This window comes from Variovorax trehalosi (genome assembly GCF_051216415.1).
Taxonomy (GTDB): domain Bacteria; phylum Pseudomonadota; class Gammaproteobacteria; order Burkholderiales; family Burkholderiaceae_C; genus Variovorax.
The window spans coordinates 57,150-113,789 of record NZ_JBPJZG010000007.1; the positions used below are offsets into that span (position 1 = coordinate 57,150).

Sequence of the window (56,640 nt, forward strand, 5' to 3'; positions counted from 1 at the left end):
GGAGCCTTGGTAACTGGGTACCCCGTGCGTCTGCACGGCATCGACGATGCGATCGCGGCTCCAGCCTGACGCGAGCCGCTCGGGCTGCACGTACATGTAGCACTTGTAGTGCGCGTGCACGCTGCCAGCCGCGGCGTGACCTGCATACGACGGCACCCGCACCGCCGAATGCGGGCGCGCCGCCTCCCACAGCGCCTGCGCGTGTCGCGTGCGCGCGGCGGTCCAATCGGCCATGCGCTGGAGCTGGATGCGACCGATGACAGCCTGCATCTCGAGCATGCGCCAGTTGGTGCCGAAGCTTTCGTGCAGCCAGCGAAAGCCCGGCGGGTGCTTGCGCTCGTACACGGCTTCGTGACTCTTGCCGTGGTCCTTGTACTCCCACATCGCGCGCCACAGTGCTTCGTCGTTCGTGGTGACCATGCCGCCCTCGCCGCCCGTGGTCATGACCTTGTCCTGGCAAAACGACCAGGCACTCGCATGACCGATGGAGCCGACCGATCGGCCCCTGTAGCGCGCGCCGTGCGCCTGCGCGCAGTCTTCGATGACCTTGAAGCCGTGCTTGGCGGCCAGCGCCATGATCGGGTCCATGTCGCAGGGCCAGCCCGCCAGATGCACGCAGATGACAGCCTTGGTGCGCGGCGTGACCGCTTGCGCGATGGTCTCGGCCGACAGGTTGCCGCTTTCCGCATCGACATCCGCGAACACCGGCGTCGCCCCTGCGTTCACGACGCAGGACACGCTGGCAATAAAGGTGCGCGGCGTGACGATCACCTCGTCGCCCGGGCCGATGTTCATGCCCTTGAGGATCACATCCAGCGCCAGCGTGCCGTTGGCCAATGCAAGGCCATGCTTCGTGCCGGTCCACGCGGCGAATTCCTTTTCGAACTCGCGGCATTCCTGACCGGTCCAGTAGTTGACCTTGTTGGACAGGAGCACGCGCTGCACGGCATCGGCTTCTTCGGGTGTGAAGCTGGGCCAGGGGGAGAAGGGAGTGTTCAACACGACAGATCAACCTTTGAGAAATGGTTTGGCAGGGTTTCCGACCACGGTGGTGCCGGCAGGCACATCGCGCGTGACCACCGCCCCCATGCCGACAAAAGCGCCACGACCGATAACGAGGGGGTGGCCAGGCTTGCCTTGCTTGATGACGGCTCCGGCGCCGATGTAGGCGTGGTCCTCGATATGCACATTGCCATTGCACTTGACTCCAGGTGCAAAGGTGACGAAATCACCGATCACGCAATCGTGTTCGACATAGCTGTACAAGTTGGCGTGAAAGTGCCGGCCGATACAGATGTTCGACGTGAGCGTGACGAACGGACTGAGTGCAGCCCCCTCGCCGAGCGAGACGTCGTCCATGACTACTACGTTGGAGGCCTGGACTGTCCAGGGCAACACGCCGTCAGCCGCACATTGGGCCGCCAGCCGTTCGCGGACTGCGCTGTTCGAAATGGCAACTACGGCTTGTTTTGCGCTCGCATCGGCCCGCATGAATTCCACATAGCTCAGCACGCGATGCCCATTGACGTCTGCGGCTTCGGGCTGATCGTCCACGAACACCAACTGCGTTGCCGGGATGCCTTCACGCGCCAGCTGTGCGCGAGCCAACGGCATCACGCCGCGACCGCAGCCACTGGCTCCGTACACAGCAAACAGCGGCAACGTCATTGCTTGTGCTCCATCCGCGACCCGGTAAAGCGCGGCATCGTTGCATCACCCGCCGCACTGATGCCATCGCGCACCAATACCTTGCGGGCCGTGAGGCACAAGATCTTGATGTCGAGCCAAATCGAGCGGTTGTCCACATACCAAACATCGAGCTTGAACTTCTCTTCCCAGCTCAACGCATTGCGCCCGTTAATCTGAGCCCAACCCGTGATGCCAGGACGCACCTCATGGCGACGAGACTGTTCCGCCGAATACAGCGGCAGGTAATCCATCAGCAGCGGACGCGGGCCGACTAGGCTCATATCGCCCTTGAGCACATTCCAGAGTTCGGGCAATTCGTCCAGACTGCTGGCACGCAAAAAGCGACCAAACGACGTCAATCGCTGCGCGTCGGGCAACAGCAACCCATCGGCGCCGCGTGCATCAGTCATCGAGCGAAACTTAATCAGCACGAAAGGCTGCCCATTCAGCCCAGGACGAGTCTGATGAAAAAAAGCGGGGCGGCCCAGCCGACGACGCACCTGCCACACCAGTACCAGAAGCGGAAGGCCCAGAAGCAACATCATTGCACCAGCGACCAGAACGTCGAATAAGCGCTTCATGAGGTGTATGACTTATTACAGCCGGCCGTGTTGGTATTGGAGATCTCATTCAACATGCCAGCCAGATGACCCGCCAAACGTTCAAAGCTGTGGTTCTGCTCTACATACGTTCGGCCACGCTGCCCCATTTGTTCGCGCTCATCCAGGGGCAACGATGCAATTTCAATGATGGCCTGTGCCAAGGCTTCCGGCTTGCCTGGTTCAACAGTCAATCCGGCACCGGCATCCGCGACGGGATTGTTGCTCGCGCCCGAAGCGATCACGATTGGGCGCTCTGCGGCCAGGTAGTCGAACAGCTTGTTCATGCTGATGCCATAGCGATAGAGCTTGGGAAGCGCCAGCACGGTTATTACAAAAGCATCCGCCTGCGCGGCCAAGCCAGGTATTTCGGACTTCGGCACCGGCGGCTCGAAGACCACATTGTCCAATCCCAAGCGGGATGCCTGCGCCATCAGTTCTTGCTTCAGTGGCCCTTGGCCGACCAACCGCAGTCGAATGAACTGTCCCTCAGGTTGCTTGCCCACAAGTGCCATCGCTTGCAGTAAGTTGTCCAGACCATTGGCTTGCCCATGCGCGCCAAAGTACATCAGCGTGAAGGGCCTGCTCTCCTGACGCTTCGGCTGCGGTGCGAGTGGAAATAGAGAGAGATCTACCCCATTGGGAATCCAGACAATCTTTTCCCTCGCTATCCCTAGGGGCACGATGTACTCCCAGGCGCGCGGCAGCAGCACCACGATGCGTGTAGCACGGCGATAAAGCCATCGCTCAAGCCAGCGCAACACCCTCGTGACGAACGCGCCTTCATCCAGACGGCCAAGATCTACCAGCGTCTGTGGCCACAAATCACGCACCTCGAACACGAAGGGCACGCCGAAACGGCGCGCCAGCAATGCTCCTGCCATCGCCGCGAAAGGGTGGACGCTGGAACCGATGACCACGTCCGGCGGCGGCAAATCGCGGGTAGTTTTCCGCCTCAGGACTCGGAGGCTATAGGAGAGCATGTTGAACATGCGTCCGCCTCCATTGCCTTTGTACTCGGGTGTGCGCACCCACAGGAACGGCACGCCTGAAAAATTCTCGTGGCGCACCATCTCGTGCGGCTCGAGCCGCTGGCGCCCACTATTGAGCTCTACGCTGGCAGCGATCACGTTGGCCTGCCAGTCGTGCTCAACAAGATGTTGTGCCAAGTGAAAATGACGCGTCCCTCCTGCCCCTCCGGGTTCTTGGGCGTAGTGATTAAGTATCCAGACTCTTTTCATACTTGCAGTTCGCCTACGAAGGGGGAGGCGATCCAAGGTGGAGCATCTCCATGGCTGCAAGGGTGCGCACACCGCGCCGCACGAGTCGGTACAGCCCAAGTTGCTCTTGACCCTTGATCTTGCCTAGCGCTCAGCCGGACATCGTTCCACTGCTGCTCCGGTGAATTCTTAAAAGATGCCGCCCCCCTCTGCATACCGGTTTCGACAGATACGAAATCAGGAGGTCCGACATTGAAGTGCTGCCCCCTATGCACGATCACCTCGGACAATGAATCGAGTTTTGCTCCTGTCCATAGGATCACGCCGGCCTTGATGCCTCGTGGTCCTAAACTCAGGATTGCAGCGCTTTTTTTCATATCCAATATCTCATCGCGCAATCAGTGAAGGCCAGAACATTAGTTTATCAATGACCTGCGCATCACCCGATTTTGAAGACTGAAGATTGGAATAGTATTTTTCAACAAATGCTTGATCTGACTTATCTTCCGAATAGGTCAACTTATATATTTGCCGCCCTATCTTTCCCAACACGGGCTCCATCGACGACCACGCAACATATCCTCCCGTCGGAAATGAATTGCTCAATCCAAATGGAGGAGATCCTTCAGCACATCCATTTGCTCCATTGTCATAGCCAACCCGATACCAGCCATTGGCTCCATTGAAATAATTGGAAAACAAAGGCTTTACCTGATCCTGATTCCATACTGCCACGCGAAATTGCCGAGCAAATGCGGCAATGAGCGCCTGGGAGGGGAGATCAGAGGGCGGGATTTGAAAAACTTTCGACAAGGCGTCGCGGTTTCGCTCAATTGCATTAAAAAGATGCACCAACCGCCGAGCATGGCTAATGTCCAACCCTAAATTGACAACCGGTTCGACCTTTTGAATTTCGATGTTTGCACTTTTTTCCGAAAAATTTCCAATCCTGGATTCTTTGCGGCTACAGTCGATTGGTTTTTGACCTCCGGAATAGGCCGCAAATCGATTTTCAGCGTACAAACGGCGAAATCCCTCATCCAAGCCAGCAACAGAGATATTTTTACCTTCAATATCTTTGCTTTGCGATGTGGTTCGATTTTTCAATAAGCGAAGCAATAATGCGAGATGTTCTCGCATCGGCGCAAGCGCTTCTTCGCCTGCGCCACCATTTCTTGAAAGCTGAGCGGCCAAAATTCCAGCCAAATTCGAATAAATACTGATCTGCCAAAGTTCGGCATCTGCGAGGAAAAGCGCGGAACTTCCATTTTTTATATCCTGCGGCCTTGCATTTATTTTTTTGCGCAAATCTCCAAGCGCAGAAGGATTGCCCCAGCGAGTCAGATGTTCTTGCGCGACCCGGCCTGTTTTTTGGCTGAATTCCTTCGCGAGTTCCGGCGATCCAATTCGATTTAGGCCATTGGCCAGATCAGTGGCAAACGCCAAGAACTGAGCACTGTAGAGCACCACCTCGGAGCCAAGGAGGCGATTCTTGGTATTGCAGGTGGATCCACCACGGCAAACCCAAGCACGACCGGTTTGCCCGTTCGGAGACGCACTCAATGCTCCATAGGCAATTTCGACAACCTTCGCCAACTGGGCTTGCCGATCCACCCGTTCGCATCGCTGTGCCATAGCCAACAGGTTGTGAAACGAAATCTCGAAATCGTAAAGGGCATAAGAGTCTCCCGACTCAACTAACCTTTTTCTCATCCATTGGTCTGTCGCTAACCCAAGGCCATTTGTATCCCACAAACGCCAAACGTCGGCCTCCAATTTTTGACCGCAAGCAAATTCCAAGTCAGTGGATTTAGGATTTGATCGGTCTTGCGCTTCAACCAAATTGGCAAACATCAAGCCGAGCGCAAGGATACTTATAGAGATCAGCTTGCTGATGCCTTTTACGCTTTTTTCAATCATGAGAGCATCACCTTTCGGTAAAAATTCAGCAGCCGCGCCTCCTCCACAGACCAGTTGTATTTTTCTACTACAGCGCGCCTTCCATTTTCCCCCATTTGTTTCGCCAACTGTGGATCTTCCGACAGCGTGTCAATAGCTTCGGCAATGGCAGCCGGGTTTAATGGATCAACACAAAGCCCACAGCCATTTCCAGCAACTATTTCACTCCATAGCGGAAAATCGGAGGCGATCACAGGAAGGCCTGTGGACATATATTCAAACATTTTGACAGGAAGCGCATCCAAATAATTAATCATTGGATGCAGCGTTACCAAACCCGCTATGGAGTTTTGCAAGACCGTACGAACGCCTTCGCGGCCAATAAAGCCGAGTTCATCTACATGCGCCCAGCCATTCTCTGCTTTAACTGATTTTTCAAAGTCGGGCTCTGAAAATTTCCCTCCAAGTTGAAGGCGCGCACCGCATCGCGTTAATGCAAGCGCTTGAACTACTTCCTGAACACCTCGAATTTTTGAAATTCCACCGACATAACAAACCTCGTTGCGCTTGACACCCCATATCTCCGCTGGGGCAAGTTCCTCCATTCGCGGAAAGTTGTTAATGTCAATAACCTCCGCGGAGAATCGCGCAAAGCGTTCTCTTATGAATGGGGTGGCTGCAACGATAGAGAAAAACCACTTTGCGCCCACATACTCTAGCAATGATGCAGTTTTCGAAATAACCGTTCTGGCCCAAAATGGAATCCATTCCTTGGAAAGGATATCCCTCGGCAAGTCTTCGTGCACATCATAGATAACCTTTTTCCCCGACAACTTCAGAAGCATTCCGTAAGGAATTAATTCAGGGTCGTGAAAATGATATACATCGGCATTCAATTGCCGTCCAAGTCTGTAACAACGCCACGCTTGCTTGACCATCCGGGAAAACCGTCCAGAAGGCAATTCAAGGGGATGGATGCAGACACCTTTGGCTGCCGCCGCTTCGATCTCCTGAGGCGTTGCCTTGATTACCAGATGGGTGTCATAGCCGGCCGCGGCTAAGGACGCACACTCCTTCACAAAGATGCGTACGTCCAGCCCTCGATGCGCTGAGGACAGATGACAGACTCTTTTCATGCGGACACCATCGGATTTGTGGGAAATCGAATGGGCTCAGCCAACCAAGCCAGCATGAGGGCCTCATCTAGAGCATTTCTATCGCTGGAAAGTGTGGCGTCCGAAAGGCTTTTGTCGAGATCGACATCTCTTTTTAAATAAGGTCTCAGTGTTCCAAGATGCGAATGAACGCGGTCTCGCAAGCTCGCACCAATACCACTTTTGATCCAATCTTGCGTTACATCGAACCCTCTTTTCTTCCGGTTCAGGCGAACCGTATCTGGCACCACACCTGCCGTAATGTGGCGCAAGCCCCATTTACCAAAGCCCTTTGATATCTTCAATCGAGCAGGTAACGCAAGACCCAGCTCCACCAGTCGATAGTCCATGAACGGGAGCCGCGTCTCAAGACCGTTGCCCATTGAGTTTCTGTCTTCAAAGCGAAGCAGACTGGGGATGCTCCAATTCTGAATGTCATCAATTTGCCGCTGGGCAAGCGTGCCCCCAGGGCTACCCCATAGATTGATCGGCTCGGCCCCCCAGTCCATCAATTTGAATCCCGGCTGCTTATTTGTGTAGCGCGTCAGTGCCGTCCAATAGATTCCTGCTTGGCTAACTTCATGCATGAGCATTTGACCAAGCGAATAGACTAATCGGAGGGCATCCCCAAATTCACGGCGCTTCCAAGCATGACGCGTCGCGACGATAAAGAACTTGCGATACCCCGCGAATACCTCATCTCCTCCCTGTCCACCGAGCAAAACTTTGAACCCCGCTTGACGCACCTCACGGAACACCTCATTTTGTGCCAGCACGCTGAGCCCACCAAAGGGCGCCTCTTGAAATTCCAAGGTCCGTTGCAGCAATTGGTCTAGTGCTCGCGCGTCATGAGTGGGCCAGACGTACTGGGCCACGACGCCAACTTTTTTCGAGAAATCAGCAACCAACGGTCCCTCAGACAACGGTGCATCAGGTGACCCGTAAGTAAATCCCCGCAAATCTTGAATTTGACGACCAGCGAGCGCCGAAATTGATGACGAGTCAAGGCCACCACTCAATGAGACAGCCAACGGAACATCACTGCGCAAACGAAGAGTAACGGAGTCATGGAGCAATCTCTGGCATTCATCGAGTAGCGCTTCATCTGAATACGATTCAATGTGCGAACTCAGTTTGGACACAGCTGCCTTGAGGTCATACCAGCGACCATCAGACATATCCAGACCCATTGCCGTAGGTTTAATTCGTAGCCACCCACCGGCAGGAATGCTGTGAACACCAACGAAGGGAGCTCCAGAATCTGCAACCTCAAAGGCCTTGTAACGCAAGCCTCTTGCGCAATAAGAAATATCTACGGAGGTCTCGGCAAGCTTGGCAACTGCAGCAATAGACGAAGAAAAAACCACGCCTTCGCCTGGCATGTTCGCCCATAGCAATGGCTTAACGCCAAAACGATCGCGGGCCAGCCATAAGTCTCCCGAATTTTTGTTAAAAATGGCGAACGCAAACATGCCATTGAGGCGAGGGAGAACATCTACTCCCCATTCGGCCCACCCTTTCAAAAGCACTTCGGTGTCGCTTTGGCCATCGAATTTCCATCCAAGCTCTTGCAATTCTTTTCGGATTTCGAGGTAGTTATAGATTTCCCCGTTATAGGTGATGGACCAATTCGATGCTTCATCGTGCATTGGTTGGCTACCATGCATTGAAAGATCGATGATCGAGAGCCTGGTATGTGCAAGCACTACATCGAACCCGTTAATACTGTCCCTCTGCACGCCCTGACCATCCGGACCTCGCAATCGGATCGCGTTGAGGCCTAGAGAAATTCTCTCTTCCAGCGTTCGGCTATCCGACTGCTGCCGATTAAGAAACCCAAAGATTCCGCACATAAAGAAATCACCCAAATTTCGACTTCACTCGAAAATCATCAAAATGATTCTCGAAAATCGCTTAATTTTTATTAAAAACACTTACCCAACGCTTTTTTCCCGCCAAACAAGCAAGATCAAAATGGCCACGACAAGCCCGTGAGTCAAAATCATATCCGTCATATCAGCCGAAGTAACCATAGTGATAACTGGGATGATGAATAGAGATATCACCACTCTGGCACCCAATTTTCTAGCATAGGCATCCAAAAAGGAAAGCAACATTCCAATCAAAACCGAATAAACAATGACGCCAACATACCCAGCATTCGCAAAACCACTGCCAATCCACCCCGTATTAGCAGACATATCCTCATTACCAAAGTACTGCTGCCCGATTAAATTTGGAGCACTTAACTCATAAGTGGAATCGACCAATCCAAGAGACAACTTAGAGGATGCCCAGTAATATTTCTCCAGATTGGAAAAATGATCAACGTACAGCGAATTTAAATACGACGGAACAAGCAGTGCGCGATTTACAAACAATCCCGAAAACCACGAATCCCAGCCGGTTATTTCGTGCTCAAAGCTCCAGAGATCCAAACCACTCAGTAACACGCCCGCCAACAAGGCAAGCACGAAATAGACTTTGAGATTCTTGCTTCCTGTGGCAAAAAAGAAAAACAGCACCAGCAGCGGATAAAATAAAGGAGATTTATGTGCAGTCAGGGCAAAGAAAGCTATAGATGTCGAAAATAACAATATCATCAACATCCACCGCCTGGCAAAAAGACACAGAATCATTCCAAAAGGAATAACAATTTTTGTGACAATGGAGTTCAAGTACCCAAAAATACCTGGTATCGCATTTGCCGCTTCACGCCGAATTTCGTAAACCTCGGAGAAATCAAAATTCACAAACCTTGCACCGCCAAAAGCGAAAATCCCCAGGATGGTGCACAAAGAAAAAACGAAAGACAAAACGAGAAGCGTGCTTGACTTGACTTTCGGGAAACTGATTCTTTTAAGCCTCAAGAGACTTACGGTTCCCCAAATGAAGGCAAATGCCACGCAAGTCACGACCATGAAATCATCGTCTAGACTTTGCCCGCTATAGAGAACCAGGGAAGGAACCAAGATCAGGCCGAAAATTAAATGGATGAAGATGCTAGACGGCGATTCGTTATTCTTCATCGCTGGCAAAAATACCGCCAGAATCACCGAGGAAACGAAAAAATTCCCAGCACTAAAATTGTCGGAAAACCCTTGATACCCGTAGACAGAAACAACCCATTCTTGATAAACCCACTGAAGCGTCAAGAAATATATGATATACAGAACAGCAAGGGTCCATTTCGAATTTCCTAGAACTCGACGCTTCTTTATCTCTTCGTTTGAAAATTCTCGGGGCAGCATGTCCATAACTCAGGAAACGACGAAAATTAAAAAAATCCCCAGAAAAACCCAGGCAAGCAAAAACTTCCATCCTTTCGCCAACAAAATCAGAAAATCAAACAATCCAATGGATAGTCGCCGCAAAATTACCGCGATATAGATCAAATAGAAAATCAGCCCGGAAACCGCATATGCTTCAGAGAATTTCCCCAGCAAGACAACGCCCAAAATAACAAAACCGACTCGCAAAAAGCATCCGAATATTTGCAATGCGAGGGCAGAGCGCTGATTTCCAGTTACGTGCAATGCCATTGACACGGGCGATGCCAAGAATTGCATCACAAACCAAGGAGTCATCCAGGCAACCAATTCTCCCGCTCGTCGCCACTCCTGCCCAAAGACCAAGGGAAAGACAACCGGGGCAATGATTCCGGCAAAGATCAATGGCCCCACACCCGTTTTTACCAACCCACTGATCACCTGAAGCGTGAGTTTGGGTAATTGTCCAGCACGATGTGCCGCAGGCGCATTTGCCAAATAAACCTGCGCAACCGCCCCTCCAATTAGACTGATCGGCGCGGCCATGACTTTCGTTGCCAGAAGCAAATAGCCCGCCTCTGGGCCTGCCGCTAAAGCAGCAATGATGATCATCGGAAGCTGAACTCCCGCATTATTTGCGAGTGCCTCCAGAGTGGAATATTTTGGAAACCGGTGGTACTCCCGAAACAGGTCGTACATCCGCCTCCAACGAACCAGGAGAAAGGCTTGACGGTCCGCCCTCCAGTTTTTCTTGAGCAATCCCCAGAAACCTGCACCGCTGTTGATCAACTGCCCAGCCAGTAAGCCAATAGGTCCAAAGCCAAACCACCCCGCTCCCGCTTGAACGCCCGTACCGACGACGGCTTGAAGCACCCGAGTTCTGGCGATTGCATTGAAGTTCTTCTTTCGCGTAGCCCAGTACAGCGCTGCAGCATACGAGCCGGCAAACCAAACACCCAACGGAAACAGCCACAAAAAGGGACGTAATGCCGGTTGCTTCAGCACCGCCACTATTTGATCCGGCCAAATAAGGAGCACTGCGGCGGTCAGCAAACCGAACAACATCGGTCCAATTAACGCCAGTGCCAGCAAATTTGCACCATCATCGTCTCGCTCTGGTAAGGGAATGGCGATTTCGAAGCGCAAACAGGCTATCGCTGAAATGATGGCCAAAATCGCCGAGTAGACTGCAAGAATGCTGAAATCGGCCGGGCTATAGAGCCTGGTCAGCAACGGCATCGCCAGCACGGTCAGGGCTTGGGCAAAAGCGGTCCCTCCAGCCAGTGCGCCAATGGAGCGTACGAAACCATCCTTTCGCATTGCGGTCCATTTCGCTTGCAGCGCGGAAATCACTGAGCGCGCTTCATTTCACGCGAAGCGCGAGAGACTTCACGATGACCTCCTGGTCCGAGGCATTCAGATATGGATGCATCGGGAGGCTAATCACCTGTTCTGCTATCTCATCCCCGATCGGCAACTTAGCGTCTGCATCGTGCACAGCTGGTTGCTTGTTCAACGGAATTGGGTAATGCACTGCCGTCGGAATGCCGGCCTGATTGAGTGCGGCTGCCACCTCGTCCCGATTGCGAGTCAAAACGGTGTATTGGGCGTAGGCGCTCGTGTTGTGAGATTCGATGTGTGGTGCTCCTTTGACACCCGCTCCATCGAGCAACTCCTTGTAGGAACGAGCGACCTTCTGCCGCAGCTCCAGTTCCTCGGGAAAGACCTCAAGCTTGGCCAACAGGATCGCGGCCTGCAGCGTATCCAGCCGGCTATTTACACCGACCCGAATGTGGTGATACCGCCGATCCTGCCCATGCCGCGCAATCTGCCGCATCACTTTCGCCAGTTCGTCATCGTTAGTGAAGATCGCTCCACCGTCCCCATAGCACCCCAACGGCTTGCTCGGAAAGAAACTGGCGCACGCAATGGTGCTGAGATTGCAGCTTCTGCGCCCCTTGTAAGTGGCGCCAAAGCTCTGCGCCGCATCCTCGATCACGGGAATCCCGTGCCGCGCGGCAATCGCATTGATGGCGTCGAAGTCGGCGCACTGTCCATACAGGCTCACCGGAACAATCGCCTTGGTCTGCGGAGTGATCGCAGCCTCCAGCAGCGCCGGGTCCAGGTTGTAGGTGCGCGGGTCGATGTCTACATACACCGGCTTGGCCCCTAGCAGCGCAACAGTCTCGGCAGTGGCGATATACGTAAAGCCCGGCGTAATGACTTCATCGCCCGGCCCGATGCCAAGCGCCATCTGCGCGATCTGCAAAGCATCAGTACCGTTCGCCACGGTGATGCAATGCTTGGCCCCCGTGTAGGCCGCGAGCTTTTCTTCCAGTTCGGCCACTTCAGGCCCGAGGATGTATTGACCATGCGCCAGCACACGCTGAATCGCCGCGTCGATCTGGTCCTTGATGCGGGCTTGCTGGGTCTTGAGGTCGATAAATTCGATCATGGCGTCTTGGCATCCAACTTGGTGACGGCATTGCCGTCGAGTACGTATCGCGCGCCGGTGTGCGCGCAAATGGCTTCTGCTGCGCCTTGCAGCGGCAACGCGAGTTGCTCGCCGAATTCGCTCATCCAGCCGATCTGCCTGGCGGGCACGCCGACCATGAGTGCGTAGGCCGGCACGTTCCTGTTGATCACGGCACCGGCACCGACAAAGGCGTATTCACCCACGGTGTTGCCGCAGACGATGGTGCAGTTGGCCCCCAGCGTCGCACCACGCTTCACCAGCGTGCGGCGATATTCGTCCTTGCGCGTGACGGCCGAACGCGGGTTGTAGACATTGGTGAAGACCATGCTCGGCCCGCAGAACACGTCGTCTTCCAGGGTGACCGCGTCGTAGACGCTGACGTTGTTCTGGATCTTGACGTTGTGGCCGATGGTCACGTCGTTGCCGACGTAGACGTTCTGGCCGAGCGAGCAGCCCTCGCCGATGGACGCCTGCGCGCTGACGTGCACCCAGTGCCAGATGCGGGTGCCGTCGCCGATGCGGGCGCCCTCGTCGACGATCGCGGTGGGGTGGGCTTTGTAAGCCATGCCGGTCTCGCGGCGCGTCAGGCGAGCTGCCGCACGAACGGATGCACTTCGCCCTGCTCGCCTTGAACGGGCGTGGCGCTGCGAATCACGTTGACGGTCTCGATGCAGTGGCGCGCATCCTCGAGGCCATAGCCGCGGCCGGCCAGAATTTCCTTGTAGCTCACCGTGTGCAGGTCGGTGAAGCCTTCAGAGAACTCGAGCTTCTCGCCGCTGATGTCGATGTTGCGGAAGGTGGTCTTCTTGCCCTTCACGTCGGCCGGCAGATCGTTGGCGTCGATGGACAGGAACCAGCGCACGCGTGCGCGTTCATATTCGAGGTAGCCCGCCGCCTTGGCCGTACCGCTGTAATGCACCACGTTGCGCTGCAGCTTGCCGAAGATGAAGTGCAGCATGTCGTAGAAGTGCACGCCGATGTTGGTCGCCACGCCGAACGACTTGCGGTTGTCGCCCTTCCAGCTTTCCATGTACCACTTGCCGCGCGAGGTGATGTAGGTCAGCTCGACGTCGAACTTGGTGTCCGTGGGCGCCGCTGCCACCTTGTCGCGCAGCTTCAGGATGGCTTCGTGATGGCGCAGTTGCAGGATGTTGAAGACGCGCTTGCCGGTTTCCTTTTCAACGCGTTGCAGTTCGTCGACGAGGTCCGGCGTGGGCACCAGAGGCTTCTCGCAGATCACGTCGCAACCCAGGCGCAGGCCCGCAGCGATGTGCGGGTGATGCAGGTAGTTGGGACTGCAGATCGCTACATAGTCGAGCGCCGTCGCAGGGTTGCGCTTGAGCTGCTGCGCGTGCTCGTAGAAGCGTTCGAACTCGGTGAAGAACTCGCTCTGCGGCGAGATGCTGTCGATGATGCCGACCGAATCGTTGATGTCATAGGCCACCGAAAGGTGGTTGTCCGTGTCCTTGATGGCACGCATGTGGCGCGGAGCGATATAGCCGGCGGCGCCGATGAGAGCAAAGTTTTTCATGTCGAAGAAGAAACGGAGAAACGGAAAATGGCTTACAGGCGGAACACGGAGAAGCCGCTGTCGCGGGCATCTTGTGCGTTGAAGAGGCTCTTGACGTCGACCAGCACGGGCTGCTCGCCTCGGCACAGGGCGCGCAGCTCGGACATCGTCGCGCCACGGTACTCGTTGTGGCCTACGGCAACGACAAGCGCATCGACCGGTTGCTCCACATCGACCTGGCCAAGTTGAAGGCCGTACTCATGAGCCACTTCTGCGGCGTCCGCCCATGGGTCCACAACTTCCACGGAAGCGCCCCATGCCTCGAACTCGCGCACCATGTCTACGATCTTGCTGTTGCGGATGTCCGGGCAGTTCTCCTTGAACGTGATGCCCAGCACGCCGATGCGGCAGCGCGGCACGTCCATGCCGTTCTTCAACATCAACTTGATGGTGTTGCGGGCCACGTAGCGCGCCATGTTGTCGTTGATGCGGCGCCCGGCCAAGATGACCTGCGGGTGGTAGCCGACTTGTTCGGCCTTGTGCGTCAGGTAATAGGGGTCCACGCCAATGCAATGGCCGCCCACGAGGCCCGGACGGAAGGGCAGGAAATTCCACTTGCTGCCCGCGGCCTCGAGCACGTCGAGGGTGTCGATGCCCAGGCGCTCGAAGATCACGGAGAGCTCATTGACCAGTGCGATGTTCAGGTCGCGCTGCGTGTTCTCGATCACCTTGGCAGCCTCGGCCACCTTGAGGCTGGTGGCCTTGTGCGTGCCGGCGGTAATGATCTCGTTGTAGAGCGCGTCCACCAGGTCGGCCACCTCGGGGGTGCTGCCGCTGGTGATCTTCTTGATCTTGGTGAGCGTGTTGACCTTGTCCCCCGGATTGATCCGCTCCGGGCTGTACCCGCAGAAGAAATCGACGTTGAACTTCTTGCCGCTGAACTTTTCCAGCACGGGCACGCACACCTCTTCCGTCGCACCCGGATACACCGTCGACTCGAAGATCACGATCGCGCCGGCCTTCATCACCTTGCCGACGGTTTCGCTGGCCTTGATCAGCGGCGTCAGGTCAGGCCGGTTGGCGTTGTCGATGGGTGTGGGAACGGTCACGATGAAAACGCCGCAGTCGCGCAGGTCGTCGACGTGCGATGTAAAGGCCAGATGTGCAGCGGACTTCAGTTCTTCGGGCGTCGTTTCGAGCGTATGGTCGTGCCCGCTCTGCAGTTCGGCAATACGCTTGGCGTTGATGTCAAAGCCGACCACCTGGCGCTTCTTGCCGAACTCCACGGCAAGGGGGAGACCTACGTATCCCAGACCAATGATCGCGATCGGTTGATTTGAATGAATGGCTTGCATGATGGATGACTGCGAATAAAAAATTGACGGCATGGTCCCGAGAGAAGACCTGCCGCCACACCGCGCTCGCGGTTACCGTCTTTCGATTCAAGTGAGTCCATGCCCCGCCGTCGAGGCGGTGGTGGACTTCTCCCCTGCTGACTAGCGATGCCTGACGTACACCTCGCTGGCGTTGTTGACCACCGTGGCCGACGGGAGGATCAGGCTGACGACGCGGTTCCACTTGACCAGCGGCACGGGGTCGATATAGACCACGTCCTGCGGCTGCAGCCGGAACTGACTCGCGATCGCCATGGCGGCCGGATTCTTGGCATCGAGATTGAAAACGGCAGGCGCGCCCGTGGCCCCCTGGCGAATCACGTAGATCTGTCCTGCGTTGGCGGTTGCATTCTGGGGGCCGCCGGCTTCGCCCAGCGCCTCGCTTAGGCTCAGGCGGCCGTTGCTGCGCATGTTCAGGGCCAACGGCGCCACGACCTCGCCCATGAGGAAGATCTTGGAGTCTTCGCGATGCGCGACGCGAACGGTGTCGCCGCTCTTCAATGGAATGCTGTTGCCGTCGTAGCCCGCCTCGCGCAGCCGGGTCATGTCGATCGGGATCGACTTTCCGTTGCGGATGATCGTCAAGGCAGACAGGTTGCCGTTGGTCGTGATGCCGCCGGCCCGGTTGATGGCCTCGTTCAGCGTCATCGGCACGTCGGTGATGATCTGAGACCCGGGGGTGCGCACTTCACCCTCGACATAAGCACGGCGGCTTCTGAAGGACTGGATGCGCACCGTCACCTGCGGGTTCTCGACATGCGGCTTCAGCAGATTGCGGATCAGGTCGGAGGCATCGCCTTCGCTCAAGCCGGCGACGCGAACACGGCTGATGTACGGAAAAGCGATCTCACCTTCGGAATCGACGATGAAACCAGGGGCCACCTGCACGCCGGTAGGGTCCGCGGACTGCGAGATGACGGCGCCCGCGTTGGGCAGCAGTTCAGGGTGGTCGTAAACGATCACACCCACCACGTCGCCAGGACCGATGGTGTAGCGCTCGCTCTTGCCGAACAACGCCTGCACTTCCGGCGGCACGCCCTTGGGCGCGGTCTGGGCCAGCGTACGCACAAGCGCAAGAGAAATGGGGGTGATCGCGCCTTCGGGCGCTGCATCGGGCAGGTAGCGGAACTCGGATGGCAACTCCTCCCGTCCGTCGTAAGCGTCCACGGAGCCCATGCCCGGCACGATTGCGCAACCCTGAAGCACCAGCGCACCCGCCAGTGCCGACGCCCATGCCAAGACGTTCGAATTTCTTCTCAATCTGATCCCCCAGAAGTCAATATTTACCAGCAGCGCACGCAAGAGGCCGTGCGCAGTTTCTCCACACAATTTTTCAGGCGCAGTGGTTATCGACGAGTTTTTTGTAAAAAATCGTTTACTCTTCACACTGGATGCTCACAATTGAGTGAGTCGGTGAAAAGGCGGTGACGGCGCCAAAGTCGCCATCAGAGTCGCTTGGCCCTCTCCGAAGAGATTTGGTCACCCAAGTTCATCGTTGCAAACTTTCTCCCTTATCGTACCAGCGCAACCTGTTGCTGATCGCTTTCGAGACGATCGGTGTGAGTAAAGGTGCGTGCGAACTTGCCTTCGATCCGTGAGCCCGCAGCGATTGTTGGGGCTACCTGGCAAAGGAGACATCGAGCCGCTTTCACGCTTGAACATCTCGAAAAACGGGCCAATCCCAGCGCAGTGCGCGCAGTTCGGCGCGTCATTCCGCTGGTGAAGCGTCGCCCTTGACGGTCATTCCGACAACTTCGGGCTCGGTGCGACAGCACACCGACCACACCGACGCAAGCAATGAATTTGAACAGTTGACTTTGCTCCAATGACACGCATCCAGCGTGCGGAGCACTCTGGAAATGGGAGCTCGTCTCGTGATCTCGACGGCCCAGTGACAGTCTATTTGTAGCAACAAAGTTTACAAATACCGCGAACATGGTAGTGCTGCAGTCATGGATCACGGGAAGAATGCTGCATTGCAATACATCTGCCAATAAGCCATAGAGCTTGGCAAGGGGGCCCATGACATCCAGTTCGCCCTCTTTATGCACAACCTGTTTTCAGCCTGTCCATGCGGCATCGATCATCTGAAGCGCACGCGCCGCAGCACATGGATGCGACTCTTGCCGTGGCTGCGCCTGTATCGCTGCGATAACTGCGGCAAGCATCAGCTTCATTCCGAACAGGAGATTGATGTAGCCAAGGCCAAGAGAGAGGCGCAGGCCCGCTTCTCGACGAAGCCCCGCCCGGGAGCGGCGGGTTCGCTCGAGCGGTAGCCCCGTACAGCGCTCGTGGCGCTCTCGCCATCTGTCCTGCTCCATTGACAGGCAAGCGGGCTGAAAGCCAGCGGACGAGATGGATGGCACCCAAAAGCAAAAGCCGCAGTGAGAAATCACTGCGGCTTTTGATAGTGGCTTTGCCAGCGAAGGAATGACAAGCTAGAAAGCTTTTGTCAGTCCATGGCCTGCAAGCATGTCTGGAGGAGAGGGAGGGATTCGAACCCTCGGTACTATCGCTAGTACGCCTGATTTCGAGTCAGGTACATTCGACCACTCTGCCACCTCTCCGGTGCTGTCGAGCCTGCGATTATAGCGGATAAAAACGGGCCTTTTGAAGCCCGCACGCTCAACCGCGCAACACTTCCAATCCGCCGATGTATGGCCGCAGCGCGGCCGGCACGTTGATCGAGCCATCTTCGTTCTGGTGGTTTTCAAGCACCGCCACCAGCGCGCGCCCCACCGCCAGACCCGAGCCGTTCAGCGTGTGCACGAGTTCGTTCTTGCCCTGTGCGTTCTTGAAACGAGCCTGCAGCCGGCGCGCCTGGAAGGCCTCGCAGTTCGAGACCGAGCTGATCTCGCGGTAGGTGTTCTGCGCCGGCAGCCAGACTTCGAGGTCGTAGGTCTTGGTCGAACCGAAGCCCATGTCGCCGGTGCACAGCAGCACCACGCGGTACGGCAGCTCCAGCGCCTGCAGCACGGCCTCGGCATGGCCGGTCATCTGCTCGAGCGCGTCGTAGCTCGTCTCGGGATGGACGATCTGCACCATCTCGACCTTGTCGAACTGGTGCTGGCGGATCATGCCGCGCGTGTCGCGCCCCGCGCTGCCGGCTTCGGAGCGGAAGCACGGCGTGTGGGCCGTGAGCTTGATCGGCAGTTTCGACTCGGCCACCACCTCGTCGCGAACGAAGTTGGTCAGCGGCACTTCGCTGGTCGGGATCAGGTAGAGCGCCGAATGATCGGGCGCGGGCTCGCCGTCCTGGCCGCCCTTCTTCGCGGCGAAGAGGTCGCCTTCGAACTTGGGCAGCTGGCCAGTGCCGCTGAGCGTGGCGGCGTTGACGATGTAGGGCACGTAGCACTCGGCGTAGCCGTGCCTCTCGGTCTGGGTGTCGAGCATGAACTGCGCGAGCGCGCGGTGCAGCCGGGCAATCGGGCCCTTCATGACGGTGAATCGCGAGCCGGCGAGCTTGGCGCCCATCTCGAAATCGAGGCCCAGCGGCGCGCCGAGGTCCACGTGGTCTTTCGCCGCGAAGGCCAGTGGCGTGGCGTTGGCGCCGGCACCGCCTTGCGGGCTCCAGCGGCGCACTTCGACGTTGCCGGTCTCGTCCTCGCCCACCGGCACGCTGGCGTGCGGCAGGTTGGGAACGGCGAGCAGCAGGGTCTGCAGTTCGGGCTGGATCTCTTCGAGGCGCTTGGACTGCGATTCCTGCTCGGCCTTGAGTGCATTGACCTCGGCCATCAGCGCATCGGTCGATTCGCCCTTGGCCTTGAGCGGGCCGATCTGCTTGTTCAGAGCGTTGCGGCGCGCCTGGATTTCCTCGGTGCGGGTCTGGACGGTCTTGCGCTCGGCTTCGAGCGCGCTGAACGCCGACACATCGAGGTAGGGCTGGTTCTTCTTGCGTTTTTCGAGGCCGGCCACAGCGGAGGCCAGGTCTTTTCGGAGCAGGGTGATGTCGAGCATGCGGGGATTTTAGGTGGGCGCCACGCAGGCGCCCTCCCCTGGGCTCGATGCGTCAGGCGACGGTGGCCGGATCCACGTTCGCCCCGCAGACGATCAGGCACACCTTCTCGCCCTCGCGCGGCACGTAGGCGCCGGTCTGCAGCGCTGCCAGGGGCAGCGCGGCGGCCGGCTCCACGGCGAGCTTCATTTCCTTCCACAGCCACTGCTGCGCGGCGCGGATGGATTCATCGGACAGCAGCAGCGCGTCCTGCACCTGCTGCTGCGTGATCTCCCACGAGATCGCGCCGATGCGGCGTGCACCGAGCGAATCGGCCGCAATGCCACCGACCTCGACATCGACCGGCTCGCCGGCTTCGCGCGCACGAAACAGCGTCGGTGCCTTTTCGGGCTCGAGCGCCACCACGCGGGCGCGCTTCTCGAACCAGCCGGCAAGGCCGCCGATCAGGCCGCCGCCGCCCACGCTCACGAGCACCGAATCGGGCAGGCCGCCCTTCACTTCGATCTCGTGGCCCAACGTGCCCGCACCGGCCACCACTTCGGGCTGGTCGTAGGCATGGGTCAGCAATGCGCCGGTTTCCTTCTGCCGCGTAAGGCAGGCGGCCAGTGCATCGGGGTACAGCTCGCCGACCACGACCACTTCGGCCCCCAGCGCACGCAGGCGCGCGCGCTTGGCTTCGGGCGATACACCGGGCAAGAACACCTGGCAGCGCACGCCCAGTGCCTTGGCAGCGGCGGCGGTGGCAATGCCGGCATTGCCGCCCGAGGCCACGACCACACCGCTCTCGGGAATGTCGTTGGCCAGCAGCCGGTTCATCATGCCGCGGGCCTTGAAGCTGCCGCTGACCTGCAGGTGCTCGAGCTTGAGCCATACCTCCACGCCGGGCATTGCCAGGCCGAAGGCGGATGCGGGCAGCTTCCAGAGTGGTGTCTGGCGCAGGAAATCGCCCGAGCGTTCACGCAGCCTGCGGGAGGCGCTTTCTATTTCAGAGCGCCAATTTGTCGTTTGCTTGTTCAAGAGATGTGTCCCGGAGGAGGAATGTCGTCGAGCTTGAGGCCCTTGGGGAGTGGAAACTTGATGGTTTCCTCGATGCCGTCCATCTTGCGGACCGACACCGCGCCGAAGGCCCGCACGCGATCGATCACCTCGCGCACCAGCACCTCGGGCGCCGAGGCGCCTGCGGTAAGGCCGACGCGGCCCTTGCCCTCGAACCACTCGGGCTTGAGTTCGTCGGCCGAATCGACCATGTAGCTCTCGGTGCCCAGGCGCTGCGCGAGTTCGCGCAGCCGGTTGCTGTTGGAGCTGGTGGGGCTGCCGACCACGATCACGAGGTCGACCTGCGGGCTCATGATCTTCACCGCGTCCTGGCGGTTCTGCGTCGCGTAGCAGATGTCCTGCTGCTTGGGCTCGCGCACGTTCGGAAAGCGCGCGCGCACCGCGGCGGCGATCTCGGCTGCGTCGTCCACGCTGAGCGTGGTCTGCGTGACAACCGCGAGCTTGTCGGTCTGCCCGGGCGAGACCTTGGCCACGTCCGCCACGTCTTCCACGAGATGGATGCCGCTGGAGAGCTGACCCATCGTGCCCTCGACCTCGGGGTGCCCCTTGTGGCCGATCATGATGAATTCGTAGCCTTCCTTGGCGAGCTTGGCCACTTCGACGTGCACCTTGGTCACCAGCGGGCAGGTGGCGTCGAAGATCTCGAAGCCGCGGTCGCGGGCCTCTTGCTCCACGGCCTTGCTCACGCCGTGTGCGCTGAACACCAGCGTGGCGCCGGGCGGCACGTCGGACAGCTCCTCGATGAAGATCGCGCCCTTGGCCTTGAGCTCGTTCACCACGTAGGTGTTGTGCACGATCTCGTGGCGCACGTAGATCGGCGCGCCGAACTTGGCGATGGCGCGCTCGACGATCTCGATCGCGCGATCCACGCCCGCGCAAAAGCCGCGCGGCTCGGCGAGGAGGACTTCCTCGATGTTGGGATTCATAGCACTCCGATCAGCTTCACTTCGAAAGTGACAGGCTGGCCGGCGAGCGGATGGTTGAAGTCGAAGCGCACCGCGGTCTCGCTCGATTCGATCACCGCGCCTGCGTAGCTGCCCGTGCCGTCGGGCGTGGGGAACTGCACCACGTCGCCGACCGCGTACTTTTCGTCGGGGTCGCCCATCTGCGCGAGCAGCTTCTTGGCCACCCATTGCTGCATCTCGGGGTTCCGGTCGCCGAAGGCCTCGCCGGCGGGCAGCTCGAAGGTGGCATGCGTGCCCTCTTCGAGGCCCAGCAGGCGCTGCTCCATGGCAGGCGAAAGTTCTCCGGTGCCGAGCGACAGGGTCGCGGGCTTGTCGGCGAAGGTGTTGATGATGTCGCCCGCCGGGCCGGCGAGCCGGTAGTGCAGGGTGAGGAAGGAGCCGGAAGTCACGACATGGGACATGGGAGCAACGGAGGTGAGCAAAGACAAGGTGGGTGTCCCGATAAACTGGACTGCATTTTAAGGACGGGGGCCTTCCACCCGTCCCGTTCAAGGTTTCCCAAGATTTCCTCCCAGGTTCCGATGGCTTTCAAGGATCTCCCCGCCACCGCCCGCCCGCGCGAAAAACTCATCGCGCGGGGCGCCGCCGCGCTGGCCGACGCCGAACTGCTCGCGCTGCTGCTGCGCACCGGCGTGCCCGGCAAGAACGTGCTGCAGATGGCGCAGGAACTGCTCGATCGCTTCGGCGGCCTCTCGGGGTTGCTGCACACCGGCCCCGAGGACCTGAAGATCGTCAAAGGCATGGGCGGCGACGCCAAGCGCGCCGAGCTCATCGCGGTGCTCGAGCTGGCCCGCCGTGCCATGGCCGAGCAGCTCAAGGAGCGCACGGTGTTCGACTCCCCCGATGCAGTCAAGCAGTACGTGCAGCTGCACATCGGCTCGCGGCCGCACGAGGTGTTCGCGGTGCTGTTCCTCGACGTGCAGCACCGGCTGATCGTGCTGGAAGAACTGTTCCGCGGAACGCTCACGCAAGCCAGCGTCTACCCGCGCGAGATCGTCATGCGCGCCCTGCACCACCAGGCCTCGGCCGTGGTGCTGGCGCACAACCACCCGAGCGGCAGCATCGAACCCTCGCGCGCCGACGAATCGCTCACGCAAACGCTCAGGGCCGCGCTCTCGCTGGTGGACGTGCGCGTGATCGACCATGTCATCGTGAGCCCGGGCCAGAGCTTCTCGATGGCCGAAAAAGGATTGCTCTGATGGCCTCGCGTCCCCCACCCTCGAAAACGCTGAAGAACCTCGCCGACCTCAAGCAGGTGCAGCGCGCGCTGGCCGAAACGCGCGAGCGCGAAGCGGCCGAGGCGGCTGCCAAGGCCGCCGCCGAACGCAGGCGCGCGGCCGAGAAAGACCTGTTCGCCCGCGCCATCGGCGCCACCGAGCCGCTGCGCCGCAAGGCCGCGGTGCCGCTCGCGCCCGATCCGCCAGCGCCGATTCCGGTGCAGCACCAGCTCGACGAGCAGCGCGTGCTGCGCGAGTCGCTCTCCGACGAGTTCGACGTGACCACGCTGCTGGACGTCGACGACGCCATGAGCTTCCGCCGCCCCGGCATCGGCACCGACGTGACGGCGCGGTTGCGCAAGGGCGACTGGTCGATCCAGGCGCAGGTCGACCTGCACGGCCTGCGCAGCGACGAGGCGCGCGAGGCGCTCGGCGGGTTCATCCGCACATCGCACAAGCAGGGCCTGCGCTGCGTGCGCGTGGTGCATGGCAAGGGCCTCGGCTCGCCCGGCAAGCAGCCGGTGCTCAAGACCAAGACGCAGCGATGGCTGATCCAGAAGAACGAGGTGATCGCGTTCGTGCAGGCGAAGCCGGCCGAAGGCGGTGCGGGCGCGCTGGTGGTGCTGCTGGCGCCGGTGCGGCGCTGAGTTTTTCGCCTTCCCCCACTGGGGAAGGGAGTCATACGCTATGCCAGGTGGTTCTTCAGCGGAATCGCCGCATCCGCAATCGCCACCGCGTCGGGACTGCGCCCCGCCTCGAGCAGCTTGCGGCTCATCATGTGATCGACCGGCGCGTTGACCGATTCGACGCAGGCGAGCTGCCCGTCGACATAGTGGAACAGCGAGAAAGCTTCCGGCTTGGGGCCGGGGCGGCGCACGCTCGTGAGGCCCGGCGTGTCTTCGGCCGGCATCAGGCCCGCCATCTGCAAGCGCATGCTGCCCTGGTCGGACCAGAACCACGCGACCGCATCGTGCGTGCGCGCGGCGCCGGTCAGCGTGGCAACCGCGGTGCGCGCCTGGTCGTTCGCGTTCTGCACCGATTCGAGCCGCAGTGCGCGGCCCGCGCGGCGATCAGGGAAGCGCGTGCAGTCGCCCACGGCGAGCACGTCGGCCGCGCTGGTCTGCATGTGGCCATCGACCACGATGCCGTCGGCGCACTCGATGCCCGCGGCTTGCGCGAGTGCGGTCTCGGGTACAGCGCCGATGCCGAGCAACAGCAGGTCGACCGGCTGCTTCACGCCGTTGACCTGGACCGACACCAGCCGATCGCCCTCGACCTCGAACGCACCGGTCTGCGCGCCGAGCACGATGTCGATGCCCGCCGCGCGATGTGTCGCGAGCACATGCGCCGACAGCTCGGGCGACACGGCGCGGCCCAGCAGGCGCGGCGCGCATTCGATCACTTGCACGCTCTTGCCGAGTGCCTTGGCAGTGGCCGCCACTTCGAGGCCGATGAAGCCGCCGCCGAGCACCGTGACGTGCTGCGCACCCGCAAGCCGCTCACGCAGGCGATGCGCCTCGTCGGCAGCACGCAGGCTCGCGACGTTCTCGAGCCCTTGCTTCAGGTCGGGCATCTGGCGTGCACGCGTGCCGGTCGCGAGCACCAGCCGCTCCCACGGCAGCACTGCGCCCGAACGCAGCATGACGGTGTGCGCGTCGCGGTCGATGGCCACGGCCGCATCGCCCAGATGCAGCGTGATGCCCGCTTCGCGGTACCAGTCGGCAGCCTTGTGCGGCTGCGTGGTTTCTTCGGCGCTCTTGAGAAATGCCTTGGACAGTGGCGGCCGGTGGTACGGCTCGCAAGCCTCTTCGCAGACCAGGTGCACGCGTGCGCCCTGCCCGGCCTCGGCAAGGCCGGCGCACAGCTGGGCCGCGGCGTGGCCGCCGCCGATGATGACGATGGGATTCATGAGGGAGAGTCTTTCGGAGTCGGTGTCTGTTCTTATTCGCCGCTATTCGCCACGGTTTCGCATCCAGTCTGCTGTCTGGAAGAACGAAGTGCGCAGCCTTGCGCGCAAGTCGTCAGGCACACCGGTCTCGCCCATCGCCTGGTCCATGCAGGCAAGCCACTGGTCGCGCTCCTTGATGCCGATGCTGTGGCCGCCGATGCTCTGCGGCAAATGCCGCGCGCGCAGCATCGGGTGGCCGAAGCGATCGGTGTAGTGCTGCGGGCCGCCGAGCCAGCCGCACAGGAACCAGAAGAGGCGCTGGCGCGCGTTGTCGAGGCTGGTGCCATGCACCGCGCGCAGTTGCGCGTAGGCGGGCTCGAGGTCCATCAGGTCGTAGAAGCGCTCGACCAGCGCCTCCACCTTCGGTTCGCCGCCGATCCACTCGAAGGGCGTGCCGGCGGGCGGCTTTTCTTGAATCTGCATGGGCGGGAGTATCCCTCTGGGCGCTTCTAGGCCTGCACGAGGTTCGGAATGCCCACATCGGGATTCACGTCCGCCTCGTAGTCCACGCCTGCGACCGCGAAGCCGAAGAGGCGCAGGAACTCGGTCTTGTAGCCCGCGAAGTCGGTGAGTTCGTGGATGTTCTCGCTCGTGACCTGGGGCCAGAGTTCGACCACGCGCGCCTGCACGTCGGGGGCCAGCTCCTTGTAGTCCGCACGCAGGCGCCCTTCGTCGTCCAGGTGCGGCGTGTTGCCGTAGAGGCTCTCGGCAAAGAGGCCGTACACCTGCTCGATGCAGCCTTCGTGCGTGCCCTTTTCCTTCATCACCTTGAACAGCAGCGACAGGTACAGCGGCATCATCGGAATGGCCGAACTCGCCTGCGTCACGACCGCCTTGAGCACCGAGACGCGCGCATCGCCGCCCTTCGCGGCCAAGCCGGCGCGAATCCCGAGCACCTTCTGGTCGAGGTCTTTCTTGGCGGCGCCGATGGAGCCGTTCCAGTAGATGTCGTGCGTGATCTGCTCGCCCAGGTAGGTGAAGGCGGTGGTCTTGGCGCCCTCGGCCAGCACGCCGGCGGACTGCAGCGCGTCGATCCACATCTGCCAGTCTTCGCCGCCCATCACGGCGACGGTGTTGTCGATCTCCTCCTGCGTGGCGGGCTCCAGCACGGTTTCCTTGACGACCTCGTTGTCGGTGTCGAGGCCGCGCAGCGTGACGGCCTTTCCGATGGGCTTGAGCGTGGAGTTGAAGACCTGGCCGGTCTTCGGATGCGTGCGTCGCGGCGCGGCCAGGCTGTAGACGACAAGGTCGACCTGGCCCATGTCTGCGCGGATCGCGTCGATGGTCTTCTGCTTCACGTCGTCAGAGAAGCCGTCGCCGTTGATGCTCTTCGCGTAGAGGCCTTCTTCCGCCGCAGCGCGATGGAAGGCGGCAGTGTTGTACCAGCCGGGCGAGGCAGGCTTGGTCTCGCTCCCGGGCCGCTCGAAGAACACGCCGAGCGTGTCGGCGCCGCTGCCGAAGGCTGCGGTGATGCGTGCGGCCAGGCCATAGCCGGTCGATGCGCCGATGACGAGCACCTTCTTCGGTCCTCCCGCGATTCGGCCTTGGGCCAGGACGTGCTCGATCTGCTGTCTGACATTGGCTTCGCAACCCGTGGGGTGAGTGGTGACGCAGATGAAGCCACGCACGCGCGGTTTGATGATCATGAAGAGCTCGCTGGAGATGGAAGGCCAAAGGACGGCACGGGGCACGTTTTCGCGCCGCGAATTTAACCCAGCCTGAAAACAGCACCTTCAGCGGCCCCAGACGGCAGAATGCCACCGGTGCGACCGCCGGGCATGGCGAACCGCATCATTTCCTGAATCCGCATGCAAAAGGGAGACGAGGCCATGGGGAGCTATTCGGCGTTGTATTTTTCGGATGTCGACGCCCTGCCGGAGCGGGGAGAAATTTCCGATGACGCCCCGTACCTGCAGGCCAGATCCCACCTTCCTCTTCTGTGGCTCGCCCTGTTCCGCCCCGAGGACATCGTCGACGTGCCCGACCCGGACGAGCCGGCCAATCCGTGGCCCTACCTGATCGCGCACCGCACAAAGACCGTGGCAACACTCGCCGCGAGACGCGAACTGCTGACGTTGCGCTTCCCCGCCATGAATCCGGACTGGTTCGACCAGTTCGCAGTCGTGCTGGAGCAGGCCCCCTCCGAGTTCGTTCACCTCGACACCGTCGAAATCATGGTCGGCACGGGTCCCGAATGGCGGCAAACGCTCGAAGCACTCCTGGGCATGTTCGAAGACGATGCCTCCCGAGCGCAAGCAGGTTGGCGCCAGTTCAACTCGGGCTACAGCGGGCCCTACGAAGGAGAGAGCGCCACCTGGTCGTGGACCTATTGCGGTAGCGGCTTGGGCTCGCCCATGCCATGGGAACCAGCCGAATGACAGGGTGCGCCGCTCATAGCCGCACGCACATGTCGATATATGAATTGACCATTTAATGATCTGAAGTTTTATTGATAAGGTGCCGCCCTTGCTTTCCATGAAGGAGAAGAACATGCGCTTGAACCTGATTGCAGCGGCCCTCGCCGCCTCCACCTTGCTGCTGGGCACCGTCGCCCACGCGGACCAGCTTGCCGACATCAAGAAGAAGGGCGAGCTCGTGGTCGGCGTGCTCGGCACCGACGAGCCCGCCACCTTCGTCGACCCGAAGACGCGCCAGATCGTCGGCTACGAAGTCGACCTGGTGAACGCCATCGCCAAGAAGATCGGCGTGAAGCCGGTGTTGAAGCAAATCGCCGTGGCCGCGCGCATTCCCGAGTTGCAACAAGGCCACGTGGACCTGGTGGCCGCGGGCCTCACGCACAACAAGGAGCGCGAGGCGCAGATCGACTTCTCGCTTACCACCTTCGTGACCGGCCAGAAGGCCATCGTGAAGAAGGACAGCGGCATCGCCGACATCCCGCAACTGGGCGGCAAGAAGGTGCTGACCATCCGCGGCGGCACGCAGGAACCCAACATCCGCAAGGCCGTGCCGACTGCCGAGGTCGTGACCTTCGACACGAGCCAGCAGGCCTTCCAGGCGCTGCAGCAAGGCAAGGGCGTCGGCTACGTGGACGACGAGGCCGCGCTGCTGCGCAGCTATGCCAAGCTCGGTCCGGCGAAGGCGCAGTACGTGGTGCTCAAGCAGAACCTGAGCACCGAGGCGCTGGCCATCGGCATCAAGAAGGGCGAGAGCGGCCTGAAGGCCGTGGTGGACGACACGCTGCGCGAACTCGAGAAGTCGGGCGAAGCGCAGAAGATCTTCGTGAAGTGGTACGGCCCGACGACGGCCTCGGGCTTTGAGACGCGCGACTTCAAGTTCGAATCCGACAAGATCGATTGACCCGGTATTTCTCCTTCCCCCTCTGGGGGAAGGCAGGGATGGGGGCAAGCGGCCTTTGAACAGGCCGCGGCGCATCGCGCACCGCCGTGCCCCCACCCCAACCCTCCCCCAGCGGGGGAGGGAGCCAAACCAATCCCCTCGCGACGGTGATACTGTCGCCCCCCATGCCCCTGTTCGACTATTCCTTGCTGCTGACCGGCAAGTACCACGACATGCTCGTCGCGGGTCTCCTGCTCTCGCTGCAGCTGCTCGCGGCCTCGCTCGTGCTCGCGCTGCCCATCGCGCTGGTGGTGGCGCTCTTGCGCCTGTCGCCGCTCGCGCCGCTGCGCTGGCTGGGCTTCGCGTACGTGGAATCGATCCGCAACATCCCGCTGCTCGCGCACATGCTCTTCTGGTACTTCGGCGCGCCGGAGCTCTTGCCCGACGGCATCAAGCAGTGGCTCTATGCGGGCCACATCGAGGCCTACAGCGCCATCGTCGCGCTTGCGCTGTACACGGCCGCCTTCATGGCGGAGGACATCCGCAGCGGCATCCGCGCGATCCCGACCGTGCAGTTCGAAGCCGGGCGCGCGCTGGGCTTCGGCTTCCTGGACACCATGCGCCGCGTGGTGCTGCCGCAGGCGCTGCGCATCACGGTGCCGCCGCTGATCTCGCAGACACTGAGCCTCTGGAAGAACACCTCGATCGCCACCGTGATCGGCGTGGCCGAACTCATGTACCAGGCCGGGCAGGTGGAGAGCGCGACCTTTCGCAGCTTCGAGTCGTTCGCTTTCGCGAGCGCGGCATACCTGAGCGTGTCGCTGGCCATCACGGGCCTGGCCACCTGGTATCACCACCGCTTCCCGGTGCGGACGATCTGAGGACGGCAACGCGATGCTTCAGATCATCAACGACTACTGGGTCTACTTCCTCATCGGGCAGTACCCGAACGGCCCGCTCGGTGGGCTGGTGCTCACGCTGCTGCTGGCCTCGTGCGGGCTGGTGCTCGCGCTGCCGCTGGGCATCGTGCTCGGTCTCGCACGCGTGAGCCCGTGGCGCTGGCTCCGCTGGCCGGTGACGGGTTTCGTGTTCGTGGTGCGCGGCCTGCCCTTGCTGATGGTGATCTTCTGGGCCTACTTCTTCCTGCCCAGCGTGACGGGCGTGAAGACCGACCAGTTCACCACCATGCTGATCGCGCTGGTGATCTTCGACGCCGCCTACCTCGCCGAGATCGTGCGCGCCGGCATCCAGGGCCTGCCGCGCGGGCAGATGGAAACCGCCCGTGCGCTCGGCCTGAGCTACTTCCGCGCGATGCGTCTCGTGGTGCTGCCGCAGGCGCTGCGCAGCATGCTGCCCTCGCTGGTGAACCAGTTCGTCTCGACCATCAAGGAGACCTCGCTCGGCTACATCATCGGCCTGGCGGAGGTGTCGTTCATCGCGACGCAGATCAACACGCAGGTGTTCACCAAGCCGGCGCAGATCTACCTGATCCTCGGCGGCACGTATTTCATTCTTTGCTTCGGGCTGTCGCGCTTCGCCTATTGGCTGGAGCGTCGGCTCGCGCGCCGCGGCATGTCCACCATCGCCTCTTCCTCCGCCTCCGCGCCCAAGGTGTCCGCATGATCGAACTGCAGAACGTCAACAAGTGGTACGGCAGCTACCAGGCCCTGGTCGACATCAACGAGACCATCCACAAGGGCGAGGTCGTCGTGGTGTGCGGGCCCTCAGGCTCGGGCAAGTCGACGCTGATCCGCACCTTCAACCGGCTGGAGCCGATCCAGTCGGGCCGCATCCTCTTCGAGGGCCAGGACATCCACGCACCCGGCACCGACGTGAACGTGTTCCGCTCGCGCATCGGCTTCGTGTTCCAGCAGTTCAACCTGTTCCCGCACCTCACGGTGCTGCAGAACTGCACGATGGCGCCGATGCAACTGCGCGGCCTCACACGCAAGGACGCCGAGGAACGCGCGATGGCGCTGCTGCACCGCGTGGGCCTCGCCAACAAGGCCAATGCGTGGCCCAGCGAACTCTCGGGCGGCCAGCAGCAGCGCGTGGCGATCGCGCGCGCACTCGCGATGCAGCCGCCGCTGATGCTGTTCGATGAACCCACCAGCGCGCTCGACCCCGAGATGGTCGGCGAGGTGCTGCTGGTGATGCGCGACCTCACGCGCGACGGCATGACCATGGTCTGCGTCACGCACGAGATGGGCTTCGCGCGCGAGGTGGCCGACCGCGTGATCTTCATGGACGAGGGCAAGGTGCTCGAGCGTGCGACGCCCGACGACTTCTTCAACCGGCCGCAGCATCCGCGTGCGCAGCAGTTCCTGTCCGACATCCGCTCCCCTTTCTCGAGAGACGCATGACCGACTCCACCCTCCCCCTGATCGACGTTGCGGCGCTTGTGGCCGGCACGACCGGTCGCGACGACGTGGCAACGCAGATCGGCGCCGCCTGCCGCGCACACGGTTTCTTCTACGTCACGGGCCACGGCGTCGATGCGGCGCTGGTGCAGCGGCTCGAAGACCTGAGCCACCGGTTCTTCGAGCTGCCCGAAGAAACCAAGATGCAGTGGCGCATGGCCCTCGGTGGGCGCGCATGGCGCGGCTTCTTCCCGCTCGGCGGCGAGCTGACCTCGGGCCGGCCCGACTGGAAGGAAGGCCTGTACCTTGGCACCGAGCTGCCCGCCACGCACCCGCTGGTGCAGGCGAAGACGCCGGTGCATGGACCGAACCTCTTCCCCGATGTCCCGGGGTTCCGCGAAACCATCCTCGACTACATGGCTGCAGTGACGCAACTCGGCCATCGCCTGATGGAAGGCATCGCGCTGAGCCTCGGCCTGCCGGCCACGTATTTCGCCGAGCGCTACACCGCCGATCCGCTGATCCTGTTTCGCCTCTTCAACTACCCCTCGCAGCCCGTGCCCGAAGGGCTCGACGTGCAGTGGGGTGTCGGCGAGCACACCGACTACGGCCTGCTCACCATCCTGCACCAGGACGCCGTGGGCGGCCTCGCGGTGCACACGCCCGGCGGCTGGATCGATGCGCCGCCGATTGCGGGCTCCTTCATCTGCAACATCGGCGACATGCTCGACCGCATGACCGGCGGACTCTACAAGTCGACGCCGCACCGCGTGAAGCGCAACACCTCGGGGCGCGACCGGCTGTCGTTCCCGCTGTTCTTCGATCCGAATTTCGAGGCGCGCGTGCAGCGCATCGAAGGCCTTGCGGGTGCGCAAGCGCTCGACGACAGCGCCGAGCGCTGGGACCGCGCCAACGTGCACGCCTTCAGCGGCCGCTACGGCGACTACCTGCTGGCGAAGGTGTCGAAGGTGTTCCCGCAGTTGCGCGACGAAGTGCTCTGAGCCGCGCCGGCCGGCGCCCCGAACTTCGTCCGCCGGCACACGACCGTGCGGCGTGGCGCTACGGCCGCAGGCGCCAGCCAAGTTCGCCCTGCAGGAACTGGGCGGCTTCGGCGGGCAGATCCTGCGAATCGAAGAAGCCCGCCACGGGTCGCTCGACGACGATCCGCCCCGCATGCAGATAGGCCACGCGCGTGGCGAGGCGCTTGGCCTGCCCCAGGTTGTGGGTGCTCATCACGATCGTCACGCCGCTGTCGGCGACCTCTTCGATGAGGGCTTCGATCTCGTTCTTCGCGCCGGGGTCCAGGCTCGCGGTCGGCTCGTCGAGAAACAGGATGTCGGGCTGCAGTGCCCAGGCGCGCGCCAGGCCGAGGCGCTGCTGCTGGCCGCCCGACAGCGAGCGGGCAGATCGCGTGGCGTGTTCGAGCAGGCCCACGTGTGCCAGGCCTTGCCGGCAGCGCTCGTTGCGCTCTGCGGCGGGTACGCCGGAAAGCCACAGGCCGACCCAGACATTGCGCCAGACCGAGAGGCTCAGCAGAAAGGGGCGCTGGAACAGCATGGCCGCGCGCGGAAGGCGGCCTTCGGGTTGCAGCGGCAAGCGCTTCAGGCGGCCTTCGCACGAAATCAGGCCGTGCAGCAGCCGCAGCAGCGTGGTCTTGCCCGAGCCGTTGGCACCCACGAGGACGAGCCGGTCACCCCGGCGCAGGGTCAGCGATGCGTCATCCAGTGCGGTCAACGAACGGAAGCGCACCGTGACCCGCTCCGCCACGATCAAAGGTGTCATCTCGGCCAGAGCTGACGTTCGAAGGACGGGCGGCGGACGGGGTGCCGTCTGCGATTTGCCCTGAGGCGGGGTGCTGCGCGGCCGGGTGGCCATCCACTGCAGCGCTCCGATGACGCCGTTGATTGCGCCGACCACGGCCAGCAACACGAGGCCCAGCGCCAACGCCAGCGCGAGGTCTCCCTTGCTGGTTTCCAGTGCAATGGTGGTGGTCATCACGCGTGTGACGCCGGCGATGTTGCCGCCCACGATCATCACGGCGCCCACCTCGGCGATGGCCCGCGCGAAGGCCGTGAGCAGGACGGTGGCCACCCCCATCCGGTCGTGCACCAGCATCAGCAAGGAGGTGGTGAGTGGCCCGGCCCCCAGGGAGCGCAGCTGGTCGCCGCCATCGGCCAGCGCTGCCAGCACGAGCCGGCGCGACAGGGCGGCAATCAGCGGGGTGACAAGCACGCTCTGCGCCACCACCATCGCCGAAGGCGTGAACAGGATTCCCAATTCGCCCAGCGGTCCCGAGCGGGAGAGCAGCAGGTACACCAGCAGGCCCACCACCACGGCGGGCAGCGCGAGCAGCGTGTTCACCAACCACACGGCCAACGCATGGCCCGGGAATCGCGCCACCGCCAGCCACGCGCCCAGCAGCAGGCCGAACAGCGCGCCGATGGCGCAAGCCGTGGCACTGACCTGCAGCGAGAGCGCCGTGATGCTGACAAGTTCGGGGTCGGCGCCCGCGATGAGTTGCCAGGCCAGCGACCAGCCTTCGGTCATGGTGTTCATCGAAGGACGGCTTTCAATGCAGCCGCGCAGCCTTGGTCATCGCCCCCGGGCACACCGACTCGCCGGATTGCCGTTCACTGGTTCGCGTTCGGGAAGAAGAGCTGCTCGCCGCCGATCCTGTACGCGGCGATGGCGGCCTGCCCGTCGGGCGACACCACCCAGTCGGAGAAGGCCTGCGCCAGCTCCTTCTTCACGTGCGGATTCTTGGCAGGGTTCACCACGATCACGCCGTACTGGTTGAACAGTTGCTTGTCGCCCTCGACCAGGATGCCCAGGTCGCCGCGGTTCTTGAAGCTGAGCCAGGTGCCGCGATCGGAGAGCACATAGGCATTGGTGGACGCGGCGATGTTGAGCGCCTGGCCCATTCCGCAGCCGCACTCCTTGTAGCCAGCGGGCTTGGCGCTCGCGAGGTCGATGCCGGCCACCTTCCATTGGCGCAGCTCGGCCGAGTGGGTGCCGCTCTTGTCGCCACGCGAGATGAAGGCGCCGCCGGTGGCGCCCAGCCGCTTGAGGGCCGCGGCGATGTCGTTGCCGCGCACCCCGGCCGGGTCGGACTTCGGCCCGACCAGCACGAAGTCGTTGTACATGACCGGCCGGCGCGCGAGCCCGAAGCCCTCGGCGACGAATTTTTCCTCGGCGGGCTGGTCGTGCACGAACAGGGCATCGGCATCGCCGCGGCGCCCGAGGTCCAGCGCCTGGCCCGTGCCCACGGCCACCACGCGCACCTCGGTGCCCGAAGCCCGCGTGAACAGCGGCAGCAGGTGCTTGAAGAGGCCCGACTGTTCGGTCGAGGTGGTGGAGGCCAGCACGATGAACTTGTCCTGCGCCTGGGCGACAGGCGCGAGCAGGGCGCCGGCAAGAACGCCGGCGAAGGCAAGAAGGGTGAGGCGTTTGCGCGAGTTCATGCTGACGGTTCTTTCAGATTGGCGGGTCGACTCGAAAGCCCAACCGGCCGAGCGCTTCGCGCGCCGTGGCCGATTGCAGCAGGGCCACGAAGGCCTGCACCGGCGCACGCGCCAGCCGCGTCTTGGGCACTGCGAAGTCGTAGCGCTCCTCCTGCACCGGAATGAAGCCGAGCCCGTACTGCCGTGCGACCGTGTCGATGGCCAGTCCCCAGTCGGCGCGCTGCTGCGCCACGGCCACGGCCACCGCGTTGTGCGACTTGGTCTGCACGCCGTAGCCGGGTGGCTTGGCGCTGCCGAGCAGGCGGTCGATGAGGATGCGCGTGCCGCTGCCGGCATTGCGGTTGACCATGGTGCAGCCGGGTTCGGCGATCGCGGCCGCGATCGCCGCGGCGGCATCGCGCCCCTCGAAGCGCGTATCGCCAGGACGGTGGACGACGCCCTGCATGCGGCCATAGCCCGAAACCAATTCCAGCTCCGGTGTGAGCAGCGGCCGGTTGTAGACACCGGTGGCCGGGTCCATCAGGTGGATGCCCGCCACGTCGCATTCACCGCGCCTGGCGGCCATCAGACCACCCGTGCTGCCCACGTTCATGGCCTTGATGCGGATGCCCTGGCGCATCAGCTCGCCCGCCAGCCAGTCCAGCCCCACGCAATGGCTGCCTATGAGGATCAGGTCGGCGGCGTCCAGCCCCTGGCCCAGCAACTGCACCTGCACGGGCGCGCCGGCGTCGACGATCTCGGTGTGCTGGCCGATGGTGATGAAGCCATCCGCGCTGCTGAAGGTGGTGACCGAGCCCGAGCCCTTGCCCATCGGGTAGGCGGCCAGGCCGTCGTCGGTGGGCACCAGGCCCACCAGCAGGTACTCGGTGCGGCCGCGCTCGGAGTTGATGCGCATGGGCAGCGTGGCGGCCACGTGCTCGCGCCGCTCCGGCGGCAGGCCCGCGAAGGCGCGGATCACGGGCGCCAGGAATTCGTGGAAGGTGAACACCGCCGAAGTCGGAAAGCCCGGCAGGATCACCACCGGCTTGCCCCCCGTGACGGCCAGGCACACGGGCTTGCCGGGCTTGAGCGCCACGCCGTGCGCCACCACGCCCGGATCGCCGAGGGCGGCGACCACGCGGTAGGAGAGATCTCCCTCGCCCTTGGAGGTGCCGCCCGAGAAGACCACGGCATCGCACGCCAGCCCCTGCGCGAGTGCGGCCGACAACCGGGCCTCGTCGTCCGGGATCACGCCCAGCCGCACCGGCAGGCCGCCCAGCTCCTCGACAGCGGCGCCGATGATGGCGGCGTTGGAGTCGTACACAGCGCCCGTGGGCAGCGGCGCACCGGGCGCGACGATCTCGTTGCCGGTGGAGAAGATCGCCACGCGCGGCTTGCGGTACACGCCGACCTCGGCCAGGCCGAGCGCCGCGAGCACGCCGATCTCCCGCGAGCTCAGCGGCTGGCCGGCGCGCAGCACCGTTTCGCCGCGCGCGATGTCGGTGCCGGCGTAGCTGACGTTCTCGCCCTCGGTGGCCGCGCGGCGGATCTGCACCTGGCCATCGTCGGCATCGGTGTGCTCCACCATCACCACCGCATCGGCGCCGCGCGGCAGCATGCCGCCGGTGGCGATTGCCGTCGCGCATCCGCTCGTCACCTCTCGCTGCGGCACGATGCCGGGCGCCAGCGTCTCGCCGACGAGGGCCAGCGAGCGCGCCTGTTCTTCCATCGCGCCCCAGGTGTCGGCGGCCTGCACAGCAAAGCCGTCGACGTTGGAGCGATCGAAGCCGGGCACGTCGATGGCGGCGATCACGTCGTCGGCCAGCACACGACCCAGCGCCTCGTGCAGGGGAACGGCTTCGCGGCCCAGCGGCGCGAGCGTCAGGTGTTCACGAAAGCGGCGCTCGGCCTCGTCCCGCGTGACGACATCGAGGAATTGCGATTGGGGTTTCACAGGCATTCGTAGAGATGAACAACGACTTCGGTTCCCGGCCCGTAGCCCTCGCTCTCGGCGGGAGCGACCACGAAGCCGTCGGCCCGCGTGGTCGAGCTCAGCACGGAAGCACCCGAGAGCGCGAGCGGCTCCACGCCGCCTTCGCCGAGCTTCACGCGCACGTAGTCGACGCGGCCCACCTGCGAGACGATCTTGCGCGCCACGGACGCGCGAACCTGGCGGTAGGGCCAGTCGGCGGGCCGGCCGCCGATGCGGCGGATCGCACGGCCCGCGAAGAAGTCGTAGGCACAGAGACAGGAGACCGGGTTGCCCGGCAGCAGGAAGACCAGCGTGTTGCCGATGCGCCCCATGCCAGCCGGGCTGGAGGGCCGCATGGCGATGCCGTGGATGGCCAACTCGCCCAGCTCGGCCAGCAGGCGCGGCGCATGGTCCTCGGCGCCCACGCTGGAGCCGCCGGAGATGAGCACCACATCGGCCCCGGGGGCCGCCATCGCCTGCGCGATGACCTGTGGGTCGTCGCCCAACCGCTGGTGCGATTCGAGCAGTCCGCCGTCGCGCGCCACGAGGCCGCGCAAGGTCACGGAGTTGGCGTCGTAGATTTCGTAGGGGCCCTTGGATGCACCGGGCGGTCGCACTTCGTTGCCGGTCACGAGCAGTCGCACGCGCGGCCGGCGCACCACCTCCAGCTGCGCGAGACCGAGCGAGGCTGCCAGCCCTGCATCCTGCGGGCGCAGCCGACGGCCCGCGGCGAGCGCCGTGCTGCCGCGCGCGATGTCTTCACCGATGCGACCCACATGCTGGCCGGGCGCGACGGCCCGCGTGATGGCGAGGCGTGCGTCCTGCGTGCTCGCATATTCGGCGGGCACCACGGCATCCAGTTCCGACGGAACCGGAGCGCCGGTCATGATGCGGATGGCGCTGCCCGCGGGCACGGCGCCATCGAAAGGCCGGCCGGGCCAGGCATGGCCCACGATCGGAAACTCCAACGGGTTGTATTCGCCGGCGCCCGTGGTCTCGCCGCCGCGCAGCGCATAGCCGTCCATGGCGGAGCGGTCGAATTCGGGCACCGCGATGGGCGCGACCACGTCACCCAGCAGCACCCGTCCCGTGGCCTCGTCGACGGTCACGGACTCGCCGGGCAGCAACGGCGTGTGGGCATCGATCCACGCGAGTGCCGTGGGAACCTCCGCGCGCTGCGTGAAGCCGCGCATGCGCACATCGGGCGAGGCAGTTCGTTCGGGTGGGAGCATTGCGGCCAGTATAGGAGTTGGATGCCGCTGGCTCGGCGCAGTGCTCGGGTCCGCCTGCGCTTGCGCGAGGCGCGGCAGATTCACTTCTTCGGCGCGGGATTCGTCTCGGCCGAGGTCTGGTTCGAGCTGGGCGGCGATGCCGCCGTGGGGGCTGGCGAGTGCGCCCCCGACGCTTCGATGGGTTTGACCTGGGCCGGTGCCGCCGCGGCGTAGGGGCCCGGGTCGGTACAGGGCGGCGTGGTCGTCGCGGCCGGCACCGGCTTGCCGGCGGCCTGGGCGCTGGCGCGGTACTTGGCCGCGACCTGGTCCTGCGCCTTGCACAACAGGTAGCCGTCGACCTTGCCGCTCCACGCGGTCTTGGCTGCGGTGTCGGCAGCCTTGGCCTGTGCTTCGGGCGAAGGCGCCGGCAGCTTCGCGAAAATGGACGGTGCAGCCAGCGGGAGCGCCAGCGCGCAGAGAAGAGTCAGCGTGTGCTTCATGCGGAGGTTCCTTGCACTGGCACCGGCCGCGCAGGCGGCTCCGATGCGGCAGGCGGCGACGAGCGTTGCGCCGGAATCTTGCCGGCCTCGATGTCGTCGTACCAGAGCTTGTGATGCTCGCGCGCCCAGGCCTCGTCGACGTAGCCTTCGCGCATCGCCTTGTAGGCGCCGGTCATGCCCAGCGTGCCGATGTAGATGTGGCCCATGATCATGGCCATCATGAGCAGCGTGGCCACCGCATGCACCATGTGCGCGATCTGCATTTCGCCGCGCGTGTAGACGAAGCCCGGCAGCAGCTTGTCGAGGAACAGCCCCGAGGCGATGACGATGCTGCCGAGAAACAGCACGCCGCCCCAGAACACCGCCTTCTCGCCGGCGTTGAAGCGGTGCGATGCAGGCTCCGTGCCGCCGAACAGGCCACCGCCTTTGCGCAACCAGGTGAGGTCTTCCTTGCGCGGCCAGTTGCTGCGGATGAAGGTGAAGATCATGAACAGCGTAGTCACGACGAACAGCGGCCCGACGAAGTTGTGCACGGTCTTGAGCACGTACGCGAGGTAGCCGAACAGCGAGCTGCCGAGCACCGGCAGCAGGAAAAACTTGCCGAAGGCCATCACGATGCCCGAGATCGCAAGGGTGACGAAGGCAATGGCATTCGACCAGTGCGTGGCGCGCTCGAAGGGCGTGAAGCGTTCGATCTTGCGGCCGGTCTCCGGCTCGTGGAGCCGGATCGGGCCGCGCGTGAAGTAGAAGATCGCCAACGCCAGCAGCGTGACGAACAGCAGCGCCGCGCCGTACGGAATGATCCAGTTGTTGCGCACCTGGCGCCACGCCTCGCCCGCGTTGGTGAAGCGCGAACCGGGGTACTGAACGAAGCCCTGGATCAGGTTGCCGGCCTCGGGCGCCTCGCTCACCGGCAGGCTGCTGTAGCCGGTGACACCTCGGCTCACATCTCGCCACATCGGCGCGTTGTTGCCGGGCTGGACCTTGTTGCGCTCCCCGTTGGTCTGGTTGAGGTAGTTCGGGTCGGCGCTGGCCTCGGGCTTGACGTCGAAGATGTTCTGGCTGCGGATGCCTGCGCCAGCTTGCGCGGCAGGCGCAGCCGCCTCGGTTGAGGGCGCGGCGGTGACGGCACCGCTGGCGGCCGGGTTGGCGCCCTGCGCCGACGCCACCGACGCGCAGCCCAAAAGCACGGTCGCCAACAGCGCGTTGAACGCTTGCCTGGTGCGGATGGTGACGCTCATGCGGCCTCCAGCTCAGTTCTCTTTGGTGTATTCGTTCTGGCCGTTCGAGCGCAGCTTGATCTGCTGCTCCCAGGCGGTCTTGTCGCCCACCTTCCAACCCGGCGCGGTGAAGGCCGTTCCGGTGTTGGCCTGCGGACCCGTGCCGGTCCAGGGCACGGCATCGTGCTTGACCCCTTCGGCATTCGTCTGCGGCTTCTCGGTGCAGGCTGCAAGCGACATGGCGCCCGAAGCGATCGCAGCGAGGATCAGCGCCGCCCGCCTCACTTCTTGTCTCCGGTGGGCGGCGTGCCGGCCTGCTGCGATCCGTAGGCCGTGCCCCAGCCCCAGACCTCGGCGCCCGTGCCGCGGTGCAGGACGCGGGTGCGGAAGATGTCCGCCACCACGTCGCCGTCGCCGGCCAGCAGCGCCTTGGTCGAGCACATCTCGGCGCAGGCGGGCAGCTTGCCTTCGGCCAAGCGGTTGCGGCCGTACTTCTCGAACTCGGCCTCGGAGCCGTTGGCCTCGGGGCCGCCGGCGCAGAAGGTGCACTTGTCCATCTTGCCGCGCGCGCCGAAGGTGCCCTGCGACGGGAACTGCGGCGCGCCGAAGGGGCAGGCGTACGAGCAGTAGCCGCAGCCGATGCACACGTCCTTGTCGTGCAGCACTACGCCCTCGTCGGTGCGGTAGAAACATTGCACGGGGCAGACGGCCATGCAGGGCGCGTCGGAGCAGTGCATGCAGGCCACCGAGATCGACTTCTCGCCCGGCAGGCCGTCGTTGAGCGTGACCACGCGGCGCCGGTTCACGCCCCATGGCACCTCGTTCTCGTTCTTGCAGGCGGTGACGCAGCCGTTGCACTCGATGCAGCGTTCGGAATCGCAGACGAACTTCATTCTTGCCATGGGATTTCCTTATGCTTTCTCGATGTTGCAGACCGTGGTCTTGGTCTCTTGCATCATGGTGACGCTGTCGTAGCCGTAGGTCGTGCCGGTGTTGATCGCCTCCCCGCGCACGATGGGCGCCGCGCCCTTGGGGTAGTAGGCGAGCATGTCCGCGCCCTGCCAGTGGCCCGAGAAGTGGAAGGGCAGGAACACCGTGTCGGGCCCCACGCGCTCGGTCACCAGGGCCTGCACGTTGAGCTTGGCGCCGGTGGGGGTGTGCACCCAGGCGCGCTCACCGTTGCGGATGTTCTTCTCGGCCGCCACCTTCGGATTGATCTCGACGAACATCTCCTGCTGCAACTCGGCGAGCCAGGGATTGGAGCGCGTTTCTTCGCCACCGCCCTCGTACTCCACGAGCCGCCCCGAGGTCATGATGTACGGGAATTTCTCGGCAATCTTGTCGGCGATGTTCTTCTGCTGGACGCTCTTGTAGAGCGTGGGCATGCGCCAGAAGGCCATCTTGTCGTCGTGCGTCGGGTACTTCACGGCCAGGTCGGGCCGGGTGCCGTAGAGCGGTTCGCGGTGTTGCGGAATGCCATCCGGGAAATTCCACACAACGGCCCGTGCCTTGGCATTGCCGAAGGGATGGCAGCCGTGGTTCTTCATGAACACGCGGATCATGCCGCCTGAACTGTCGGTCTTCCAGTTCTTGCCTTCGGCCTTGGGCTTCTCGGCGTCGGTCAGCTCGTCCCACCAGCCGAGCTTCTTTAGCAGCAGGTGGTCGAGTTCTGGATAGCCCGTGGTGATGTCGGCGCCCAGCGAGTGCGAACCGTCCTCGGCCAGCAGGTTCTTGCCGTTGCGCTCGACACCGAAGTTCGCGCGGAAGTTGCCGCCGCCGTCCATCACGTGCTTGGACGGATCGTAGAGATTGGGCGAGCCGGGATGCTTGAGCTCGGGCGTGCCATAGCAGGGCCAGGGGAGGCCGAAGTAATCGCCCGTCATGTCGTAGCCGTTGACCTTGTCCTTCACGGAGCCCTTGGCCTTGAGCGTGCGCACGTCGAAGGCGGCCATGTTGCGCATGTGCGCCTGCAGCCGTTCCGGACTCTGGCCCGTGTAGCCGACGGCCCAGCACGACTTGTTGATCTCGCGCAGGATGTCGTCGGGCACGGGCTCGTCCATGCCCTTGACCTTCTGCATCTTGTAGTTCTTGCTGAGCTCCTTGCCGAAGCCCAGGCGGTCGGCGAACTGCTGCATGATCATGTGGTCGCTGCGGCTCTCCCACAGCGGCTCGATGACCTTCTCGCGCCACTGGATCGACCGGTTCGACGCCGTCACCGATCCGCTGGTCTCGAACTGCGTGCAGGCCGGCAGCAGGTACACCGCGCGGTTCGCGTTGGCGTCCTCGGGCCTTCCCGGCATCGCTGCCATGGCGGCGGTGGCCGAGGGATAGGGATCGACCACCACCAGCAGGTCCAGCTTGTCCATGGCCCGCTTCATCTCGAGGCCGCGCGTCTGCGAGTTGGGCGCGTGGCCCCAATAGAAGACGCCGCGCAGGTTCGAGTCCTGGTCGATCAACTCGTTCTTCTCGAGCACGCCGTCGATCCAGCGCGAGACCGTGATGCCGGGCTTGCTCATCATCGCGGGCGATGCGAAGCGGCCCTTGATCCATTCGAAGTCCACGCCCCAGGCGGCGGCGAAGTGCTTCCAAGAACCTTCGACCAGGCCGTAGTAGCCCGGCAGCGAATCAGGATTGGGGCCGACGTCGGTGGCGCCTTGCACGTTGTCGTGGCCGCGGAAGATGTTGGTGCCGCCGCCCGACTTGCCCACGTTGCCCAATGCGAGTTGCAGGATGCAGGAAGCCCGCACGATGGCATTGCCGATGGTGTGCTGCGTCTGGCCCATGCACCAGACGATGGTGCCGGGGCGGTTCTCGTTGAGCATCGTGGCGACCTTCAGCACCTGCGCCTCGCTCACGCCGCAGGCCTCCTCGACCTTGTCGGGCGTCCACTTGCTCATCACTTCCGCACGGACCTCTTCCATGCCGTAGACGCGGTCGTTGAGATAGCGCTTGTCTTCCCAGCCGTTCTTGAAGATGTGGTGCAGGATGCCGAAGAGAAATGCGATGTCCGAGCCAGAGCGGATGCGCACGTACTCGTGGGCCTTGGCTGCCGTGCGGGTGAAGCGTGGATCGACCACGATCATCTTGCAGCCGTTTTCCTTCGCGTGGAGCATGTGCAGCATGCTCACCGGATGCGCTTCGGCCGCGTTCGAGCCGATGTACATCGCGACCTTCGCATTGCGCATGTCGTTGTACGAATTGGTCATGGCGCCGTAGCCCCATGTGTTCGCCACGCCCGCGACCGTGGTCGAGTGGCAGATGCGCGCCTGGTGGTCGCAGTTGTTGCTGCCGAAGAAACTCACGAACTTGCGCAGCAGGTAGGCCTGCTCGTTGCTGTGCTTGCTCGAACCGATCCAGTAGATCGCATCGGGACCGCTGGCCTTGGTGAGCTCCTTGAGCTTGGCAGTGATTTCGTCGAGCGCGGTATCCCAGCTGATTCGCTCGTACTTGCCGTTGACCAGCTTCATCGGATAGCGCAGGCGGTATTCGCCATGGCCGTGCTCGCGCAGCGCGGCACCCTTGGCGCAGTGAGCGCCCAGGTTGATGGGGGAGTCGAAGACCGGCTCCTGCCGCACCCACACACCGTTCTCGACCACCGCATCGGAAGCGCAGCCGACCGAGCAGTGCGAGCACACCGTGCGCTTGACCTCGATCTTGCCGGCGCCGATGGCGACGGGCCGGCCATCGGCGGCCCGAGCCTTCTGGATCAGCGTGAGCTGGCTGGCAGCAAGGCCCACGCCGACACCGAGGCCGGAGCGCCGCAGGAAGGCGCGCCGGTCCATGGTGGGCAACGCATTCGCGAGCCCGCGCCGCAGGCTGTGGACAAAGGGTGAGGTGGCGGTGGACGGATCGGAGGCACGTGGACTCGCGGTGCCCGGGGATTTTCTTGTCAGAAGCACAGGGACTCCTCAGGCTGAAGCGGTTGCGTAGTAGCGCTTGACGTGCTCGCTCAGGGAATAGCCACCGCCATTCTCGGGCGGGGGCGGCAAGGAGGGAGCGGCGGTGGCGACGGGCGCCTCGACAACGACCTTCGGCAGCACCGTGACTGCCGCTGCGGCGGCGCCGGCGGTGGCGGCACCGAGAAAGAATCCCCGGCGGGAGGCCGGCTTGAGACCGGCGTTTTGGCTGTCCTGCATCTTGACTCCAGGAGTGGCTAGGCTCGACACGTTATGAAATGCGCGAGTGCTTTTGGATACTAGACCAGCAACACGTCACGGGCAACCCGATTTCCCCTTCCCTCAGGCCAGCATGTCGAAGGCCTGCGCCTCGACTTCGCCGAACGCGCGCGTGAAGATGGCGAGCGCCCCGTAGAACCGGGCCTTCGGATGCTGGGCGACAGCGTCGCACAACGCGGGCAGCAAGGGCTGGATGTGTTTCGAGAACATAGCCTGTTGTTGTGTAAGGTTGGCGACCGCCACGTCTTCGCCGGCGATCAGGTAGCGCATCACCTCGAACAGGCAGGCGATGTGGTCCTCGGTTTCGTAGGTGGCCTCGGTACGCGCAAGACCCAGTCGGTCGAGGTCGTGACGCAGTTGCACGAGTGGCTTGTCGTTGAGGAAGCCGCTCAGGTAGTGCGAGCCGAAAAGGAAGACATCGGGCTTGCCGATGCCGCCGAAGAGCGCGTCGTACTCGTCGTGCGCGGCGGCCACGCTGGTGTTGCGCGCAACGCCGACCAACTGGCGCCACGGCTCCTCCAGAAAGGCGCCCGCGGCCGGGGCCTCGGTAGGCGCAACCTGGAACGCTTCCAGCAGCCCGGCATCGGGTGCCGCGTACCAGAGCCGCGCGAGGAGACCGTAGAGCTCGGCGCGCGCCACCTCCTCGTCGAGTGCAGAAGACGCAGGAAAAGTCTGGCTCATAGCGGGGCGATCTTCACTTCGTTGGTGGCGCTGTAGAGGTCGATGACCCGGCAGTCGCTGCACATCTTGAGCCGTTCCAGCGCCTCGCCCTGGAACATCGCATGACCGGCCAGCTTGCCGAGCATGGCCTCGATTGCTTTCTGCGTGCCGAAGGGCTTGCTGCACCGGATGCATGCCCAAGGCTTTGCCTCGTTGAGAAGCACCTGCTGCTTGCGTTCGGGCGAAGCCAGCAGGCGTGGCACGAGCGAAACGGCATCCTCGGGGCAGGTGGTCTCGCACAAGCCGCATTGAACGCAGTTCTTCTCGATGAAGCGCAACTGCGGTGCGCTCTGGCTGTCCAGGAGTGCGCCCGACGGGCAGGCGCTGACGCAGGCCAGGCACAGCGTGCACTTCTCCTTGTCGACCGCGATGGCCCCGAGGGGCGAGCCCGCGGGCAGCGCCAAAGCCAGCGGTGCATCGGCCGGCGTCTGCAGGGCGGGCGCTGCACCCATCAGATGATCGAGCGCCATCTCGAGCCGGTCGCGCTTGCCGGCGGCGATGGCGAAACGGGCCGGGGTGGCAGGCAGGCGCTGTGCGGTGGTGCGCAAGCCGGCGAGCGCGGTATCGAGCGCAGTCGTCGAATCGGCCTCGATCACGCGGAAGTGCGTTCCGGTGTAGCCTAGGCCCAGCAACAGCGCCTGTGCGATCTCCGCCTGCTTCCTGAGCGCCGCGAGGTACTGCGGCGCCTCTTCGCCGGTACAGAGCACCGCCACCTGCGAAGCGCCGAATGCTATCGCGCTGAGCCACAGGTCGATGCCGGTGCTTGCCGCGTGAAAGAGGTCCACCGGAATCACCCGCGCCGGCACGCCTTGGGCCTTGCCCAGCTGCGCCTGCCGCCCGAGCTGCTCGACCAGCGCCTGGCCGCCTTCCTGGCTGTGCAGCAGCAACGCGGCATCGCGCCCGCCCGCTGCGATGTAGGTGGAGAGCAGCTTGCGCAGCTTGAGCCCCTGGTCGGGCGCGCGCGGGTAGGTGTAGCCCAGCGCGCCCGTCGGGCACACCGTGGTGCAGGCGCCGCAGCCGACGCACAGGTTCGGGTTGACCAAGATGCGCTGGCGCTGCTTGTCGCTGGCGATGGCATGGGCCGAGCACACCTCGACGCAGGCATTGCAGCCGACCACCTCATTGCGGCTGTGTGCGCAAAGGTTTTGCTTGTAGTCGAAGAACTTGGGCTTTTCGAACTCCCCGACCAGCTCGCGCAGGCGCATCAGCGTCCGCAGGCCCTCTGCATGCGCGACACCGCCCGGCAGGTGGAAGTAGCCCTGCGGCGGTGCGTGCCAGTCGATGCGCGGCGCGGTGCCGAGATCGAGCACCAGGTCGAACGCCGCGTCGAGCACCTGCGGCTCGCGCGCGAAATTGATCGCACCGGCCACAGAGCAGGCACGCTCGCAATCGCGGTGCGACGTGCAGCGCGCGTTGTCGATCTGGTAGTCCAGCCCGATCGCCTGCTCGGGGCACGCGACCACGCAGGCATTGCAGCGCGTGCACAGGTCCAGGTCGATCGCGTTGTCGCGCGTGCAGCGCAGCGTGAAAGCGCCGAGCCAGCCTTCGAGCGAATCGATGCGGCCCGCAATCACCGGCCAGCGGCGCTCCTGTGTGCCGCCGATCACGCCCGGCCCCTGCGACAGGAGCGTCACGTCCAGCGTATCGCCGACCAGTGCCGCGGCGCGCTCGGCTTCGTCGAGCGCACCGATGATCAGCAGCCGGCCCCGGCTGATGTAGCTCACGGTCGAGACGGGCTCCGGATCGGGCAGGCCAGCCGCGGCCAGCAGCGCCGCGATCTTCGGCATCGCGCTCCTTGCGTCGCGGCTCCAGCCGCCCGTCTCGCGGATGTTGACGAAGCGAATCGGCGAGGTCGCGTCGGGCGTCTGCGCGGCGAGCTCGCCGAACAGCCGCTTCTCCTGGGTGCAGGCAACGATCACCTCATCGCCGGACTGGATGGCACGCTGGAAGGAAGCCGCTTCGCGGCGGCACAGCGCCGAATGCAGGGGAAGGGTTTCAGCCAGTGCCGCGCCGAGCGTCTTCGGCTCGAGCGGCATCGTCTGGTTGCAGTCGCAGATCAGCGTGGTGGTCATCGGTTTCTTGGCTGGCTGGTTGCGCATCGGCAACTGGCGGGCTGGGAGGCTTCCCGGAATCAGTGGACTGTGCCACGTCCTCTGCCCCCATGAGCTCGGGGGTTTCAGGGGGAATGTCTTCGGGCTCCTCGTCGAAGAGCTTCAGGAACTTGGCGCTCGCCATCTGGCGCAGCATGCTGTCGGGCAATGGTGTGGGCTTGGAGTAGTCATCGATGTAGGTGTCGAGGCCGTCCATCACATTGAAATGCGGATCGGCGAAGAGCTTGCGCAAGGCCGCGTTCTTGACCTCGGGCGCCACCTCCCTGGCCAGGAACGGCTTGTAGTCGGATTCGATACCCAGCCCCTCCACATCCGCGAGCGTCAGGGGCGGGGCTTTCGCCAGTTCCTCTGAAACAGGAGCGGCATGGGGGGACGAAGCCTGGGGCACAGCGGTGAGTTCCGCTGCCGGCACCGGGACAGGCGCCAACTCCGGTGCGGTTTTCGCTTCGACTGTTGCCTCGACCGCCCGCACCTCTTGCTTGCGTCGTGACCATCGCCCGAGAAAACCCTCAGACATCTCCCGCTCCCCGCCCGCGCTTCTTCTCGGTCGTCACGCTCGCGGCGTTGCCGAAACGGTCGACCAGCGGCCTGAAACTCTCGGGCCGCCGACGGCGCTTGGGCTCGATCACATAGTGTTCGTCCACGAAAGCGCGCACCCAGTCGATCACGTCCGAAGGCGCAGGGATCTGTTCGACGGTTTCCTGCGCGTCGAGCCAGCGCCCGGCCTCGTAATAGCTGAGCGTCACCACGACCGGGCGCGGAATCGGCTCGGGCGCAAGCGTTGCCTCCTCGTCCATTCGCCAGAGCACGAACCAGCATGGCGCCGGCGTGCTCGCGTTGAGGTGATAACCCTCGGCCTCGTCGCGGAACAGCTCGACCTTGAAGCCGGGATGGAGCCAGCGCTGCTCGCCCGCGTCGTCGTGCAGCAGGCGCGGTTCGGTGCCGAAACCGGGCGCGTCGGGCATCACGCTGTCGAGCGTCCAGCGCCAGGGCTGCCAGTGGCTTGAAGGGCCATGAAGGCGCTCGCGACGCATGACGACCGCCACGTCGAGTGTCGGGCGGCCGCCGGCCGCTGTTGCAGGAGTGTCCGAAGAAGGCATTGGACGAACGATAGCCCAAGGCACGAAAGCCAGCGAGAGGTATTCCCCGATCCCGAAGCCGTACCCTGCAACGAACTACAGCGGAAAAGCAGGGAGGCGGCGTCCGTGGTGGCGTAGGATTTCGCATGCCCACACTTGAAGACGAAGAGCCGCTGGCCTTCGACGCGCTCCAGTTGCCTCTGCGTGCCGACGCGCCTCGCCTGAGCCACGCGCGCGCCCCCCTGCTGCGCCGCATCGAAATCGTCGACCAGCACGGAGAACGCCGCGACATCGATATTCCGGCCGAGCGGCCGTTGACTGTGTTCGTGGACAAGCGCGAGCTCGTGACGCTGATGACCTTGGGCGCCTCGCCGGAACTGCTGGTGCTGGGCTACCTGCTCAACCAGGACCTGATCCAGCGCGCAAGCGAAATCCAGAGCATCGATGTCGACTGGAGCGTCGATGCAGCCGCCGTGAAGACGCATCGCGGCGTCAGCGACCTCGGAGCGAAGACAGCGCGACGGGTCGTGACCACGGGTTGCGGGCAAGGCACCGTCTTCGGCGATGCGATGGCCCAGATCGATGCCATCCAGCTGCCGACGGCGCAATCCGCGCGCATCGCGCAAGGCGCGCTGCTGCGCATTCTCGAATCGATGCGGTCGCGCCACAGCGTGCATCGGCAAGCCGGGTCGGTGCATGGCTGCGCGCTGTTTCGCGGGACCGACATGCTGGTCTTCGTGGAAGATGTCGGAAGGCACAACGCCATCGACACCATCGCGGGTTGGATGGCGGTCCATGGCATCGACGGCGGCGACAAGGTCTTCTATACGACAGGGCGCTTGACGAGCGAGATGGTGATGAAGTCGGCCCACATGGGTGTGCCGATCATCGCCTCTCGCAATGGCGTGACCGCGATGGGCCATGAGCTGGCCAAGAGGCTTGGCATGACGCTGTTCGGGCGTGCTGCCAATCGCCACTTCCTGTGCTACTGCGGCTTTGAGCGCTTCGATGCCGAACCGCTACCGCATGGGACGGCACAGGCGCTCATCGCGGACTGACGTTCGGAATCGACCATCGAACAGCTGTCCCGGTCCTGAGGCGCAGCCGCTGTCGAGCACGCGGCACAGGGTGCCAATCTTGAAAGTCATGGCCGCACCATCTCGCCAGGGAACCAGCGCGGCAAATGTGCCGTTGCGTCGTGCAGCGAGTCCAGCACATGGAAGGCCCGTTCGACGATCGACGCGGGCGGGTGCTTGAGGTCCGGCACGATCACGACGCGGAGCCCCGCCGCCAGCGCGGCCTTGGCGCCGTTCTCGCTGTCCTCGAAGGCGATGCACTCCGCCGGGTCCACGCCCAGCCGCGAGGCCGCGAGCAGGTAGAGCGCCGGATCGGGCTTGGCGCGCGCCACCTCGTCGCCGCCTGCGAAGGCATCGAAGTGATGGAGCACATCGAGGCTTCCAAGGCAGGCCTGGATCTGCCCGCTGGTCGACGACGAAGCCACCGCGCAACGCGTGCCGCGCTGGCGCAATGCGGTCAGGAACTCGGCCGCGCCGGGCTTGATGGGAAAGAGCGGCGTGCCGTCGGAGCGCTCCAGTTGCAGTCGCTTGCGGACATGGGCGATCGCATGGCGGTAGGCGTCTGGCCCACCGAGCAGCGAACCGAGGATCACCTCGGACTCCACCGTGGCAAGGCCGACGACCTGCAGGTACTGGGTGTGAGAAAGCTCGATGTCGAGCGTGCGGGCCGCTTCGATCCAGGCGGCCATGATGGGCCGCTCCGAATCGATGAGGAGCCCGTCCATGTCGAAGATGGCGGCGGCAAACATGGAGCGATCCTAAGCCAGCGCGCGACGGCATCGAAAAAGAAAAAAGGGGCCCGAAGGCCCCTTGTCGAGAACGCCCGCAGTCCGCCGCTCAGTCGCGTACCAGCGCCCGGTTCAATCCCAGCGCCGCCAGCGTACCGGCCGCGCCCGAGAGCAGGTAGACGCTCACGTAGGCCAGCCCGAAGTTCGCCGACAGCCCCAGCGCGACCAGCGGTGCGAACGCAGCGCCGATCAGCCAGGCCAGGTCGGCCGTGAGGGCTGCGCCGGTGTAGCGGTACTTGGGTTCGAAGTTCGAGGTCACGGCACCTGCAGCCTGGCCGTACGACAGGCCCAGCAGCACGAAGCCCAGCAGGATGAACACGTCCTGCCCGATGCGGCCGCCGTCGAGCAGCGTGGGAGCGAAGCCACTGAACACCGCGATCATCGCGGCCAGGCCGCCCAAAGTGAAACGGCGTCCCACGCGGTCGGCGATCAGGCCCGAGGCCACGATGCCCCCGGCACAGAACACCGCGCCGATCATCTGCACGATCAGGAATTCAGTGATCGACTGGTCGGAGTACAGCGTGATCCACGACAGCGGGAACACGGTGATCAGGTGGAACAGCGCATAACTGGCCAAGGCTGCGAACGCGCCGATCAGCAGGTTGGCGCCCTGCGAGCGGGTGAGCTCGACCACGCTGGTGGGCTGCAGCTCGCGCTCTTCGAGCAGGCGCGAATACTCTTCGGTGGCCACCAGGCGCAGACGCGCAAACAGCGCCACCACGTTGATCGCGAAAGCCACGTAGAAGGTGTAGCGCCAGCCCCAGTCGAGGAATTCCTTGATCGAGAGGCTTGCGTAGAGGTACGCGAACAGCGCACTGGCAATGAAGAAGCCGATGGGCGCGCCCAACTGGCCCAGCATGGCGTACCAGCCGCGGCGATTGGGCGGTGCGTTCAGCGCCAGCAGCGACGGCAGGCCGTCCCACGAGCCACCGAGCGCCAGGCCCTGGCAGAAGCGGAACACCGACAGCAGCACGATTGCCGTGAACCCGAGGCTCTCGTAGCCCGGCAGGAACGCAATGCCGGCCGTCGACGTGCCCAGCAGGAACAGCGCGATGGTCAGCTTCGTTTCGCGGCCGAATCGTCGCTGGATCGCCATCGAGATGACAGTTCCGAACGGCCGTGCAATGAAGGCGAACGAGAAGACCACGAACGCGTAGAGGATTCCCTCCAGTCGCTGCTCGAACGGGAAGAATACGTACGGAAACACCAGCACCGAGGCGATGCCGTAGACGAAGAAGTCGAAATATTCGGAGGCGCGGCCGATGACCACGCCGACCGCGATCTCGCCCGGGGCGATGTGCGAGTGATCGGCGTCGCCACTCTGGCTCAGGCTGGCGCCGTTTCCGGACGTGTTCGGCACAGGCTGTGCGCCTTGCGGACTGATGCTGGACGTCGTCGTCATTGCGTTTTGTAATTCGGGTGTCACCGGCAGTGACAAAGGTAGACCATTGAACAGAGGCTCCAAGCGTCTCACCGAACGGGGATTCCCGCCATAGGACAAAACGTCCAATAGGCGGCGGGAACCTTTGGTCGTAGATTGTGGAGTCTTTGCGCAGCCCACGCACCTCTTTCTTTCTCTTCGGCATGCCCACCCTCCACTCCCTTCGCCGATGGCTCGTCTTGCTTCCCCTCGCCTTGCTGGCGGGCTGCAACACGGTGCTCATGAACCCCTCCGGCGACATCGCCAACCAGCAGGGCCGACTCATCGTCGTCTCCACGGTGCTGATGCTGATCATCATCATCCCGGTGATCGCGCTGACCATCTTCTTCGCCTGGCGCTACCGCCAGTCGAACAAGGAAGCCACCTACAGCCCCGACTGGGACCACTCCACCCAGCTCGAACTCGCGATCTGGGCGGCACCGCTGCTGATCATCATCGCGCTCGGCGCGATCACCTGGATCAGCACCCACACGCTCGACCCGTACCGGCCCCTCAGCCGCCTGGACGCCAAGCGCCAGATCTCGCCCGAGACCAAGCCGCTGGTGGTCGAAGTGGTGGCGCTCGACTGGAAATGGCTCTTCATCTACCCCGAGCAGGGCATCGCCACGGTGAATGAGCTGGCCGCGCCGGTGGACGTGCCGATCAGCTTCAAGATCACCGCTTCCTCGGTGATGAACTCCTTCTTCATCCCCGCGCTGGCCGGCCAGATCTACGCCATGCCGGGCATGGAGACCAAGCTGCACGCGGTGATCAACAAGCCGGGCGAATTCGAAGGTTTCTCGGCCAACTACAGCGGCGCGGGCTTCTCGGGCATGCGCTTCAAGTTCCACGGCCTGAGCCACGGCGATTTCGACCAGTGGGTTGCCAAGGTCAAGGCCGGCAAGGAAGGCGAGCTCACCCGCGAGGGCTACATGAAGCTCGAAGTGCCGAGCGAGCGCGAGCCCGTGCGCCACTACGCCACTGTCGACGCCGAGCTGTACAGCGCCATCCTCAACCGTTGCGTCGACCGCAACAAGATGTGCATGAGCCAGATGATGGCCATCGACGCCGACGGCGGCATGGGCAAGCCCGGCGCCTTCAACGTCGCCACCATGCAGAGCTGGCAACCCGACACCCTCAACTCGCCCAAGCGTCAATACGTCACGGCGATGTGCACCACCGAAGAATGACGATGCTTGCGAACCTTGACCTGACGAAGCTCGTCTTCGGCCGCCTCACGTGGGAGGCGATTCCCTACCACGAGCCCATCCTGCTCGCGACCTTCGCGGCCGTGGTGCTGGGCGGCCTGGCCCTTCTGGGCGCCCTCACCTACTTCAAGGTCTGGGGTGTCCTGTGGCGCGACTGGATCACCAGCATCGACCACAAGAAGATCGGCATCATGTACATCATCCTCGGGCTGGTGATGCTGCTGCGCGGCTTTGCCGACGCGATCATGATGCGGGCCCAGCAGGCCTTCGCCTTCGGCGACAACGCGGGCTTCCTGCCGCCGCACCACTACGACCAGATCTTCACCGCCCACGGCGTGATCATGATCTTCTTCGTGGCGATGCCGCTGGTCACGGGCCTCATGAACTTCGTGGTGCCGCTGCAGATCGGCGCGCGCGACGTGGCCTTCCCGTTCCTGAACAACTTCAGCTTCTGGATGACCACCTTCGGCGCGGGCCTGGTGATGGCGTCGCTGTTCGTCGGCGAGTTCGCAAAGACCGGCTGGCTGGCGTATCCGCCGCTGTCGGGCATTCTCTTCAGCCCCGACGTGGGGGTCGACTACTACATATGGTCATTGCAGATAGCGGGGGTAGGCACCTTGCTCTCTGGCGTGAACCTGCTGGCCACCATCGTGAAGATGCGCGCGCCCGGCATGACCATGATGAAGATGCCCGTCTTCACCTGGACCGCCCTGTGCACCAACGTGCTGATCGTGGCGGCCTTCCCGGTGCTGACCGCCGTGCTGGCCCTGCTGTCGCTCGACCGCTACGTCGGCACCAACTTCTTCACGAACGACCTGGGCGGCAACGCCATGATGTACGTGAACCTGATCTGGATCTGGGGCCACCCCGAGGTGTACATCCTGATCCTGCCGGCCTTCGGCATCTTCTCGGAAGTGGTCTCCACCTTCTCGGGCAAGCGCCTCTTCGGCTACGCCTCGATGGTGTACGCCACGGTCGTGATCACGATCCTGTCGTACCTCGTGTGGCTGCACCACTTCTTCACCATGGGCTCCGGCGCCAGCGTGAATTCGTTCTTCGGCATCACGACGATGATCATCTCGATCCCGACGGGCGCGAAGATCTTCAACTGGCTCTTCACCATGTACCGCGGCCGCATCCGCTACGAGCTGCCCATGATGTGGACCATCGGCTTCATGATCACCTTCGTGATCGGCGGCATGACCGGCGTGCTGCTGGCCGTTCCCCCGGCCGACTTCGTGCTGCACAACAGCCTGTTCCTGATCGCCCACTTCCACAACGTGATCATCGGCGGCGTGCTGTTCGGCATGCTGGCAGGCATCACCTACTGGTACCCGAAGGCCTTCGGCTACAAGCTGGATCCGTTCTGGGGCAAGTGCTCGTTCTGGTTCTGGATCATCGGCTTCTGGTTCGCCTTCATGCCGCTGTACATCCTGGGCCTGATGGGCGTCACCCGCCGCATGAGCCACTTCCAGGACATGTCGCTGCAGATCTGGTTCCAGATCGCCGCCTTCGGCGCCGTGCTGATCGCGCTGGGCATCGCCTCCTTCATCATCCAGCTGGTGGTGAGCTACATCCGCCGCGAGTCGCTGCGCGACACCACGGGCGATCCGTGGAACGGCCGCACGCTCGAATGGTCGACCTCCTCGCCGCCGCCGGCCTACAACTTCGCGTTCACCCCGCGCATCCATGACAACGATGCCTGGACCGACATGAAGCGCCGCGGCTACGAGCGTCCGCTCGAGGGCTTCACGCCGATCCACATGCCCAAGAACACCAGCGCCGGCTTCATCATCGCGGCCCTGGCGGCGGTGTGCGGCTTCGCACTGATCTGGCAGATGTGGCTCGTGGCGGGCATCGGCTTCGTCGCCATGCTGGCCGCAGTGATCATCCATACCTTCAACTACAAGCGCGACTACTACATCCCCGCTGAGGATGTGGTTCGCACCGAGGGCGAACGCACCCGCCTGCTGGGAGCCGCCCATGTCTGACACCACCGCTCTCCAGACGCCCGCGGGCGTGCATGCGCACAGCGACCAGACGGGCAAGCCGCCCGTGTTCGAGCTGTTCCACGTCGGCAACGACCACCACCCGGAAAACGGCACGCTGCTGGGCTTCTGGCTCTACCTGATGAGCGACTGCCTCATCTTCGCGTGCCTCTTCGCGGTGTACGGCGTGCTGGGCCGTAACTATGCGGCCGGCCCCTCGGGCGCCGACCTGTTCGACCTGCCGCTGGTGGCGATCAACACCTCGCTGCTGCTGCTGTCGTCGATCACCTACGGGTTCGCGATGCTCGAGATGCAGAAGAAGCGCATGGGCGGCGTGCTCGTGTGGCTGGCCATCACGGGCCTGCTGGGCGCGGGCTTCATCGGCCTCGAGCTCTACGAATTCGCGCACCTCTTGCACGAAGGCGCGGGCCCGCAGCGCAGCGCGTTCCTGTCGTCGTTCTTCGCACTCGTGGGCACCCACGGCCTGCACGTGAGCTTCGGCATCATCTGGCTCATCGTCCTGATGATCCAGTTGCCCAAGCACGGCTTCACCGCCGCGAACCGCCGCCGCCTGATGTGCCTGTCGATGTTCTGGCACTTCCTGGACGTCGTGTGGATCGGCGTCTTCACTTTTGTGTATTTGATGGGATCGATGGCATGAGCGCCCACACCGACACCGCCGCGCACGGCCATGGCGCACACGATGGCCACGACGACCATCACGACGATGGCCCCGTGAGCCACAGCACCTTCAAGGGCTACATGACCGGCTTCGTGCTGGCCGTGATCCTGACCGCAATTCCGTTCTGGCTCGTCATGGGCAAGGTGATCCCGAGCGCGAACACCACCTCGCTCATCATCCTGGGCTTCGCCGCGGTGCAGATCGTGGTGCACATGATCTATTTCCTGCACATGGACGCCAAGTCCGAGAGCGGCTGGAACATGCTGGCGCTGATCTTCACGATCGTGCTCGTTGTCATCACGCTGGCCGGCTCGCTCTGGGTCATGTATCACATGAACACCAACATGATGCCGATGTCGGTGCACGACATGAAGAACATGCCTTGACGACCCCGCCGCCAGACCTCCCCAGCCACAACCCACCGGCCGGCCGCCCGCGCTCCGCGGCCGCCCGGGTGGCACTGGCGGTCTGCGCGGTGCTGGCCTTTGCCGGTTTCTTCGCGCTCGGCACCTGGCAGGTCGAGCGCCGGGCCTGGAAGCTCGATCTCATCGCCCGCGTCGACCAGCGCGTGCACGCTCCGGCCGCCGAGCCCCCCGCGCGCGCCGACTGGCCGCAAGTGAACGCGGCCAACGACGAATACCGCCATGTGCGCCTCACCGGCACCTTCCTGCACGACAAGGAAACCCTGACGCAGGCCAGCACCCGGCTTGGCGCCGGCTTCTGGGTGCTGACGCCATTGCGTGCGGCCGATGGGACCGTGGTGCTGATCAATCGCGGCTTCGTGCCGCCGGAAGCGCGCGAACGCGCAAGCCGCGCGGCCACCGAGGCGCAGGGCGAAGTCACCGTCGCCGGCCTCCTGCGCATCACCGAGCCCAAGGGCGGGTTCCTTCGCAAGAACGACCCCGCCGCCGACCGCTGGTTCTCGCGCGACGTGCGGGCCATCGCAGCCGCACGCGGGCTCGACAACGCAGCGCCCTACTTCGTCGATGCCGAGGCCGATCCGTCGCTCTCGCCCGAGACGGCTGACTACCCCGTGCGCGGCCTCACGGTCATCGCCTTTCCCAACAGCCACCTGGTCTACGCCCTCACCTGGTACGGCCTCGCGCTGATGGTCCTGGGCGGCGCGTGGTTCGTCTGGCGCGACGAGCGCAAGCGCGCCGGGCGGGCTCTCGGCGGCAGCGGCGAAAATGCGCCCCATGCCGACCCCAGCCCCCGCCCCGATGCGCATCGCGACTGACGCCGTGGCCGCGGTCGCGGGCGAGCTGCACGCCCCCCGCGCCGGCGTGGCGAGCCTGGACAACGCCACCGGCCACAAGAACATGCAGCAGCTGATCCAGCTGCGCTGGTTCGCGGTGGTCGGGCAGGTGGCCACCATCCTGGTGGTGCACTACGGCTTCGGCATCCGGCTGCCGCTGGACAACATGCTGCAGGTGCTCACCTGCCTCGCGCTCTTCAACATGGTGAGCCTGCTGCGCTCGCGCACCCACCGCCGGGTGACCAACGGCGAGCTGTTCCTGGCGCTGCTGGTCGACGTGGCCACGCTCACCGCGCAGCTCTACCTGAGCGGCGGGGCCACCAACCCGTTCGTCTTTTTGTACCTGCTGCAGGTGATCCTGGGCGCGGTGCTGCTGAAGGCCTGGTCGACCTGGACCATCGTGGTCATCACCAGCCTGTGCTTCGCGGGCTTGGCGCTCTTCTCGCGTCCGCTCGCGCTGCCGCTGGACCACCACCGGGGCCTCTGGAGCCCCTACATCCAGGGGATGCTGGTGTGCTTCGCGCTCAATGCGGCGCTGCTGGTGATCTTCATCACCCGCATCAGCGGCAACCTGCGCGCACGCGATGCGCGGCTGGCCGACCTGCGCCAGCGCGCGTCCGAAGAAGAACACATCGTGCGCATGGGCCTGCTAGCCTCCGGCGCCGCGCACGAACTGGGCACGCCGCTCGCCACGCTGGCGGTGATCCTGGGCGACTGGCGCCGGCTGCCGCACTTCAACTCCGACCCCGAACTGCTGACCGAGGTGGCCGAGATGGAACTGCAGATCCAGCGCTGCAAGAGCATCGTGAGCGGCATTCTCCTGTCGGCCGGCGAGGCGCGCGGCGAGTCGTCCGAAGAAACCACGGTGAGCACCTTCCTTGACGACCTCGTGGAAGAGTGGCGCACCACGCGTCCGGTGGAAGAGTTCGACTACGACAACCGCTTCGGACACGACCTGCCCATGGTCTCCGACTCGGCGCTCAAGCAGATGATCTGCAACGTGCTCGACAACGCGCTGGAGGCCTCGCCTCACTGGCTGCGCCTCGAGGCGGCGCACGATGCCGACGACCTCACGATCACAGTCACCGACGCGGGTCCGGGGTTCCTCCCGGCGATCCTCAAGGAGTTCGGCAAGCCCTATCAGTCGAGCAAGGGCCGGCCGGGCGGCGGGCTCGGACTGTTCCTGGTCGCCAACGTGGCGCGCACCCTGGGCGGCCGCGTCGCGGCGCGCAACCGGCCCGAGGGCGGCGCCATCGTGACCGTCACGTTGCCGCTCGCAGCCATCGTGCTGGAAGAAGAGGAAGCCGACGACGCGGAGATTGCGGGCGTCGAGCCCATCGCCAACGCCAAGCCATGACCGAAACCGCCGAAGCCCAACGCCAGTTGCTGATCGTCGAGGACGATGATGCCTTCGCGCGCACGCTCAGCCGCTCCTTCGAGCGCCGCGGCTATGCGGTGGCGCACGCGAGCAACCTCGAGGAGGTCCAGGCGCTGCTGGAGACCCGATCGCCAGAGCAATCGCCCGGCTACGCGGTGGTCGACCTCAAGCTCAACGGCGAGGCCTCGGGACTGGCCTGCGTGCAGACGCTGCACCGGCACAACCCGAAGATGCTGATCGTGGTGCTCACGGGCTTCGCCAGCATCGCCACCGCGGTGGAGGCCATCAAGCTGGGCGCTTGCCACTACCTGGCCAAGCCCTCGAACACCGACGACATCGAGGCCGCCTTCGGCCGCGCGACCGGCACGACAGAGGTGGAGCTGACCAACCGCTCGACCTCGATCAAGAC

At 63.4% G+C, this 56,640-nt stretch carries 53 protein-coding genes and 1 tRNA gene (2 of these 54 running past the window's edge); 16 read left to right on the forward strand and 38 right to left on the reverse strand.

All coding sequences use genetic code 11. The features are described from left to right. The 19 genes from ACSFA7_RS24950 to ACSFA7_RS25040 form a co-directional block, all read right to left on the reverse strand. Positions 1–1,002 carry the 5' portion of a DegT/DnrJ/EryC1/StrS family aminotransferase gene (locus ACSFA7_RS24950; RefSeq protein ID WP_435501852.1) on the reverse strand. The gene continues 186 nt to the left of window position 1, outside the view, so only the first 1,002 of its 1,188 coding nucleotides appear in the window; it begins with the start codon at positions 1,000–1,002; its stop codon lies off the left edge, out of view. A 6-nt stretch (positions 1,003–1,008) separates the two neighbouring features. Continuing rightward, on the reverse strand, positions 1,009–1,668 hold the full coding sequence (locus tag ACSFA7_RS24955; protein ID WP_435501853.1) for an acetyltransferase: 660 nt from the start codon (positions 1,666–1,668) through the stop codon (positions 1,009–1,011). Beyond that, on the reverse strand, positions 1,665–2,270 hold the full coding sequence (locus tag ACSFA7_RS24960; protein ID WP_435501854.1) for a sugar transferase: 606 nt from the start codon (positions 2,268–2,270) through the stop codon (positions 1,665–1,667). Before ACSFA7_RS24960 ends, ACSFA7_RS24955 begins: the two co-directional genes overlap by 4 nt. Further along, positions 2,267–3,529, reverse strand: a complete 1,263-nt coding sequence (locus ACSFA7_RS24965; protein WP_435501855.1) for a glycosyltransferase family 4 protein — start codon at positions 3,527–3,529, stop codon at positions 2,267–2,269. Before ACSFA7_RS24965 ends, ACSFA7_RS24960 begins: the two co-directional genes overlap by 4 nt. 366 nt (positions 3,530–3,895) lie before the next feature. Beyond that, positions 3,896–5,428, reverse strand: coding sequence for a hypothetical protein (locus tag ACSFA7_RS24970; protein ID WP_435501856.1), 1,533 nt, complete (start codon positions 5,426–5,428; stop codon positions 3,896–3,898). After that, complete coding sequence (locus tag ACSFA7_RS24975) at positions 5,425–6,543, reverse strand: glycosyltransferase family 4 protein (RefSeq protein ID WP_435501857.1); 1,119 nt, start codon at positions 6,541–6,543, stop codon at positions 5,425–5,427. Before ACSFA7_RS24975 ends, ACSFA7_RS24970 begins: the two co-directional genes overlap by 4 nt. Further along, positions 6,540–8,429 (reverse strand): asparagine synthase (glutamine-hydrolyzing), encoded by a 1,890-nt coding sequence (gene asnB / locus ACSFA7_RS24980; protein WP_435501858.1) that lies wholly within the window; start codon positions 8,427–8,429, stop codon positions 6,540–6,542. The genes ACSFA7_RS24975 and asnB overlap by 4 nt, the downstream gene beginning before the upstream one ends. A gap of 66 nt (positions 8,430–8,495) precedes the next feature. Further along, complete coding sequence (locus tag ACSFA7_RS24985; RefSeq protein WP_435501859.1) at positions 8,496–9,818, reverse strand: oligosaccharide repeat unit polymerase; 1,323 nt, start codon at positions 9,816–9,818, stop codon at positions 8,496–8,498. Between the two features lie 3 nt (positions 9,819–9,821). After that, positions 9,822–11,183 carry a lipopolysaccharide biosynthesis protein gene (locus ACSFA7_RS24990; RefSeq protein ID WP_435501860.1) on the reverse strand — a complete coding sequence of 454 codons (1,362 nt, stop codon included), beginning with the start codon at positions 11,181–11,183 and terminating at the stop codon, positions 9,822–9,824. Between the two features lie 10 nt (positions 11,184–11,193). After that, positions 11,194–12,285: a DegT/DnrJ/EryC1/StrS family aminotransferase gene (locus tag ACSFA7_RS24995; RefSeq protein WP_435501861.1), complete on the reverse strand. Its 1,092-nt coding sequence runs from the start codon at positions 12,283–12,285 to the stop codon at positions 11,194–11,196. Next, on the reverse strand, positions 12,282–12,872 hold the full coding sequence (locus ACSFA7_RS25000) for an acyltransferase (RefSeq protein ID WP_435501862.1): 591 nt from the start codon (positions 12,870–12,872) through the stop codon (positions 12,282–12,284). Before ACSFA7_RS25000 ends, ACSFA7_RS24995 begins: the two co-directional genes overlap by 4 nt. A gap of 17 nt (positions 12,873–12,889) precedes the next feature. Then, positions 12,890–13,837, reverse strand: coding sequence for a Gfo/Idh/MocA family protein (locus tag ACSFA7_RS25005; protein WP_435501863.1), 948 nt, complete (start codon positions 13,835–13,837; stop codon positions 12,890–12,892). Positions 13,838–13,869: 32 nt separating this feature from the next. Beyond that, positions 13,870–15,171 carry a Vi polysaccharide biosynthesis UDP-N-acetylglucosamine C-6 dehydrogenase TviB gene (gene tviB / locus ACSFA7_RS25010; protein ID WP_435501864.1) on the reverse strand — a complete coding sequence of 434 codons (1,302 nt, stop codon included), beginning with the start codon at positions 15,169–15,171 and terminating at the stop codon, positions 13,870–13,872. Positions 15,172–15,312: 141 nt separating this feature from the next. Continuing rightward, positions 15,313–16,386 carry a polysaccharide biosynthesis/export family protein gene (locus tag ACSFA7_RS25015; protein WP_435502118.1) on the reverse strand — a complete coding sequence of 358 codons (1,074 nt, stop codon included), beginning with the start codon at positions 16,384–16,386 and terminating at the stop codon, positions 15,313–15,315. A 1,301-nt stretch (positions 16,387–17,687) separates the two neighbouring features. Next, a tRNA-Ser gene (locus tag ACSFA7_RS25020) sits at positions 17,688–17,777 on the reverse strand. 58 nt (positions 17,778–17,835) lie between these two features. After that, the gene (gene serS, locus ACSFA7_RS25025; RefSeq protein WP_435501865.1) at positions 17,836–19,167 is read right to left on the reverse strand and encodes a serine--tRNA ligase; all 1,332 of its coding nucleotides are present in this window, start codon (positions 19,165–19,167) and stop codon (positions 17,836–17,838) included. Between the two features lie 52 nt (positions 19,168–19,219). Further along, positions 19,220–20,182, reverse strand: coding sequence for a threonine/serine dehydratase (locus ACSFA7_RS25030; protein ID WP_435501866.1), 963 nt, complete (start codon positions 20,180–20,182; stop codon positions 19,220–19,222). Further along, the gene (gene ispH, locus ACSFA7_RS25035; RefSeq protein ID WP_206175064.1) at positions 20,179–21,147 is read right to left on the reverse strand and encodes a 4-hydroxy-3-methylbut-2-enyl diphosphate reductase; all 969 of its coding nucleotides are present in this window, start codon (positions 21,145–21,147) and stop codon (positions 20,179–20,181) included. Before ispH ends, ACSFA7_RS25030 begins: the two co-directional genes overlap by 4 nt. Next, positions 21,144–21,587, reverse strand: a complete 444-nt coding sequence (locus ACSFA7_RS25040) for an FKBP-type peptidyl-prolyl cis-trans isomerase (RefSeq protein WP_206179687.1) — start codon at positions 21,585–21,587, stop codon at positions 21,144–21,146. The genes ispH and ACSFA7_RS25040 overlap by 4 nt, the downstream gene beginning before the upstream one ends. A 120-nt stretch (positions 21,588–21,707) precedes the next feature. Between ACSFA7_RS25040 and radC the strand changes: the two genes are divergently transcribed. Together radC and ACSFA7_RS25050 are read left to right on the forward strand one after the other, a co-directional pair. Further along, positions 21,708–22,385, forward strand: coding sequence for a RadC family protein (radC, locus tag ACSFA7_RS25045; RefSeq protein ID WP_435501867.1), 678 nt, complete (start codon positions 21,708–21,710; stop codon positions 22,383–22,385). After that, a complete protein-coding gene (locus tag ACSFA7_RS25050) occupies positions 22,385–23,050 on the forward strand; it encodes a Smr/MutS family protein (protein WP_435501868.1) in 666 nt (221 codons plus the stop codon). The genes radC and ACSFA7_RS25050 overlap by 1 nt, the downstream gene beginning before the upstream one ends. Before the next feature lie 38 nt (positions 23,051–23,088). Here the strand turns inward: ACSFA7_RS25050 and ACSFA7_RS25055 are convergent, their stop codons facing one another. Genes ACSFA7_RS25055 through fabV form a run of 3 tightly spaced genes read right to left on the reverse strand, consistent with a single transcriptional unit; the run spans position 23,089 to position 25,997 of the window. Then, positions 23,089–24,312 carry an NAD(P)/FAD-dependent oxidoreductase gene (locus ACSFA7_RS25055; RefSeq protein ID WP_435501869.1) on the reverse strand — a complete coding sequence of 408 codons (1,224 nt, stop codon included), beginning with the start codon at positions 24,310–24,312 and terminating at the stop codon, positions 23,089–23,091. A gap of 42 nt (positions 24,313–24,354) precedes the next feature. Beyond that, entirely contained in the window at positions 24,355–24,774 is a 420-nt protein-coding gene (locus ACSFA7_RS25060) for a group II truncated hemoglobin (protein ID WP_093437920.1), read from the reverse strand. A 26-nt stretch (positions 24,775–24,800) separates the two neighbouring features. After that, positions 24,801–25,997 (reverse strand): enoyl-ACP reductase FabV, encoded by a 1,197-nt coding sequence (gene fabV / locus ACSFA7_RS25065; RefSeq protein ID WP_435501870.1) that lies wholly within the window; start codon positions 25,995–25,997, stop codon positions 24,801–24,803. 162 nt (positions 25,998–26,159) lie between these two features. Between fabV and ACSFA7_RS25070 the strand changes: the two genes are divergently transcribed. The 6 genes from ACSFA7_RS25070 to ACSFA7_RS25095 all read left to right on the forward strand — a co-directional run bounded on the left by ACSFA7_RS25070 (position 26,160) and on the right by ACSFA7_RS25095 (position 31,009). Continuing rightward, the gene (locus ACSFA7_RS25070; RefSeq protein ID WP_435501871.1) at positions 26,160–26,729 is read left to right on the forward strand and encodes a hypothetical protein; all 570 of its coding nucleotides are present in this window, start codon (positions 26,160–26,162) and stop codon (positions 26,727–26,729) included. 112 nt (positions 26,730–26,841) lie between these two features. Beyond that, complete coding sequence (locus ACSFA7_RS25075) at positions 26,842–27,669, forward strand: ABC transporter substrate-binding protein (protein WP_435501872.1); 828 nt, start codon at positions 26,842–26,844, stop codon at positions 27,667–27,669. Positions 27,670–27,833: 164 nt separating this feature from the next. Then, positions 27,834–28,529, forward strand: a complete 696-nt coding sequence (locus tag ACSFA7_RS25080; protein ID WP_206175070.1) for an amino acid ABC transporter permease — start codon at positions 27,834–27,836, stop codon at positions 28,527–28,529. Positions 28,530–28,542: 13 nt separating this feature from the next. Then, positions 28,543–29,271, forward strand: a complete 729-nt coding sequence (locus tag ACSFA7_RS25085; protein ID WP_435501873.1) for an amino acid ABC transporter permease — start codon at positions 28,543–28,545, stop codon at positions 29,269–29,271. Continuing rightward, on the forward strand, positions 29,268–30,011 hold the full coding sequence (locus tag ACSFA7_RS25090) for an amino acid ABC transporter ATP-binding protein (RefSeq protein WP_435501874.1): 744 nt from the start codon (positions 29,268–29,270) through the stop codon (positions 30,009–30,011). Before ACSFA7_RS25085 ends, ACSFA7_RS25090 begins: the two co-directional genes overlap by 4 nt. Continuing rightward, complete coding sequence (locus ACSFA7_RS25095) at positions 30,008–31,009, forward strand: isopenicillin N synthase family dioxygenase (RefSeq protein WP_435501875.1); 1,002 nt, start codon at positions 30,008–30,010, stop codon at positions 31,007–31,009. Before ACSFA7_RS25090 ends, ACSFA7_RS25095 begins: the two co-directional genes overlap by 4 nt. 58 nt (positions 31,010–31,067) lie before the next feature. Here ACSFA7_RS25095 and ACSFA7_RS25100 read toward each other — a convergent pair whose 3' ends face one another. The 14 genes from ACSFA7_RS25100 to ACSFA7_RS25165 form a co-directional block, all read right to left on the reverse strand. After that, complete coding sequence (locus ACSFA7_RS25100; RefSeq protein ID WP_435501876.1) at positions 31,068–32,564, reverse strand: ABC transporter permease; 1,497 nt, start codon at positions 32,562–32,564, stop codon at positions 31,068–31,070. A 74-nt stretch (positions 32,565–32,638) separates the two neighbouring features. Then, positions 32,639–33,469 (reverse strand): ABC transporter substrate-binding protein, encoded by an 831-nt coding sequence (locus ACSFA7_RS25105; RefSeq protein WP_435501877.1) that lies wholly within the window; start codon positions 33,467–33,469, stop codon positions 32,639–32,641. 13 nt (positions 33,470–33,482) lie between these two features. Further along, positions 33,483–35,402, reverse strand: coding sequence for a molybdopterin biosynthesis protein (locus tag ACSFA7_RS25110; protein WP_435501878.1), 1,920 nt, complete (start codon positions 35,400–35,402; stop codon positions 33,483–33,485). Next, the gene (locus tag ACSFA7_RS25115) at positions 35,399–36,652 is read right to left on the reverse strand and encodes a molybdopterin molybdotransferase MoeA (protein ID WP_435501879.1); all 1,254 of its coding nucleotides are present in this window, start codon (positions 36,650–36,652) and stop codon (positions 35,399–35,401) included. The genes ACSFA7_RS25110 and ACSFA7_RS25115 overlap by 4 nt, the downstream gene beginning before the upstream one ends. Before the next feature lie 80 nt (positions 36,653–36,732). Then, positions 36,733–37,131 carry a hypothetical protein gene (locus tag ACSFA7_RS25120; RefSeq protein WP_435501880.1) on the reverse strand — a complete coding sequence of 133 codons (399 nt, stop codon included), beginning with the start codon at positions 37,129–37,131 and terminating at the stop codon, positions 36,733–36,735. Beyond that, positions 37,128–38,372, reverse strand: a complete 1,245-nt coding sequence (locus tag ACSFA7_RS25125; protein WP_435501881.1) for a formate dehydrogenase subunit gamma — start codon at positions 38,370–38,372, stop codon at positions 37,128–37,130. The genes ACSFA7_RS25120 and ACSFA7_RS25125 overlap by 4 nt, the downstream gene beginning before the upstream one ends. Positions 38,373–38,384: 12 nt before the next feature. Next, positions 38,385–38,591: a hypothetical protein gene (locus ACSFA7_RS25130; RefSeq protein ID WP_435501882.1), complete on the reverse strand. Its 207-nt coding sequence runs from the start codon at positions 38,589–38,591 to the stop codon at positions 38,385–38,387. A gap of 41 nt (positions 38,592–38,632) precedes the next feature. Continuing rightward, positions 38,633–39,253 carry a formate dehydrogenase FDH3 subunit beta gene (gene fdh3B / locus ACSFA7_RS25135; protein ID WP_176658089.1) on the reverse strand — a complete coding sequence of 207 codons (621 nt, stop codon included), beginning with the start codon at positions 39,251–39,253 and terminating at the stop codon, positions 38,633–38,635. A gap of 9 nt (positions 39,254–39,262) precedes the next feature. Beyond that, positions 39,263–42,250, reverse strand: a complete 2,988-nt coding sequence (locus ACSFA7_RS25140; RefSeq protein WP_435501883.1) for a formate dehydrogenase subunit alpha — start codon at positions 42,248–42,250, stop codon at positions 39,263–39,265. 9 nt (positions 42,251–42,259) lie between these two features. Further along, entirely contained in the window at positions 42,260–42,487 is a 228-nt protein-coding gene (locus tag ACSFA7_RS25145) for a formate dehydrogenase (RefSeq protein ID WP_435501884.1), read from the reverse strand. A gap of 102 nt (positions 42,488–42,589) precedes the next feature. Beyond that, positions 42,590–43,207, reverse strand: a complete 618-nt coding sequence (locus tag ACSFA7_RS25150) for a TorD/DmsD family molecular chaperone (protein ID WP_435501885.1) — start codon at positions 43,205–43,207, stop codon at positions 42,590–42,592. Further along, positions 43,204–45,282, reverse strand: a complete 2,079-nt coding sequence (locus ACSFA7_RS25155) for a 4Fe-4S dicluster domain-containing protein (protein ID WP_435502119.1) — start codon at positions 45,280–45,282, stop codon at positions 43,204–43,206. Before ACSFA7_RS25155 ends, ACSFA7_RS25150 begins: the two co-directional genes overlap by 4 nt. Beyond that, the gene (locus ACSFA7_RS25160) at positions 45,242–45,874 is read right to left on the reverse strand and encodes a DUF3306 domain-containing protein (RefSeq protein WP_435501886.1); all 633 of its coding nucleotides are present in this window, start codon (positions 45,872–45,874) and stop codon (positions 45,242–45,244) included. Before ACSFA7_RS25160 ends, ACSFA7_RS25155 begins: the two co-directional genes overlap by 41 nt. Next, positions 45,867–46,457 carry a DUF3305 domain-containing protein gene (locus ACSFA7_RS25165; RefSeq protein WP_435501887.1) on the reverse strand — a complete coding sequence of 197 codons (591 nt, stop codon included), beginning with the start codon at positions 46,455–46,457 and terminating at the stop codon, positions 45,867–45,869. Before ACSFA7_RS25165 ends, ACSFA7_RS25160 begins: the two co-directional genes overlap by 8 nt. Before the next feature lie 125 nt (positions 46,458–46,582). On the opposite strand from ACSFA7_RS25165, the gene ACSFA7_RS25170 reads away from it, so the two are divergent. Continuing rightward, positions 46,583–47,494, forward strand: a complete 912-nt coding sequence (locus tag ACSFA7_RS25170) for a formate dehydrogenase accessory sulfurtransferase FdhD (protein ID WP_435501888.1) — start codon at positions 46,583–46,585, stop codon at positions 47,492–47,494. A gap of 86 nt (positions 47,495–47,580) precedes the next feature. Here ACSFA7_RS25170 and ACSFA7_RS25175 read toward each other — a convergent pair whose 3' ends face one another. Both ACSFA7_RS25175 and ACSFA7_RS25180 read right to left on the reverse strand, forming a co-directional pair. Next, positions 47,581–48,261: an HAD family hydrolase gene (locus tag ACSFA7_RS25175; RefSeq protein WP_435501889.1), complete on the reverse strand. Its 681-nt coding sequence runs from the start codon at positions 48,259–48,261 to the stop codon at positions 47,581–47,583. A gap of 88 nt (positions 48,262–48,349) precedes the next feature. Then, positions 48,350–49,702 carry an MFS transporter gene (locus ACSFA7_RS25180; protein ID WP_435501890.1) on the reverse strand — a complete coding sequence of 451 codons (1,353 nt, stop codon included), beginning with the start codon at positions 49,700–49,702 and terminating at the stop codon, positions 48,350–48,352. A 182-nt stretch (positions 49,703–49,884) separates the two neighbouring features. Between ACSFA7_RS25180 and cyoA the strand changes: the two genes are divergently transcribed. The 7 genes in view from cyoA to ACSFA7_RS25215 are tightly spaced (each overlapping or abutting the next) and all read left to right on the forward strand, a layout consistent with a single transcriptional unit that may run on beyond the window. After that, complete coding sequence (cyoA, locus tag ACSFA7_RS25185) at positions 49,885–50,910, forward strand: ubiquinol oxidase subunit II (protein WP_435501891.1); 1,026 nt, start codon at positions 49,885–49,887, stop codon at positions 50,908–50,910. Next, positions 50,907–52,919 (forward strand): cytochrome o ubiquinol oxidase subunit I, encoded by a 2,013-nt coding sequence (gene cyoB / locus ACSFA7_RS25190; RefSeq protein WP_435501892.1) that lies wholly within the window; start codon positions 50,907–50,909, stop codon positions 52,917–52,919. Before cyoA ends, cyoB begins: the two co-directional genes overlap by 4 nt. Continuing rightward, a complete protein-coding gene (gene cyoC / locus ACSFA7_RS25195; RefSeq protein WP_206175079.1) occupies positions 52,912–53,577 on the forward strand; it encodes a cytochrome o ubiquinol oxidase subunit III in 666 nt (221 codons plus the stop codon). The genes cyoB and cyoC overlap by 8 nt, the downstream gene beginning before the upstream one ends. Further along, positions 53,574–53,984 (forward strand): cytochrome o ubiquinol oxidase subunit IV, encoded by a 411-nt coding sequence (gene cyoD / locus ACSFA7_RS25200; protein WP_435501893.1) that lies wholly within the window; start codon positions 53,574–53,576, stop codon positions 53,982–53,984. The genes cyoC and cyoD overlap by 4 nt, the downstream gene beginning before the upstream one ends. After that, positions 53,981–54,835, forward strand: coding sequence for an SURF1 family protein (locus tag ACSFA7_RS25205; RefSeq protein WP_435501894.1), 855 nt, complete (start codon positions 53,981–53,983; stop codon positions 54,833–54,835). Before cyoD ends, ACSFA7_RS25205 begins: the two co-directional genes overlap by 4 nt. Next, a complete protein-coding gene (locus ACSFA7_RS25210; RefSeq protein ID WP_435501895.1) occupies positions 54,819–56,210 on the forward strand; it encodes an ATP-binding protein in 1,392 nt (463 codons plus the stop codon). Before ACSFA7_RS25205 ends, ACSFA7_RS25210 begins: the two co-directional genes overlap by 17 nt. Further along, a protein-coding gene (locus tag ACSFA7_RS25215) for a response regulator transcription factor (RefSeq protein ID WP_435501896.1) crosses the window boundary here: on the forward strand, positions 56,207–56,640 show its 5' portion. It continues 127 nt past the right edge of the window; only the first 434 of its 561 coding nucleotides appear in the window; its start codon is at positions 56,207–56,209; its stop codon lies beyond the right edge, outside the window. Before ACSFA7_RS25210 ends, ACSFA7_RS25215 begins: the two co-directional genes overlap by 4 nt.

Coding starts and splice junctions, on each gene's coding strand:
- cyoC (WP_206175079.1), top strand. CDS start 52,912: ATGTCTGACACCACCGCTCTCCAGACGCCCGCGGGCGTGCATGCGCAC.
- ACSFA7_RS25090 (WP_435501874.1), top strand. CDS start 29,268: ATGATCGAACTGCAGAACGTCAACAAGTGGTACGGCAGCTACCAGGCC.
- ACSFA7_RS25160 (WP_435501886.1), bottom strand. CDS start 45,874: ATGTCTGAGGGTTTTCTCGGGCGATGGTCACGACGCAAGCAAGAGGTG.
- tviB (WP_435501864.1), bottom strand. CDS start 15,171: ATGCAAGCCATTCATTCAAATCAACCGATCGCGATCATTGGTCTGGGA.
- ACSFA7_RS25000 (WP_435501862.1), bottom strand. CDS start 12,872: ATGGCTTACAAAGCCCACCCCACCGCGATCGTCGACGAGGGCGCCCGC.
- ACSFA7_RS25115 (WP_435501879.1), bottom strand. CDS start 36,652: ATGCTCCCACCCGAACGAACTGCCTCGCCCGATGTGCGCATGCGCGGC.
- radC (WP_435501867.1), top strand. CDS start 21,708: ATGGCTTTCAAGGATCTCCCCGCCACCGCCCGCCCGCGCGAAAAACTC.
- ACSFA7_RS25175 (WP_435501889.1), bottom strand. CDS start 48,261: ATGTTTGCCGCCGCCATCTTCGACATGGACGGGCTCCTCATCGATTCG.
- cyoA (WP_435501891.1), top strand. CDS start 49,885: ATGCCCACCCTCCACTCCCTTCGCCGATGGCTCGTCTTGCTTCCCCTC.
- ACSFA7_RS24965 (WP_435501855.1), bottom strand. CDS start 3,529: ATGAAAAGAGTCTGGATACTTAATCACTACGCCCAAGAACCCGGAGGG.
- ACSFA7_RS24970 (WP_435501856.1), bottom strand. CDS start 5,428: ATGATTGAAAAAAGCGTAAAAGGCATCAGCAAGCTGATCTCTATAAGT.
- ACSFA7_RS25165 (WP_435501887.1), bottom strand. CDS start 46,457: ATGCCTTCTTCGGACACTCCTGCAACAGCGGCCGGCGGCCGCCCGACA.
- ACSFA7_RS25145 (WP_435501884.1), bottom strand. CDS start 42,487: ATGCAGGACAGCCAAAACGCCGGTCTCAAGCCGGCCTCCCGCCGGGGA.
- ACSFA7_RS24960 (WP_435501854.1), bottom strand. CDS start 2,270: ATGAAGCGCTTATTCGACGTTCTGGTCGCTGGTGCAATGATGTTGCTT.
- ACSFA7_RS25150 (WP_435501885.1), bottom strand. CDS start 43,207: ATGAGCCAGACTTTTCCTGCGTCTTCTGCACTCGACGAGGAGGTGGCG.
- ACSFA7_RS24955 (WP_435501853.1), bottom strand. CDS start 1,668: ATGACGTTGCCGCTGTTTGCTGTGTACGGAGCCAGTGGCTGCGGTCGC.
- ACSFA7_RS25075 (WP_435501872.1), top strand. CDS start 26,842: ATGCGCTTGAACCTGATTGCAGCGGCCCTCGCCGCCTCCACCTTGCTG.
- ACSFA7_RS25210 (WP_435501895.1), top strand. CDS start 54,819: ATGCGCATCGCGACTGACGCCGTGGCCGCGGTCGCGGGCGAGCTGCAC.
- ACSFA7_RS25055 (WP_435501869.1), bottom strand. CDS start 24,312: ATGAATCCCATCGTCATCATCGGCGGCGGCCACGCCGCGGCCCAGCTG.
- cyoD (WP_435501893.1), top strand. CDS start 53,574: ATGAGCGCCCACACCGACACCGCCGCGCACGGCCATGGCGCACACGAT.
- ACSFA7_RS25015 (WP_435502118.1), bottom strand. CDS start 16,386: ATGGGCTCCGTGGACGCTTACGACGGACGGGAGGAGTTGCCATCCGAG.
- ACSFA7_RS25170 (WP_435501888.1), top strand. CDS start 46,583: ATGCCCACACTTGAAGACGAAGAGCCGCTGGCCTTCGACGCGCTCCAG.
- serS (WP_435501865.1), bottom strand. CDS start 19,167: ATGCTCGACATCACCCTGCTCCGAAAAGACCTGGCCTCCGCTGTGGCC.
- cyoB (WP_435501892.1), top strand. CDS start 50,907: ATGACGATGCTTGCGAACCTTGACCTGACGAAGCTCGTCTTCGGCCGC.
- ACSFA7_RS25040 (WP_206179687.1), bottom strand. CDS start 21,587: ATGTCCCATGTCGTGACTTCCGGCTCCTTCCTCACCCTGCACTACCGG.
- fdh3B (WP_176658089.1), bottom strand. CDS start 39,253: ATGGCAAGAATGAAGTTCGTCTGCGATTCCGAACGCTGCATCGAGTGC.
- ACSFA7_RS25005 (WP_435501863.1), bottom strand. CDS start 13,837: ATGAAAAACTTTGCTCTCATCGGCGCCGCCGGCTATATCGCTCCGCGC.
- ACSFA7_RS25155 (WP_435502119.1), bottom strand. CDS start 45,282: ATGCCGCTCGAGCCGAAGACGCTCGGCGCGGCACTGGCTGAAACCCTT.
- ispH (WP_206175064.1), bottom strand. CDS start 21,147: ATGAATCCCAACATCGAGGAAGTCCTCCTCGCCGAGCCGCGCGGCTTT.
- ACSFA7_RS25080 (WP_206175070.1), top strand. CDS start 27,834: ATGCCCCTGTTCGACTATTCCTTGCTGCTGACCGGCAAGTACCACGAC.
- ACSFA7_RS25070 (WP_435501871.1), top strand. CDS start 26,160: ATGCAAAAGGGAGACGAGGCCATGGGGAGCTATTCGGCGTTGTATTTT.
- ACSFA7_RS25050 (WP_435501868.1), top strand. CDS start 22,385: ATGGCCTCGCGTCCCCCACCCTCGAAAACGCTGAAGAACCTCGCCGAC.
- ACSFA7_RS25130 (WP_435501882.1), bottom strand. CDS start 38,591: ATGTCGCTTGCAGCCTGCACCGAGAAGCCGCAGACGAATGCCGAAGGG.
- ACSFA7_RS24985 (WP_435501859.1), bottom strand. CDS start 9,818: ATGGACATGCTGCCCCGAGAATTTTCAAACGAAGAGATAAAGAAGCGT.
- ACSFA7_RS25060 (WP_093437920.1), bottom strand. CDS start 24,774: ATGCAGATTCAAGAAAAGCCGCCCGCCGGCACGCCCTTCGAGTGGATC.
- ACSFA7_RS24995 (WP_435501861.1), bottom strand. CDS start 12,285: ATGATCGAATTTATCGACCTCAAGACCCAGCAAGCCCGCATCAAGGAC.
- ACSFA7_RS25125 (WP_435501881.1), bottom strand. CDS start 38,372: ATGAGCGTCACCATCCGCACCAGGCAAGCGTTCAACGCGCTGTTGGCG.
- ACSFA7_RS25180 (WP_435501890.1), bottom strand. CDS start 49,702: ATGACGACGACGTCCAGCATCAGTCCGCAAGGCGCACAGCCTGTGCCG.
- ACSFA7_RS25085 (WP_435501873.1), top strand. CDS start 28,543: ATGCTTCAGATCATCAACGACTACTGGGTCTACTTCCTCATCGGGCAG.
- ACSFA7_RS25100 (WP_435501876.1), bottom strand. CDS start 32,564: ATGAACACCATGACCGAAGGCTGGTCGCTGGCCTGGCAACTCATCGCG.
- ACSFA7_RS24975 (WP_435501857.1), bottom strand. CDS start 6,543: ATGAAAAGAGTCTGTCATCTGTCCTCAGCGCATCGAGGGCTGGACGTA.
- ACSFA7_RS25120 (WP_435501880.1), bottom strand. CDS start 37,131: ATGAAGCACACGCTGACTCTTCTCTGCGCGCTGGCGCTCCCGCTGGCT.
- fabV (WP_435501870.1), bottom strand. CDS start 25,997: ATGATCATCAAACCGCGCGTGCGTGGCTTCATCTGCGTCACCACTCAC.
- ACSFA7_RS25105 (WP_435501877.1), bottom strand. CDS start 33,469: ATGAACTCGCGCAAACGCCTCACCCTTCTTGCCTTCGCCGGCGTTCTT.
- ACSFA7_RS25095 (WP_435501875.1), top strand. CDS start 30,008: ATGACCGACTCCACCCTCCCCCTGATCGACGTTGCGGCGCTTGTGGCC.